The sequence below is a fragment of the Candidatus Latescibacter sp. genome (assembly GCA_030692375.1).
In the GTDB taxonomy this organism is placed as follows: Bacteria; Latescibacterota; Latescibacteria; order Latescibacterales; family Latescibacteraceae; genus JAUYCD01.
Window position 1 is genome coordinate 1 of sequence record JAUYCD010000264.1, and the last position, 42856, is coordinate 42856.

At 50.4% G+C, this 42856-nt stretch carries 40 protein-coding genes; 22 read left to right on the forward strand and 18 right to left on the reverse strand.

Annotated features, from left to right (window positions below; all coding sequences use genetic code 11):
• Positions 1 to 233: 233 nt before the first annotated feature.
• From Q8O92_15835 to Q8O92_15870, 8 genes are all read right to left on the reverse strand, one after another.
• Positions 234 to 1187, reverse strand: a complete 954-nt coding sequence (locus Q8O92_15835; protein MDP2984790.1) for an AEC family transporter — start codon at positions 1185 to 1187, stop codon at positions 234 to 236.
• 272 nt (positions 1188 to 1459) lie between these two features.
• Positions 1460 to 2572: an ABC transporter permease gene (locus Q8O92_15840; protein MDP2984791.1), complete on the reverse strand. Its 1113-nt coding sequence runs from the start codon at positions 2570 to 2572 to the stop codon at positions 1460 to 1462.
• Entirely contained in the window at positions 2569 to 3675 is a 1107-nt protein-coding gene (locus Q8O92_15845; protein MDP2984792.1) for an ABC transporter permease, read from the reverse strand. Before Q8O92_15845 ends, Q8O92_15840 begins: the two co-directional genes overlap by 4 nt.
• Positions 3672 to 4406 (reverse strand): ABC transporter ATP-binding protein, encoded by a 735-nt coding sequence (locus tag Q8O92_15850; protein MDP2984793.1) that lies wholly within the window; start codon positions 4404 to 4406, stop codon positions 3672 to 3674. The genes Q8O92_15845 and Q8O92_15850 overlap by 4 nt, the downstream gene beginning before the upstream one ends.
• A complete protein-coding gene (locus tag Q8O92_15855) occupies positions 4396 to 5316 on the reverse strand; it encodes an ABC transporter ATP-binding protein (protein MDP2984794.1) in 921 nt (306 codons plus the stop codon). The genes Q8O92_15850 and Q8O92_15855 overlap by 11 nt, the downstream gene beginning before the upstream one ends.
• A gap of 1 nt (position 5317) precedes the next feature.
• Positions 5318 to 6253, reverse strand: a complete 936-nt coding sequence (locus tag Q8O92_15860) for an efflux RND transporter periplasmic adaptor subunit (protein ID MDP2984795.1) — start codon at positions 6251 to 6253, stop codon at positions 5318 to 5320.
• Positions 6246 to 7562, reverse strand: coding sequence for a TolC family protein (locus Q8O92_15865; GenBank protein ID MDP2984796.1), 1317 nt, complete (start codon positions 7560 to 7562; stop codon positions 6246 to 6248). The genes Q8O92_15860 and Q8O92_15865 overlap by 8 nt, the downstream gene beginning before the upstream one ends.
• Before the next feature lie 111 nt (positions 7563 to 7673).
• Positions 7674 to 8345, reverse strand: a complete 672-nt coding sequence (locus tag Q8O92_15870; protein MDP2984797.1) for a TetR/AcrR family transcriptional regulator — start codon at positions 8343 to 8345, stop codon at positions 7674 to 7676.
• Between the two features lie 641 nt (positions 8346 to 8986).
• Here Q8O92_15870 and Q8O92_15875 point away from each other — a divergent pair.
• Positions 8987 to 10195, forward strand: coding sequence for a T9SS type A sorting domain-containing protein (locus Q8O92_15875; GenBank protein ID MDP2984798.1), 1209 nt, complete (start codon positions 8987 to 8989; stop codon positions 10193 to 10195).
• A 14-nt stretch (positions 10196 to 10209) separates the two neighbouring features.
• On the opposite strand, the gene Q8O92_15880 is transcribed toward Q8O92_15875, so the two are convergent.
• A complete protein-coding gene (locus Q8O92_15880; GenBank protein MDP2984799.1) occupies positions 10210 to 10440 on the reverse strand; it encodes a hypothetical protein in 231 nt (76 codons plus the stop codon).
• Positions 10441 to 10869: 429 nt separating this feature from the next.
• Here Q8O92_15880 and Q8O92_15885 point away from each other — a divergent pair, with 429 nt between their 5' ends.
• The 5 genes from Q8O92_15885 to Q8O92_15905 all read left to right on the forward strand — a co-directional run bounded on the left by Q8O92_15885 (position 10870) and on the right by Q8O92_15905 (position 17497).
• Positions 10870 to 11967 (forward strand): threonine synthase, encoded by a 1098-nt coding sequence (locus Q8O92_15885; GenBank protein MDP2984800.1) that lies wholly within the window; start codon positions 10870 to 10872, stop codon positions 11965 to 11967.
• Positions 11968 to 12007: 40 nt separating this feature from the next.
• On the forward strand, positions 12008 to 12730 hold the full coding sequence (locus Q8O92_15890; GenBank protein ID MDP2984801.1) for an RraA family protein: 723 nt from the start codon (positions 12008 to 12010) through the stop codon (positions 12728 to 12730).
• 489 nt (positions 12731 to 13219) lie between these two features.
• Positions 13220 to 14002, forward strand: coding sequence for a UvrB/UvrC motif-containing protein (locus tag Q8O92_15895; protein MDP2984802.1), 783 nt, complete (start codon positions 13220 to 13222; stop codon positions 14000 to 14002).
• Positions 14003 to 14253: 251 nt separating this feature from the next.
• On the forward strand, positions 14254 to 16515 hold the full coding sequence (locus Q8O92_15900) for a cbb3-type cytochrome c oxidase subunit I (protein MDP2984803.1): 2262 nt from the start codon (positions 14254 to 14256) through the stop codon (positions 16513 to 16515).
• Positions 16516 to 16786: 271 nt separating this feature from the next.
• Positions 16787 to 17497 carry a hypothetical protein gene (locus tag Q8O92_15905; protein MDP2984804.1) on the forward strand — a complete coding sequence of 237 codons (711 nt, stop codon included), beginning with the start codon at positions 16787 to 16789 and terminating at the stop codon, positions 17495 to 17497.
• 184 nt (positions 17498 to 17681) lie between these two features.
• Here Q8O92_15905 and Q8O92_15910 read toward each other — a convergent pair whose 3' ends face one another.
• From Q8O92_15910 to Q8O92_15950, 9 genes are all read right to left on the reverse strand, one after another.
• Entirely contained in the window at positions 17682 to 18050 is a 369-nt protein-coding gene (locus Q8O92_15910; protein MDP2984805.1) for a YbaK/EbsC family protein, read from the reverse strand.
• A gap of 72 nt (positions 18051 to 18122) precedes the next feature.
• A complete protein-coding gene (locus Q8O92_15915; GenBank protein ID MDP2984806.1) occupies positions 18123 to 19166 on the reverse strand; it encodes a RelA/SpoT domain-containing protein in 1044 nt (347 codons plus the stop codon).
• 74 nt (positions 19167 to 19240) lie between these two features.
• A complete protein-coding gene (locus Q8O92_15920; protein ID MDP2984807.1) occupies positions 19241 to 20371 on the reverse strand; it encodes a toll/interleukin-1 receptor domain-containing protein in 1131 nt (376 codons plus the stop codon).
• A 301-nt stretch (positions 20372 to 20672) separates the two neighbouring features.
• Positions 20673 to 21734: a DUF362 domain-containing protein gene (locus tag Q8O92_15925; GenBank protein ID MDP2984808.1), complete on the reverse strand. Its 1062-nt coding sequence runs from the start codon at positions 21732 to 21734 to the stop codon at positions 20673 to 20675.
• 368 nt (positions 21735 to 22102) lie between these two features.
• Positions 22103 to 22972 carry a decaprenyl-phosphate phosphoribosyltransferase gene (locus Q8O92_15930; GenBank protein ID MDP2984809.1) on the reverse strand — a complete coding sequence of 290 codons (870 nt, stop codon included), beginning with the start codon at positions 22970 to 22972 and terminating at the stop codon, positions 22103 to 22105.
• 34 nt (positions 22973 to 23006) lie between these two features.
• Entirely contained in the window at positions 23007 to 24287 is a 1281-nt protein-coding gene (locus Q8O92_15935) for a Glu/Leu/Phe/Val dehydrogenase (GenBank protein MDP2984810.1), read from the reverse strand.
• A 450-nt stretch (positions 24288 to 24737) separates the two neighbouring features.
• Positions 24738 to 25595, reverse strand: coding sequence for a CPBP family intramembrane metalloprotease (locus Q8O92_15940; protein MDP2984811.1), 858 nt, complete (start codon positions 25593 to 25595; stop codon positions 24738 to 24740).
• A gap of 103 nt (positions 25596 to 25698) precedes the next feature.
• A complete protein-coding gene (locus tag Q8O92_15945; protein ID MDP2984812.1) occupies positions 25699 to 25986 on the reverse strand; it encodes a hypothetical protein in 288 nt (95 codons plus the stop codon).
• Between the two features lie 312 nt (positions 25987 to 26298).
• On the reverse strand, positions 26299 to 26514 hold the full coding sequence (locus Q8O92_15950; GenBank protein MDP2984813.1) for a type II toxin-antitoxin system HicB family antitoxin: 216 nt from the start codon (positions 26512 to 26514) through the stop codon (positions 26299 to 26301).
• A gap of 545 nt (positions 26515 to 27059) precedes the next feature.
• Here Q8O92_15950 and gltS point away from each other — a divergent pair.
• The 16 genes from gltS to Q8O92_16030 all read left to right on the forward strand — a co-directional run bounded on the left by gltS (position 27060) and on the right by Q8O92_16030 (position 42543).
• On the forward strand, positions 27060 to 28289 hold the full coding sequence (gene gltS / locus Q8O92_15955) for a sodium/glutamate symporter (protein MDP2984814.1): 1230 nt from the start codon (positions 27060 to 27062) through the stop codon (positions 28287 to 28289).
• Positions 28290 to 28599: 310 nt separating this feature from the next.
• The gene (locus tag Q8O92_15960) at positions 28600 to 30339 is read left to right on the forward strand and encodes a hypothetical protein (GenBank protein MDP2984815.1); all 1740 of its coding nucleotides are present in this window, start codon (positions 28600 to 28602) and stop codon (positions 30337 to 30339) included.
• 346 nt (positions 30340 to 30685) lie between these two features.
• Positions 30686 to 31279: a hypothetical protein gene (locus tag Q8O92_15965; GenBank protein MDP2984816.1), complete on the forward strand. Its 594-nt coding sequence runs from the start codon at positions 30686 to 30688 to the stop codon at positions 31277 to 31279.
• Between the two features lie 104 nt (positions 31280 to 31383).
• Positions 31384 to 32313 carry an HNH endonuclease gene (locus tag Q8O92_15970; protein ID MDP2984817.1) on the forward strand — a complete coding sequence of 310 codons (930 nt, stop codon included), beginning with the start codon at positions 31384 to 31386 and terminating at the stop codon, positions 32311 to 32313.
• A gap of 278 nt (positions 32314 to 32591) precedes the next feature.
• The gene (locus Q8O92_15975) at positions 32592 to 32852 is read left to right on the forward strand and encodes a 4Fe-4S binding protein (GenBank protein ID MDP2984818.1); all 261 of its coding nucleotides are present in this window, start codon (positions 32592 to 32594) and stop codon (positions 32850 to 32852) included.
• A 411-nt stretch (positions 32853 to 33263) separates the two neighbouring features.
• Positions 33264 to 33665, forward strand: coding sequence for a GxxExxY protein (locus tag Q8O92_15980; GenBank protein ID MDP2984819.1), 402 nt, complete (start codon positions 33264 to 33266; stop codon positions 33663 to 33665).
• 265 nt (positions 33666 to 33930) lie between these two features.
• Complete coding sequence (locus tag Q8O92_15985) at positions 33931 to 35088, forward strand: 2-oxoacid:acceptor oxidoreductase subunit alpha (protein ID MDP2984820.1); 1158 nt, start codon at positions 33931 to 33933, stop codon at positions 35086 to 35088.
• The gene (locus tag Q8O92_15990) at positions 35085 to 35924 is read left to right on the forward strand and encodes a thiamine pyrophosphate-dependent enzyme (GenBank protein MDP2984821.1); all 840 of its coding nucleotides are present in this window, start codon (positions 35085 to 35087) and stop codon (positions 35922 to 35924) included. Before Q8O92_15985 ends, Q8O92_15990 begins: the two co-directional genes overlap by 4 nt.
• Positions 35911 to 36453 carry a 2-oxoacid:acceptor oxidoreductase family protein gene (locus Q8O92_15995; GenBank protein MDP2984822.1) on the forward strand — a complete coding sequence of 181 codons (543 nt, stop codon included), beginning with the start codon at positions 35911 to 35913 and terminating at the stop codon, positions 36451 to 36453. Before Q8O92_15990 ends, Q8O92_15995 begins: the two co-directional genes overlap by 14 nt.
• A 138-nt stretch (positions 36454 to 36591) precedes the next feature.
• Positions 36592 to 36948 carry a nucleotidyltransferase domain-containing protein gene (locus Q8O92_16000; protein ID MDP2984823.1) on the forward strand — a complete coding sequence of 119 codons (357 nt, stop codon included), beginning with the start codon at positions 36592 to 36594 and terminating at the stop codon, positions 36946 to 36948.
• Entirely contained in the window at positions 36906 to 37313 is a 408-nt protein-coding gene (locus Q8O92_16005) for a HEPN domain-containing protein (GenBank protein ID MDP2984824.1), read from the forward strand. The genes Q8O92_16000 and Q8O92_16005 overlap by 43 nt, the downstream gene beginning before the upstream one ends.
• A gap of 56 nt (positions 37314 to 37369) precedes the next feature.
• A complete protein-coding gene (locus tag Q8O92_16010) occupies positions 37370 to 38515 on the forward strand; it encodes a succinate--CoA ligase subunit beta (GenBank protein ID MDP2984825.1) in 1146 nt (381 codons plus the stop codon).
• A gap of 143 nt (positions 38516 to 38658) precedes the next feature.
• Complete coding sequence (locus tag Q8O92_16015) at positions 38659 to 39753, forward strand: AAA family ATPase (protein MDP2984826.1); 1095 nt, start codon at positions 38659 to 38661, stop codon at positions 39751 to 39753.
• Between the two features lie 3 nt (positions 39754 to 39756).
• Positions 39757 to 40410 (forward strand): DUF4276 family protein, encoded by a 654-nt coding sequence (locus Q8O92_16020; protein MDP2984827.1) that lies wholly within the window; start codon positions 39757 to 39759, stop codon positions 40408 to 40410.
• Positions 40411 to 40441: 31 nt separating this feature from the next.
• Positions 40442 to 41320 (forward strand): succinate--CoA ligase subunit alpha, encoded by an 879-nt coding sequence (gene sucD / locus Q8O92_16025; GenBank protein MDP2984828.1) that lies wholly within the window; start codon positions 40442 to 40444, stop codon positions 41318 to 41320.
• A complete protein-coding gene (locus Q8O92_16030) occupies positions 41317 to 42543 on the forward strand; it encodes a lactate racemase domain-containing protein (GenBank protein ID MDP2984829.1) in 1227 nt (408 codons plus the stop codon). Before sucD ends, Q8O92_16030 begins: the two co-directional genes overlap by 4 nt.
• The last annotated feature ends 313 nt before the right edge of the window (positions 42544 to 42856 follow it).

Here is a 42856-nt window from a genome sequence, read left to right on the forward strand (position 1 = left end):
TGCTTTGTTACTCAATCACTCTTGTTAAGTCAATGCAATAAAGTTGGATTCATATTCCCCCCTTAACAAGGGGGGAAGCCAAAGGCAGGGGGGATTTCTTCTTCCCGGCGAATAAAGATCCCCCCGCCGCTTGAGCGGCGACCCCCTTTTTAAGGGGGTAAAAAAAAACTTCAGCACCAGACATTATCTGATTGACTTATCACTCTGTCACTTTGTCGCTTTGTCGCTTACTTTCAATACAACGCCCCGTAAACACCCATGAACAGAGGAATGGTGACAATGCTCACAAGAGAGGTAAGCAGAATCCCTGCGGCCACCAGCCGCTGCTTATCTTCATCGGGCCTTGCGACAAGCGCTATAAGCATGGCCGAAGGCATCACCGATTCCATGATGATAAAGAGGGCAATCCATGCAGGGGGATGGGTGAAATAGACGAGAATGCAGTTGAGAATAGGGAAAATAAGGCATTTGAGCGCCGCCGCCTTGACCGGTTCCCTCCAGTCTCCGGCTCTGGCTTTCGGGAGATTGGTGACAATGATCCCGCCGACCAGGAGGGTGGAAAGAGGCGCGGAGAGAGACCCGAATGTGGCCATGGGACGGATGATCCATTCCGGCAGAGAAGCTCCCCAGCCGGTGAGAGCGAACACCAGCCCCAGGATAGTGGCGGCGTTGGGGGGATTGACGATGCCCTTTATGCGGTCAATAAAGCGGGTATGGGCGCTGACCAGCCATACCCCCAGAGTGAAAAAAGTTGGAACGGATAAGAAATTGTAAAGGAATATCAGATTCAGAAAAGTGGGCAGGCGATCCGGCCCGAAGAGAACGGGGGCCATCGCCAGGGGAAGAAAAATCGCGTTTTGTAATGCCACCAGGGCCATGAACTCCCCACGGTTTTTCACAGACCGGTCCACCGATACATATGCCCAGACAAAGAGCGCGCCGGCTATATTTCCGCCTACTGCAAGAAGTGGGAACGCCCACCAGTATTCGGTTTCGGCGGGATTGAATTTCCTGGCCAGGTTGGAAAATACCAGCGCCGGGAGAGTGAACCGGATGAGCAGCCTGGTGAGAAAATCCATGTAGTTGGTCCCGGGACGGAGTCCGGAAATGATTATATATCCGCCGATGCCGATGACAAGCACTTCCATGATTCCATGGAACGAAACAAACATGAGATTAAAAAACAAGGAGCCTCCAGGAAAGTGACAAAGTGGCAAAGTGACAAAGAAACAAAGTAATAAAAGAAAATCGTCCCTCACCCCATGTCCCCTCTCCCGTAAACGGGAGAGGGGAAAATCCTATGACCTTTCATAACCCATTATTTATCATGCAAATATGGGTCTTCCCCTCTATTGCTTGCAAGAGAGGGGATTATGGGGTGAGTTAAAAAGCGGTATGAATAAATAAACGTTTGTTTAAATTTTACATCAACTTGCTGTCCAAAAATTCTGTTTCTATCTCATCCCAGTCTCTTGTTGAACCGGATTACCGCAGCGGTCATGAGAATCACCGCCAGTCCTGCGAGCGCGGCTGTCGGCCCCAGGAGATCGGCAAAACCGGCCCCTTTGAGGAAAAGCTCGCGGACGATTGTCATAAAATACCGGACGGGATTGATGTAGGTCAATGGGTATATAAATTTCGGCATGTTTTCCAGGGGAAGAAAAAAACCGCTCATAATGATACAGAACACCATGATGTACCAGTCCAGGAAAAGCGCCTGCTGCTGGGTATGGGCGATTGTGGAAACCAGGATTCCCAAACCGAGCGTACAAAATATATAAATGAGCGCCAGCCCGAAAAAGAGGAAAATCGAACCGGCGATCGGTATCTGATAGATAACCTTTGCCACCGCGAGCGCCAATGCCATATCCAGCATGCCGATGATGGCGAACGGGATGGTTTTCCCGAGGATAAGCTCGGTGCGGGTGATGGGGGTGACCATAAGCTGCTCCAGGGTTCCGATCTCACGTTCCCTCACAATGGCCAGTCCGGTGAGCAGCATGGTTATGATGGTCACAAGCAGGACGAGTATCCCCGGAACCATGAACCAGGTCTGTTTCAGCTCCGGATTGTACCAGACCCGGCTCTCCGTGTTGATCATGTGGAGTGCGACAGGCATGACGCCTCCGGGGGTAAGCGATGTGATCCAGGACTGGAGAATGCGGCGGACATATCCGGAGCCGGTAAGCGCGATATTGGTGTTCTGGGCGTCTGCTTTCACCATGATTGCCGGACGTTTCCCCCGGGTGATGTCCTGTTCGAAATTGCGGGGGATGGTTATTGCGAGAATGGCCTTGTTTTCTTCGAGGTATCGGTCGCTGTCACGGAGGTTTCTGGAGTGGTATTTGATGTCGAGATAGCGGGTGTTCTCTAATTTGCCCGACAGGGTGCGGCTCAACCGGGAATTGTCAAGGTCGATCAGGGCGGTCGGCACATGAATGACATCGCCGGATACCGCAAAACCGAGGATGATAAGCTGAAATATCGGCATACCCAGGGTTATACCGATCATGGCGCGGGTACGGCTGAGCTGGATGAATTCCTTTTTGATGATATATTTCAGCGCTTTCATTGGACTCTCGTTTTGAAACGGAGGGAGGCGATGATAACGAAGGCTGTCCCCAGGACTGCCAGGAACAGCACCTGGCCCTGGAGCTGGCTGAATGTGCTCGATTTGAGCAGAATTCCACGGATGATTTCAAGGTAATATTTCGCCGGTACGAGATAGGTGATAATCCGGATGGGGGCAGGCATGCTGAAAATGGGAAACATGAATCCGGAAAGCAGGATGGATGGCATGATGGTGGCAACGAGAGCCGCCATCATAGCCACCTGCTGGCTTTTGGCTATGCTTGAAATGAACAGCCCGATTCCGAGCGCGCAGTATACGTAAATAACGCTCAATCCCAGGAGGAGAACGAGGTCTCCCCGCAGTGGAATATTAAACACCAGCTTTGCGAAAGTGAGGATGAACACAGCATTGATCAGCGATACTCCGACATAAGGGATGACTTTGCCGACCACAATCTCGATGGGGCGAACCGGCGAGACCATCAGTACATCCATGGTGCCTGTTTCTTTCTCACGGGCGATGGTGATGGACGTGAGAAGGGCGCAGGCCATCATCAGGATGACCGCCACCAGTCCGGGAGTGATGAAATTGGAGCCTTTGAGATCGGGATTGTACAGGAATATATCCCGGATATCCACCGGAATCAGACGGGCGGCTGCCGGACTGCTCACCGAATAGGTGATGGCTATGGCGCTTGAATAATTTACCACCGCCTGGCCATAGGTCGGGTCGGAGCCGTCCACCAAAAGCTGAATGTCCGCTTCCGGCCTTGCAGCGAAATCTTTGCCGAAACCATCGGGTATCACCAGCGCTGCTTTGATCTTGCGGTTTCTGAAGAGGTTTTCCACCTGATCGGCGGTATCGATCCGGTATTTGACCGAAAAGTATTTTGATCCGGTAAACGCCCTGATAAAGTCACGCGATTCAGGGGTATTGTCGCGGTCAATCACTGCGATGGGAATGTGTTCGATATCCATGTTGAGCGCGAACCCGAACAGCACCACCATTGTCGCCGGCATGGCAAAAAGAACGATCAAAGTCCGCGGATCCCGGAGGATATGATTGATTTCCTTATGGATAATGGCAAACAGCCGCCGTATCATGACCGGCCTCCCGCCAGATGGACAAAAACATCCTCGATGGTCGGCAGATTATACTCCCGCTTCAGTTCGGCCGGGCTGCCCAAAGCCAGAATCTTACCCGAATGCATAATGGATATCCGTCCGCAGTATTCGGCTTCGTCCATGTAATGGGTAGTCACAAAAATGGTAACCTGCTGCTCGGAGAGTTCATAAATGATGTCCCAGAAAGCTCTGCGGCTCACGGGGTCAACTCCCCCGGTCGGCTCGTCGAGGAAGATGATTTTGGGATTGTGCTGTATAGCGCAGGCCAGCGATGTCCGCTGTTTCCACCCCACCGGCAGCGAGGCGGTGAGCCGGTTACGAATATCTCCCAGACTGAGCCGGTCATAGAGACGCTCCCTAGCCTCACGGGCCGCTTTTGTGTTCATACCGTACACGCCGCCGTAAAACGAGAGATTTTCCTCCACTGTCATGTCTTCGTACAGGCTGAACTTTTGCGACATGTAGCCGATGTTCCGTCGCACATTCTCCTGTTCTGCGGCGATATCATATCCCGCAACTGTGGCAGAACCGGAAGTGGGAAGGAGTATTCCGTTCAGCATACGGATGGCGGTGGTTTTGCCGGCGCCGTTCGCTCCGAGGAATCCGAAAACCTCGCCCCGGTCAACAGTAAACGAAATGCGGTCGACCGCTGTAAAATCCCCGAACTTGCGGGACAGCTCCCGAACGACGATGGCATGTTCATTCGGCATGGGTCATGTCCTCCACGAAAATATCCTCCATCGAGGGCGCGACGCGCTCCACCGATATATTCTCTATCCCGTTCTCTGCGAGAAAACTGCGGATGACCGGCGCGGCGGCCTCCGCATCCTCGACGGTGAGATGAAGGCGGTCTCCGAAGGTTTTCCTGGAGAGCACGAGGCCGGGAAACGGCAGGCGCCGGGCGCGTTTCACAATCTCAGGGGCGCGGACCGCGAGAATCTGGCGCCGGAACTGTCCCGGAAAATCTGCGGGCGCCCCTTCACGGATAAGTCTTCCCAGGTTGATGAATCCCACCCGGTCGCACCGCTCCGCCTCGTCCATGTAAGGAGTAGACACCACGATGGTGGTGCCTGCTTTCTTGATATCCGCCAGTATGTGCCAGAACTCGCGCCGCGATACCGGGTCCACTCCCGTGGTCGGTTCGTCGAGGAACAGCACCTCCGGGGTATGAATCAGGGTGCAGGAGAGAGCGAGCTTCTGCTTCATGCCGCCCGAAAGATCCCCCGCCCGCCGTTTCACAAACGGTCCCAACCGTGAAAATCCGAGGAGCCGTTCCATTCGGGCCTCGCGCTCTTTTTTACGCACCCCGAAAAGTTCGGCAAAAAATACCAGGTTTTCCGCCACGCTCAGGTCGGGATACAGGCTGAATCGCTGGGGCATGTATCCGATTACTCCCTTCACCTCTTTCGCCTGCTTCAGAGTATCGAAACCGCCTATCTCCACCCTCCCTCCGCTCTGGAAAAGAAGGCAGGCCGCTATCCGCATGAATGTGGATTTCCCGGCGCCGTCCGGCCCGATGAGGCCGTACATGGTTCCCTTTTCCACTGTGAAGGTCAGATTCCTCAGCGCCTCGATCTCTCCGTAGGTTTTGCGGAGAGCCTGCACGTTCACTGCATCCATATCACAACCCCGCGATATAGGCTTCCGCCGGCATCCCTATCTTGAAAATTCCTTCCGGGTTCGGCAGGGTGATTTTAACCGCATACACCAGATCCACCCGCGATTCCCTGGTCTGGACATTTTTCGGCGTGAATTCTGCTTTCGGAGAAATCCAGGTCACTGCGCCGTCGAACAGAGTATTCGGATGGGAATCGACCCGCACCTGTGCCTTTCCCCCCACCTTGATCCTGCCTGTCATGTCCTCCCCTACATAGATCAAGAGCCAGACGCTGGACAAATCCGCTATGGAGCAGATGGGAGTTCCGAAATTTACCACCTCCCCCTTTTCCACGGACTTGGTGATCACCACGCCGTCCAGGGGACTCGGCACATTTTCTTTCCCGATCTGATTGTCCAGGACTTTGAGGGTATCCAGGATTTTTTCACGGGTGGCGCCGAGCATGCTCAACCGGGTTTTTATTCCGGCCAATTGTTTCCGGGCGGCTTCAAGCCGGGATTGACCAAGGGAATACTCGGTTTCCACCTTGTCCAGACGATCCTTCGTGGCTGCGTTTTCCTTGTATAGTCCGGCAACGCGGCCGCGGGTCACGGTGAGATTATCCAGGCTTATGGAGGCCTGTTTTACTGTCTCTACTGCGGCGGCGATATCCTGTTCGAGTGTTTTACGGTTCCACTCGAGCTCGTTCAGGCTGGCGGCAGCGGCCTGACGCTGGAGTTTAAGATCTTGCACATCGATCACCGCGAGTAGCTGATCTTTTTTGACCACATCACCCCGATGGAGATTTACGGCCAGAAGCTCCCCTCTGGCCTGGGCGCTCACAATTACTTCGGTTGCCTCGATAGTGCCCGAGCCGGTGAACGACCTTTCCGTTTTTTTAGCGCATGACGGAAAGATAACGATGCACAAGCCCGCCAGGTACAACACTGCTCTAGTCATGTTTCCCTCCCCTGTATCGTATTCCCAGGACATATTCGATCTGCGCCGCGCTTATCTTTACTGCTATGTCCGAGGCGGCGCTGTCATAGAGCGATCTGGTGTACAGTGCGTGCGCACCGACAAAGTCATTTTCGGTGGCCATACCCTGCTTGAAAGATTTGGCGACCAGGGCAAGGTGACGTTTGGCGTAGTCGGCGGATTCCTTTGCAAGACTGGCCCGCTCCCTGGCTTCCTTATAAGCGGAAAGCGCATCCGAAACCTGCTGGGCGACCGTCAGCTTGAGATCCTCACGGTTTTTCAGAGTTTTCTGGCGGGTAATTTCTGCTTTCTCCACCTCACGGTTCACCCTTCCCCAGTCCCAGAATGTCCAGTTCATGGCCACCCCGCCGGATACATAGGTCATCCACTGGTTGGAGGGGAGATTAAGCCCCGGCTTCCCGTAACTGAAGGATCCGGATAAGCCCACATTGGGATAGAGATCAGCGCGCACGCTCCTGGCGGTCTTTTCCGCTGCGGCCAGAGACGCCTCGTATGCCTTGAATTCCGGCCTCAGAGGGATACTCCGTTTGAATGCCTCCTCCGCGCTTGCCGTGCCGGACCCGGCTTCTTCCTTCTCATCCCGGCGGATGGCGACCTCCTCGCCAGGTTTCAGACCGACCACCTTGCGGAATGCGGCCCTGGCGCGCTCAAGATTCCCCTGCTGGGTGACCATGCCCATCTCCGCCTGGGAGATAAGCAGCTTTGCAGAAAGCACATCCTCTTCCAGAGCCATTCCCTGCCCGTGAAGGGCGGCGATGTCCTGGAGATGATTTTTCGCTGCCAGGATGGACTGCTCCGCGGCTTTGATATTCTCCTGGGCGGCTGCGATGCTGAAAAACGCTGTTTTGGCCTGGAATTCTGCCGCCAGTTCTACAGCCTCTGCCTGGTGCAGGCTCATTTCGGAGCGGTATGTTCCGGCCTCACGGAGCGCGTTCAGACGGCCCCCGTCGTACACGAGCTGGTTGAGCCGGACTTTGAAATCGTAACTGTCGTTGCCGCCGAATTGAATGGTTTTACCAGGCAGGTTTATTTCCATGACCTTGTTCACGTAACCGGCGCTTCCGGCGAGCGAGAGTGTGGGATACCAGTTCATCTTTGCAGAGAGCGCATCGATCAGTGCCCCTTCGGCGTCGAGACGGTTCACCGCAGCGCTGTTGGATGCGCTCACCGCAGAGCTCACTGTCCGGTCAAGCGTCCATACCTCGCCTCCTGCGGGCGCTCCTGACAAGATGAATAGTGCGGGAATAAAAAGCAGATATATTCTTTTCATAGTATAACTCCGGCAGTTTAAAATATTTTTTAATGCAGCCCCCTAAATCCCCCGAAGGGGGACTTTTCGCGATAGAGATGAAAAAGTAAAAGTGCAACTTTTTTATAATCATTATTCATTGTTTTGCAGTCTTTTAAATCCCCCTTCGGGGGATTTAGGGGGCTGTAGTTCCGGTCGTTTGCGTAATCCGTTCATGAGCAGGTCTATGATATGGTTCACCCGGTTTCGCCCGAATTCATTGAGATCAACATCGCTGTTGATCATTTTGACAATCGGCTTGCCGAGGAAAAAGAAAATATCCATGCTGATTATATTCACTGCCGTATGGATGGGATCGACATCGCGTATTTCTCCGCGAGCCTTGGCAATAAGGAACGATTCAAACAGCTTGTCACGGATAGTGAGGAATCCCCCCATGCCCTCCGAAAGCAGGGGATTCGGAGAGCTGTCATGGGAAAGCAATTCACGGATAACGAGTTTAACCATGGCCGGACGTTTCAGGAGATAACCGATGTGAGCACGCACAAAGGCCTCGATCATGGACAGGCCGGGTTCAGTCCCCGCAAGCTTTTCCAGAACAGTCCCGGTAAGGTCGGAAAACCACGCCCGAAGCGCCGCCTGGTACAGTTTTTCCTTGGAGCCGAAATAATAAAAGATCATGGCCTTGTTGATGGTGGCCTTACGCGCGATTTCGGCGGTGCTCACCGCTGTTTTGCCGCGCTCTCCGAAAAGTTCAGCCGCGGCATCAAGGATGCGTTGCCGGGCGTCTCTTTCGGTGTCCATGACTGCCACTCCTTTTGTTTAACCATACGGTTTAACTAATCGGTTGGTTAATATAATACTCTCTCTTTCCACACTTGTCAAGTGGTATTTTTTGTTCCGCGATTAAAGAGGGTAAATTTAAAAGTATAGGCGTAAAAACTGTCGCCGGGAAATGAAGATAACTGGTAGGCACGCTCTACATTGTTTTCTTTTCTTGGAGAAAAGTATTGCGTTTTATAAAAGAGCATGTTTTATTGTATCAGTATATCAAAGAAATATTCTTGAGCGTCAAAATCTGAAAAAAAACGGCCACGACGTTCACAGTCCGGTCGATGGGCATTGATTCAGTTGATACAGTCTGCATAAACCGGAGACTTGAGGATTAAAATAGTTGTGTATTATTGCATTTATCAGTAAAAACCGACAGTTGAGTCTTCAAGCATCCTATGATTGCCATACCACTGATTTCACTGTTTAATCACCGGAGCAATAATAACCAAAACAACAACGTTCCCTTTATGATAGAGAATAGTTGTGATCGCTCAACGCTTTTGCTCACGGAACAATTTTTCGTTTGATAGTTCGAAAAAGCGGTGCGTTGTTTTTATGAACGTTAACTGCAATTGCCCTTATCAATTATTTATTCGAAAGGAGTCAAACATATGCATAAAATACAATGTATTCTAATCCTGTTCTTGCTTCCACTGATGCATGGAGGCGTTGCTCACGCCCAATGGATTCAAACAAACGGAATCTTCAGCGGTAGGATAAATTGTTTTGCCTTGAGCGGTACAAATCTATTTGCAGGAACATATGGTGGTGCTTTTCTCTCTACCAACGAGGGCACGAGCTGGACTGCGACCGGCTTGACGAACACTGTAGTACTTGCCCTTGCGGTGAGCGCTACGAATCTCTTTGCGGGAACTAATGGTGGTGTCTTTCTCTCAACCAACAATGGCACGACTTGGACTGCCGTCAACACGGGGCTGACGAATACTGATGTTTTCTCTCTTGCTGTCAGCGAGACGAACCTCTTTGCGGGAACGTATGGTGGAGGCGTCTTTCTCTCCGCCAACAACGGCACGACTTGGACTGCCGTCAACACCGGGCTGGCAAATAAATATATTTCATCTTTCGCTGTCAGCGGCACGAATCTCTTTGCGGGAACACAGGGTGGTGTTTTTCTCTCCACCAACAACGGCACGAGCTGGACTGCCATCAACACAGGGTTGACAAATTCTCAAGTTTACTCTCTTGCTGTCAGCGGTACGAATCTCTTTGCGGGAGTTGGTGGTGGCGTTTTTTTCTCCACCATCAACGACAAGAGTTGGACTGCTGTCAATACGGGGCTGACTAATATTAATGTTCGGTCTCTTATTGTCAGCGCTACGAATCTCTTTGTAGGAACTAATGGTGGTGGTGTCTTTCTCTCAACCAACAACGGCACGAGCTGGACTGCCATCAACACAGGGCTTACAAACACTAATGTCTACTCTCTTGCTGTCAGCGGGATGAACCTCTTTGCAGGAACTGATGGTGGTGGTGTATGGCGACTGCCATTATCAGATTTAATCACCGGAGTGGAGGATGTGAAAGGCGGAATGCCCAATATATTCTCTATGGAACAGAATTACCCCAATCCTTTCAATCCGAAAACAGTAATTAAATACTCACTAAAAAATGCAGGGATGGTAAATCTAAAAGTTTATAATATTCTTGGGCAGGACGTTGCAACACTTGTAAACAAAACCCAAACGCCGGGACAATATGAAGTAGAATTCAATGCTCAAAATCTGACAAGCGGAATCTATTTCTACAGTTTGACCGCCGGCTCATTTACTGAAACAAGGAAACTTATTTTGCTCAGATGATGAGAAAATGAAGTTCACCTGAACGTACTCAGTTTCCCCTCGTTTTTGATCATACGGTCAAGGCTCAGGATATTCAACATCATGTATCTGGCCGGATGGAAGTTATCCTTCCGGATTGTCGGGATGCCCTCGCGCTGGACATCGTTTTCTAAATTTTCGCCATTTCCCGTTGCCCGATAGAATTCCTGAAGTCCCGCCTCAATAAAAATCCAGCCATAAATATTCTTGGAAACGCCTTCTTTCATATCCTCGCTTTCTTTAAAAGATGATTCGGCAAAAAGTCACAGTGAATGTTATTTTCAGAACGATAAGACAATATTATGTGATTTATTGTTTATTCTATGCTATTGAAAGAACTCACCCCCTGACCCCCTCTCTTGAAAATAGAGGGGAAGAACCATCTGCTTCTTAAACTATGATCATCATACCAACGCTGTAGTCGTACCCCTCTCTTATTAAGAGAGGGGATCAAGGGGTGAGTTACTTCCAATAAAAAATATTATATAGTGTTCTTTTGTCCTGATGAATATTTTCGGAATTCTTTTTTTGCCGGATCGTTAATCCTGACCATCCGCAGTTCGGACAGTCTCTCATTTTTTTCATTTTTCCCTTTGAAAATTCTCCAAACCGCTTCATTATTATTGTTACCATACCGAAATAAAGCAAAGAGAACCATGAACCGACTTTTCTGTACTTCCTGCAATGCTTCGTTTTCATTGGATGAGCCGATCTGGCGGTGTCCCTGCGGGGGGCTTTTGGATCTGGAGTTCGCCGCGGAGTTTCCACGTGAGAAAATTGCCGGGAGGGCGCACTGTCTTTGGCGTTACAGGGAGGCGATCCCCCTCCGCAACGACCGTAACATTGTCTCCCTGGGCGAAGGGTTCACCCCGCTGACCGAGGCGGCGGTTTACGGGCGCAGAGTGCTGTTCAAGCAGGATCACCTGTGTCCCAGCGGCTCGTTCAAAGATCGCGGTGCGACGGCGCTTGCAAGCAAGGCGAAGGAGCTGGGTATCGCCCGCATGGTGGAGGATTCCTCGGGAAACGCCGGCTGCGCGCTGGCGGCATACGCGGCGAGGGCGGGAATCGATTGCGAGATTTATGTTCCTGCAGGCGCTTCCGGGGCGAAACTGGCGCAGATACGGGCGTACGGGGCTGTTCTCCACACCGTTCCCGGACCGCGGGAGAATGCAGGCGTGGCGGCGCTCAAGGCTGCCCAGACCGCATACTATGCGAGCCATTCCTGTAACCCCTTCTTTTTCCAGGGGACGAAGACAGTCGCCTATGAAATCTGCGAACAGCTAGGCTGGAGAGCGCCCGATACCCTGGTGACGCCTGTGGGGAACGGCACTCTTCTCCTCGGAGCGTACATCGGGTTTGCCGATCTTATGAACGCCGGAATCATAGGACGGCTCCCAAGGCTCGTTGCGGTGCAGGCAGCGCAGTGCGCTCCCCTGTACCGGGCCTTCCGGGAGGTCAGGGAAGAAATCCCCTTTACCGCAAAAGTGCCCACAGCCGCCGAAGGAATTGCAGTGGCCAACCCGGTGCGCGCCAGGCAGATTGTGGAGGCGGTGAAAACTACCGGAGGAGAAATTCTCGCCGCCGGGGAGGAGGAGATTGCCGCCGCATGGCGGGATGCCGGCCGGTTGGGGTTCTACATCGAGCCGACCGCCGCCGCAGTGATAGCGGGGCTGAAACAGTATATACCCACCACCGGGCGTGATGAAGTAATCGTGGCGGTTCTGACCGGTCATGGGCTGAAAAGCTGGTACTGAAATCTGTCTTCTGTATTCTTATTTTCAAAAGGAGCTTCTCATGACTGAATATCGTCGTCTGAATATCGACCCGGTGGAACGGGTGCAGCGGTTCAAACGGTTCTACGGCGGCCTGGTGTTCGACAAACTCTATTCTCTCGGCATCCGCGAATCAATGTTATCTCAATCCATATATCCTCTCAAGAATGACATGGTCATTGCGGGGTTCGCCCTCACGGTGAAAATGCATTCACATGCCGACCCGGAAGAAGTCATCCTTGAGCGCGGCGACCGTCCCTGGGGCGGAGGCCCCAAACAGCGGCTGGTCATGGAAGCGATCACCCCCGGAGCGGTCATCTGCATCGATACCGGCCCCAGTTCCTTCTGCGCCCAGTGGGGGGAGATGAGCTGCAATCTGGCGAAACGGCTTGGCGCAACCGGTGTTGTTGTCGCCGGCAATGTCCGTGATACGCGGATAATCCTGCAGATGGAGGATTTCCCGGTGTTCACCATGGGCACAACGTGCAACGCCCGCACCGGGTGGATTGTGAACGAGATCAATACTCCCATTTTCATGCCGGGGCATCTCAAACACTCGCTGAAGGTTTTCCCGGGGGATTTCATTTTCGGCGATCTGGACGGCGTCCAGGTGATACCGGCCGAGGTGGTGGACGAGGTGATGCTCCGCTGCGAGGAGCTTCTCGACGCCGAAACAGAGGAGCGCAAACAGATTCGCGACGGGATGCCGCTTGGCGATGTGTATAAGAATTACGGGAACCTGTGAGGAAGAGATTGTCTGAACCACTGATTCGCGTGATGTTTCTGATAAAAGATGATGAAAAGAAAGGTTGTTCAGACTTCAGACTTGATGCACCGGCAAAAAGTCACAGTGAATGTTATTTTCAGAGCAACAAGACAACATTATGTGAATCTATGTGTATTTTATGCTCTTAAAAAACTCACCCCCCTGACCTCCTCTCTTGAAAATAGAGGGGGAGAACAATCTGCTTCTTAAACTATGTATTATCAACATAATAACCAACGCTTTAGGTGTACCCCTCTCTTAATAAGAGAGGGGATCAAGGGGTGAGTTACTTCCAATAAAAAGATCATATAGTGTTCTTATGTCTTGATGAATATTATCGGAATTCTTTTTTGCCGGTGCTTCAGACTTCATATTTCATATTTCATATTTATTCTTTTCAAATTTTTCTTATATTATTTCCGGTTAACAGATTTTCGTACCTCAGTTCACAAAGGAATTGAAGAAACAATGAATGAAGATATCGGACACCTGCTCGATTCCTGGTGGTACGATCCGGAGGAAGACATCATGGTTCGTGTCATCCGCGGAGACGACCACCGCCCCAAGATCCAGATGCGCATCGATCTGGGAGTCATGCAGATGGAGCTTGACGGCAATCCTACAGGGGATAATCCGGAGGGGCTGGAATCCTGGCTGGAATATTATGAAATCCAGCAGAGTCAGTACGAAAAAAGCCGGGTGGACGATTACTTTTCTCTTTCCGGCGAAGACTGCAAAAAACTCCGCCGAGAGGCTGTGCACTACTACTACCGCTATCTTTGCCTAATGAAACTGGAAGATTATTCAAGGGTGGTGCGCGATACAGAACGGAACCTGCGAGCTTTTGCCTTTGTGAAAAAGTATGCTTCGAGCGAGATGGACCGCTGGGCGCTCGATCAGTACCGTCCCTATGTCATCATGATGAATACCCGGGCTCGTGCATCGCTCGCCCTGCGCCAGGATGTAGAGTCCGGCATCGTTAAAGCCGTCGAGTTTTTCGACCAGGGCATTGTGAAAATTGTCGGGTTCTACAAGGAATACAGCATCAATTCGGAATTGGAAAACTCCATGGAGCTTTCCATTCTGAAAGCATTGAAAAACGAATTCCTCCGCATCAGCCCCCCATCGCCGTCCTACGAAGAAGAACTGGAGAAAGCCGTCCGGGAAGAACGGTTCGAGGATGCCGCCATTCTCCGTGACAAAATCCGCCAGCAAGAGGAAAAAAAAGAGAGCGGAAAAAAAGCGAAGTAAAATTCCTTCGGTGAAGCCCCCTTTCTGTCCTTCGGACATCCTTCCCCCCAAGGGGGGCAGGAAAAGACTGCTGAGCAATGACTTCCCTTGCCCCCGGAACGGGGGAAAGGGAAAGAGGGTTAGGGGGCTTAAGTTATAAACTTACCATTTTTTCATTTTAAACGACTTTTGCAATTGGCTCAGTTAATAAAATATATTATTATACTGACGACAGTACTCTTACTTTTCTCGCAAACATAGGAGGAGGCGGCATGAAAGGTCTGAAAATCGGGGCGGTGCTCAGTTTCACGATTTCTTTGGCGATTCTCCTGATCGGGGGATTCTTCGCCAAGGACAAGGTTGCGCCGTATCCCGAAAAAGTCATGAGCGGGGAACGTGTCGTAACGACAGTGGGCGCCATTAAAAACGGGCAGAATATTTACCAGAGATACGGCCTGATGGATCATGGCAGCGTATGGGGACACGGCACACTGCGGGGCCCCGATTTTTCCGCAACGACGCTTCATAAGATCGGCGTGCACATGCGTGACTTTTACGCGGAAGAAAAACGGGCATCCTATGCTGCGCTCACTCCGGAAGAGCAGTCCTCGATCGATGCCAAAGTGATCGCGGAGATCAAGAAGAACCGGTACGATCCTTCCACAAAGACGCTGACGGTTACTCCCGCGCAGGCATATGCATTCGATAAGGTTAAAGAGTACTGGAAAACCGTGTTTTCCGTCGGCGACCAGAGAGATGGATTTCTCCCCGGGACTGTCAAACTCGACCAGGAGAGAGATCAGATAGCCGACTTCTTTTTTTGGACCGCCTGGGTTGCAGGCACAAACAGGCCGGGAGAGAATTCCACCTATACCAATAACTGGCCCAATGACAGGAGTGTCGGGAATGCTCTTTCCTCGGATGCTTTTCTGTGGAGCGTGTTGTCGATCATCGCCCTGCTCGTCGTTTTGGGATTGATTATTTATGTCGTGCACAGGTTCCGCTTCTTCTATGGTGAACCGAAGGGGGTGAATGTCGGGAAAATATTGATCGGCATGCCGCTCACCAACAGCCAGTTCAAATCCGCAAAATATTTCCTGGTTGTGCTGCTGCTCTTTCTGCTCCAGATCAATATGGGAGGGCTGTTGGCCCATTACACCGTCCACCCGGGTATGTTCTTTTTCCCGTTCATCGCCAAACTGATACCCTATAGTTGGGCCAAAACCTGGCATCTCCAACTGGCGGTATTCTGGATCGCCACATCCTGGGTTGGCGCGGCGATTTACCTCGCGCCCCTCATAGGCGGCAGGGAGCCGAAAAAGCAGGGGCTGCTGGTCGATATCCTGTTCATCGCCATCCTCTTAGTGGCGCTTGGCAGCCTTTTTGGCGAAGTGCTCGGTATCAAGGGTTACCTGGGCAATGCCTGGTTCTGGTTAGGGCATCAGGGATGGGAATTTCTGGAACTGGGACGGCTCTGGCAGATACTGTTGTGGGTCGGCCTGATCGCCTGGCTGTTCATCGTGTACAGGGCGCTGAAAGACAAGCTGTTCGGACCGAACAGGGATACGAGCGGCCTTGTCTTGTTCTACACCTTGAGCGCAATCATGGTGGTACTGTTTTACGGGTTCGGTCTCGTGTACGGCAGGGGTACCCATCTGACCATCGCCGATTACTGGAGATGGTTCGTCGTCCACCTCTGGGTGGAAAGCATGTTCGAGTTTTTCGGTGTTGCGGTGATCGCCCTGTTCCTTGTGGTCATGGGTCTGGTTGACAAAGCATCGGCCATGAAAGTGGCCTACCTCACGGCGATACTGGTATTCGCGAGCGGCATTATCGGTACCGCACATCATTATTTCTGGTACGGCGGGCCAACCTACTGGCTGGCATTGGGGGGGGTTTTCTCATCGCTGGAGCCGGTTCCCCTCATCTTGCTTGTCACCCGGACATGGATGGAGTACAAATCAACCAGGGACGCCGGCGAGGACTTTCCCTACAAGTGGCCGCTGTATTTTCTGGTGGCGTCAAGCTTCTGGAATTTCCTCGGAGCGGGTGTTTTCGGATTCTCGATGAACCTCCCGATCGTCAACTACTATTCACATGCAACCTACCTGACCTCGAATCATGCCCATACTGCACTGTTCGGCGTCTACGGGATGCTGTCCATTTCCATGGTTCTTTTCACCTGGCGATCGCTCGTGAAGAACGAATTCTGGAGCGATGCAACGCTGAAGCTGTCGTTCTGGGGAATGAACGGCGGATTGTTTCTCATGTTCATGCTCACGCTCCTGCCGATAGGTATTGCACAAACGATATCATCATACACCGATGGTTTCTGGTTGGCCAGGAGCAGCGAGTTCTATGCCCGACCGATGGTTCAGGTGCTCGGGCAACTGCGGGCACTGCCTGATGCAATCATTATATTTTTGGGGGCGCTGCCTCTCTTTGTGTTCCTGATCAAGACCTATCCGCACCTCAAACCTGTCAGCTTCAAGGAAAATGAGGATATGTTCAAAGGGAAGGACAGTATCCTCTAGACCACCCCCGCTCTTCACGTTTCAAAGAAACACGATCTACCATGCAATAAGCCCTTTCACCACCATGAAAGGGCTTTTTGTATATGAGCGCACCGCCGACAAGTCAAGCGAATATTTCCTCTGTTCGTAGTATAAGGTATTTTCGCCTGTCAAACAGAGAAACAGAGGGGCATGTATCTCCTGACTCTGGTTTGTAGTATATTATGGCTTCAGTTTCCTGATTTTTCTTTCTTTGCGACCTTTGCGAGAGAATATTTTTTTAGGAGTCAACATGATCGAATGCGACATGCACATTCACTCGATACGGAGCACCTGCGGATTTCACACCCTCCTGGAGATCGTTTCCATCATGCGCGGAAAGGGTCAGAAGGGGTTTGCGCTCACCGACCACGGGCCTGCGCTGGGGACGCCCCAGAGCCACTTTTCGGTCATGCTCCGGAGGATGCCGCTGGTTATCGAAGGCGTCCGGGTTTTCAAGGGGATAGAGTCATCGGTGATGAACGCCGAGGGCGAACTGGATATCCCTCTCTTTGAGGGAACGAGGTATGAGGTCATCCTGGCGGGGCTGCACCCGCACGGCACGTTTACTGTCAGCCGGGGAATCGAGGAAAACACCCGTGCGCTGGTGAACGCCATGCAGAAGAACCCGGAGATCAAATGCATCACCCATCCGACTTTCACCAATCTCCCGGTGGACCTGGATATTCTGACCGATACGGCGGCGGCGAACAATGTTGCCCTGGAGATCAACAACTCACACCTGCGCACCAGCAAGGCAAACCGTGAGACCATCCCGCGCCTCCTGGAATTGGTCATCGAGAAGAACGCGCCGCTTATGATCAACTCGGACGGGCACATGTTCACAGAGATGGGGGAGTATGCGGAGGCTCTGGCATTCCTCGAGCCGTACGGCATCGACCGGTTCCGTGTGGTGAATCGCACCCTGGAGAGCACGCTGGAATTTCTGGGGCTGGAAAAGTAAAAAAGCAGCCCAAAGCCCAAAGTCCAAAGCCCAAAGGAAAAGAAGAGGCACAGAGGGGCAAAGGCACAGAGGCACAAAGGGGAAAAAAAGATTGTCTGAACCTTGATTCAATTTACTTGAAGACCCTGAAACAAGTTCAGGGTGACAGTTGTCATGCCGAACTCGTTTCGGCATCTAATCAAGGTCATCCTTTAATCCCAAAAAATAATGGTTCAGACAATTTTGAAATCTTCTGAATCTGCACATCCACCACCTTCCCCAGATCGGCGGGATTGAGGAGCATCTGGCAGCCGCGCGCCCCGGCGCTCAGAGATATGAACGGCCAGTCCAGAGCGCTTTTGTCCAGAAAAACCGGGAAACGCTTTTTCGTTCCGACCGGCGAAACCCCTCCGCGAACATAGCCGGCCACAAGCGTTTTGAACACCTGCCCCGAAGGCAGCCCGATATCGCTTGCGACATGGGTGGCGCTCAGATCGTTCTCATCAACAGCATATTCCCTGATTTCATAGGGGATGCCGAGCTTTTCAATGATTCTTAGGGCGTTTGTTTTCATGAGTTAAAATAACGACAGAAATCAGAGACGGCTGAAAGCCGTCCGGTGCATTCGTTTGTTGACCTTATCAATTTATTTTACAGCGAGATCTTCAATATGCTTCAAGATTCTAAAGAACTCGTGTGTATCAAGGAAGAAGTTTGGATAGGCACGCCTCAATGATTCTATTGACTCGGTTGCAACTAGGACGGCTTGGTTTTGACTTCCTTTAACAATTTGTTCTTCTGCTTTAAGGTAATCAGCAGTCGCTATATCAAAGCGATCTCTGCTATATGCCTGAAGCCTAATTGTTTTTGCTCCTGGGTCAAGGATTAGGAGATAATAAGTGCCTCGGCGTTCATCAGAGTGGATCAAGTTTATGGCAGCACCAAATCCCGTCAGTTTACTTCTAACATTCAATTCTTGTGATTTTTTTGCAACATGTCGATATGTCTCAATATTTGACAACCCTTCATATCCAGGAACTGGATTTTGATTCTCAAGATGGGCAAAAGCAGAGCCGGTGAGAGAAAAGAATGTTAACCATTCATCAGGACCTTCGCTAGATTTGAGAGCATAGTTCAAAAAGATGCCCATTGTTTCGACAGCTGTTGCCCAAGCATGCTGCTGTCGTGTCCTTATTTGCAACTCAATGAGTAGACCATTGTAATCAGTTACGGTCTTGTTGTTATAACGATATACAAGATGAATGCTTCTATAACCCGAAATCTTGGGTGAATCAATGTAGTTACGTTCGCTGATTAATTTGTGTTGGAAAGGAGTACTCTTATAATTTTCATATAGTTTCTGTACTTGGATTAGATTATCAACTACTGCTCTCAATCCACCAATGTCTTGCATCCTGGCAAGTTGCATATCAGTAAATCGACGAAGCTTCTCAACAATTGAAGGAATGCGTTTAAGCCTCTGAGCCACAAGAGATTTATTATCGATTGTTTTTAGCTTATGGCGCAGTGTTGCTTGGAATGTATTGATCGGATAATTATGGATTGCGCGCCAATTACCAAGTACATCTGCAGCCCATAACAGACTTTCATCCGAACTGGTTGTGTCCCTGAAAATATCTCCAGCCTTATTAACTTCGCCACGGGTATATTTTAATTTAACATTCTTCATAAAATTTCCTCTGGCCAACGGGCCGCATCACTTGCGGGCGTCGTGCAACGACGACCGTCAAGTGCATGCAAATGTTAGGCAGTCCAATTGGTATTGACTTCAAGGAGCCCCTCCTTCTGGTACAAACCGTGAAGCTCGGGCAATTTTGCCGCTAGGGGGTGGATCAATACTGTGCCCACAGTACTCGCGAAGATCTCTCCTTGTTCAATGTGTGGCCCCCTCGCTGTGAGGCGAAATGTGCGACATAGTGCACGTCCCGTCAATGTGTAGGCATTAGCACAGACATCTTCTACGAACACACCCTCGCGCGCGAGTTCAAGGAGTACATCAAAAATCGAGGTGAAAAGAAGCCTCGTGATACGCGGAAAACGGAATCGTGGTCTCAGACAAACCTGTACGAAGTAAATGCGATAGCGCCCTGGAAACTCAAGGTACTGGGCTCGGTCGGCAGTAATGCGGCTGTCGAGAAGCCTGCCTGCGAGTGCAAGATTGTAGTCCTCGGGAAAGAGAGGAATGAAGTGCCAGTAACCTATCACATTCTTCGGATGAGCGAAGAGCATCCGCCAAGTCTGCGGATGCTCCATGAAGATAGGAGCCCATTGTTCTGGTGTTCCCTCATTAGAGCCTGTCAGGTCGGTCAGGGTCTCGTAATCGAGCGTGATGAATTCCTCCAGTAGCTTCACGCCATCCCAGCCCCACTCCAGAACTGTCTCGATTCCGCCGACAGATACGAGGCGCTCAGAGATAGCATCAGCCTGGGAAGAGTCGGGCCATGGGGGCAGAGATACGCTGGCCCACGATTCTACGCCTAAATGCCGTAGGGCCTTGCGCAGATGATCATCGCGAGTGACGGGATCGGTTAAGTCCACGCAATTGATCGTCCTAAGGGCGGGACGTAGTTCGTCGGCACGAAGATCGTCAATAATGAGCGGCACAAGGCGCCCGCTCCTAGCGTCCGGATCATCATGTACGGCGTATTGAGTTTCCATGGCAACCCACCGGCTTTCCAGGGATGCTCGCGATACCACCAAGAGAATGTGTCGACTGCCAGTTACTGCCCTCTCGATGGCAGCAACGATGTTTTCTCCAGGGGCGATTGAATCCTCATCAAAGAAGACGTTCAGCCCTTCGTCCTTCAGCAGCTTGGCTAGCTGTCGCACCCATGGCTTCTCTCTCCGATTATGGCTAAGAAAGATATCGTACATCCACGGCTCCCAAAGTCATATTTCCTGCCTGCCTAACATGTAATTCTGCAGTTCCTTCATAACCCCACCTCAACGGTCGGGTCTATCCACTGTTAATAATATCCATACTATTATTTTGTTACAATAGCAATATTAATTTAAGAATTTAAGATTTGTCAAATGAATAATTGCGGGAGATTTTCTTTACTTCTGTCTTCTGTCTTCCGCCTTCATGCCTTTCATTGCGAACTTTGCGAACTTTGCGAGAGAATATCTTTTCTTCTGTCTTCTGACTCCTGACTCCTGACTCCTGTCTCCTTCTTTATCTTCTATACGTCTCAAACACTTTTCCCCAGCCGCCTTTCATGGCTTTCTTAATCCGCTCTTCGCTGAAAGCCAGATACCAGTACCAGTCGTAGTACAGGGTGGAAACAAGCTCGCTGAGAGGGGAAAGGAATCCGCCGGAAAGCATATTTTCGAACCGCCGCACACGCGCTGCTCCGGGAGTCTCGTTTATGGTGAACCGGAACCGGAGATCTTTTATATCTGCCCCGGCAATCTCCATTTCACTGATGTCGCCGGTTCCGAGGCCGGATTCATGCGCCATCCTGATATATCGGATGTCGAGAGGCTCAAAGCCCATGAGATAGAGGGCAACCGCATCGAGAGCAACCGGGTCGGTGGATGCAAGAATAAGATTCTTCTCATGAGGAATAAGATTCCGTGGAGAAGGCCCCTCGCCAGCGAAGACGCCATCCATGACCGCGAACATGCCGGGATGCATCTCCTTACGGAGCGCGACGGCGTCGCACAGGGCTTCATCGAGGAACGGAAGGAGATCTCGCAGCTTCCCTCCGGCCATGCATACGAGAGCGCCCCATATAGCCCCTGTGATTGTGCTTTCGAGCGAGGTTTTCATAGTCGTAAGCTGGAGTATATTGCTCCCCGGAAGACGTTCAGGGACAGGAATGCCGTCCGGGAAAAAGCGGGTAAAAACCCTGAGCGGGGTTTTCGGTTCATAGGTTACCCGCGGGGTATTTTCATCGAAGAGGAAAAAGGGGGTGGCGTACTTGCGCAAAACGGCCAGATGACGGTTCAGCACCTGGCCTTTCTGGAACGATACCCCATGAACGGCAGGATAAAAGGCAAAAATTTTGTCCCCCGGAAAACCTTCATCATGCAGCTTTTTCAGAACGCCGTCGAGCTGCCAGGGCGGTGTGGAGACGGAAGGGAAGAAGTGATGCCAATCAAGAGTGACCTGAATTGCGGTATCATGGTCAGGGCTGAGAGAGTCACTGAATCCGGCCATATCCAATAGACTGCTGTAATCTTCAAGTACAGTTTCCGGCGCGGTATTGAGGACTGCCACTTTCGCACGGTTCACTGAATAGTTCCTTAAAAAGGATTTCTTTTCTCGCAAAGTTCGCAAAGAAAGAAAAAAGAAAGAGAAATTAGACAGGATTGACAAGATTGACAAGATTAGAAGAAAACGATAAATTATTCATGATGACATATTTTATTGCGTTTATTTTCAAAATAGATACCGATGCCCCACTCTTGCCCTGCATGAGCAAGGAACCCAATTCGGCATGACACGTGTCATCCTGAACTCGTTTCAGGATCTAAACACTTAAAACATGTTCGATTATTTTTATCGTCATGTATAAATCTTGTAAAATCTTGTAAATCATGTCAAAATAAGTATTTAAAACGCGCTCGGAACAACCCTGTCATGAAAGATTACTGTTTTGTTTAAAAATATATAACCAGTATCGCCACGATTCCATAAGCCAGAATGTCGAGCTGCAGGGGGATATCGCTCAGGAGTATTTCTTCCGGTTGTCCGCCCTCGTTTTTGCTGTGCACCAGGTAAAGGTAACGAAAGATACCGTAGAGGACGAACGGAACAGTCAGCACCATGTGGCTGCCGAATTTATGCACTGTCTCTTCAGACAGGGTGAAGATCATGTATGCCACCAGGGTCGCCGAGGTTACCACCCCGATCATCTGATCGAGCAAATACGGAGTGTATTCCTTGAGAATAACCCGGTGAACATCTGCCTGCTTATCGAGGAGAACGATTTCATGCCTTCGTTTGGAGAGGGCTAGAAAAAGAGCCAGCAGCATGGTGCAGATAAGTATCCAGTTGGATACCGCAACCTGGATAGCCAGAGCCCCGGCGATAACCCTCAGCAGAAACCCGAAGCTGATTACGAATACATCCAGGATAACCTTATGTTTCAGGAAAAAAGTATAGGCAACCTGGAGCAGAACATATCCGAGAACAGCGGCCCCGAAACCGGTGTTGAACAGGAAGGAAACAACGATCGCGACTACGCCGAGAAAGGAACAAAGGAGCCAGCCGGTATGAAGGCTGATCAGTCCTGCGGCGAACGGACGGAATTTTTTGACCGGATGGGCGCGGTCTTTCTCCACATCGACGATATCATTGAAAATGTAAACCGCACCGGTTACCAGGCAGAAAAGAACAAACGCCTCGACCGCTTTGGCAATAGAGGACGAATCCCGCGCGTGACCGGAAAAAATAAGCGCCGCAAAGATAAGCGTATTTTTGGTCCACTGCCGGATTCTCAGGGTTTGCAGTATATCGCCGACGGTCATGATTTCATTCCCGGCAAAAGCACCCTCTCATTTCTCAAGGACAGAGCCCACGGTAGCGCATGGCCTCCGCCACCCGTCCGATGGCCAGTTTCAACGCCGCGGTGCGCATGCTGATCTTCTCATTACGCATGGTTTCTTCCAACTGACGGTAGGTGGAGATCATAATGCTCTGGAACCGCTCCTCAACCTCCAGGTCGCCCCAGAAAAATTGCTGTTTGTCCTGAACCCATTCGAAGTAGGATACGACTATTCCCCCGGAGTTGACCAGAATGTCGGGCAGCACAATTATTCCCCGGTCGTCCAGGATTTTGTTCGCCTCAGGAGAGATTCCGGCGTTCGCGGCTTCCGCGACGATTGCGGCTTTGACCGTGCCCGCGTTCTTTTTTGTGATTGTGTATTCAAGGGCGGCGGGGATCAGGAAATCCACATTCAGGCCGATAAGCTCCTCGTTGGATATTTTGTCGCATCCCTGCAACCCTTCCAGCGTGCCGTTCGCTTTCTTGCATTCAATGGCGGCTTCGATATTGAGACCGTCCTCTTTATAAATTCCGCCGGTGGAGTCTGAGATCGCAACGATATCACAGCCGGTTTCCGCCAGATACCGTGCGGTGCTCATCCCGACAACACCGAATCCCTGTATCGCCGCTCTGGAGTTGTAAAGATACACCTTGTGGTCGCGGGCGGCCTCTTTCAGCACATACACCAGGCCCCTGCCCACTGCGCCTGACCTTCCCACCGATCCTCCGATGGACAGCGGTTTCCCGGAAACCACGTTCGGGACCGAATACCCGGCGAATGTGCTGTAACCGTCCATGATCTGCGCCATCGTGGTTTCGTTTGTTCCGACCTCCGGCGCCGGGATATCCTTCTCCGGGCCGATGATGGGGGATATTTCCCAGGCGTAGCGGCGAGTCAGGCGCTCCAGCTCTCCCGGCGACATTTTTTTCGGCTCGCAGCAGACTCCCCCCTTGGCGCCGCCGAAAGGGATGTTCACCACCGCGCATTTCCAGGTCATTATCGCGGCATGGGCGATGGTTTTCTCCAGGGTGACATCCGGATGATACCGTATCCCGCCCTTTGACGGCCCCCGGAAAAGGTTATGCTGCACCCTCCATGCGTCGAACAGCGCAATCTCTCCATCGTCCATGATGACCGGAAGGTGCAGGGTCAGGGTCTTCTGCGGTTTTTCCAGACGTTTCACATAGAGCTCGGAGAGCCCCATCAGGGCGGCTATCTCCCTCATCTCTCCCATGACCTCACGGTAAAATTCCTGCCCGGCCCGTACCGCTTTGGGGCTGGCTGTCGTGTTCGGCATGCTGTATCTCCGTTAAAAAACAGTGACAAAGTAAAAAAAAGTGACAGAGTGACAAAGTTACAAAGCTGCAAAGTAAAAGACAATAACTCTGAAAGCAAAAATACTATGCAGGGATAGGGAAAGCAAGATTAATGCAAAATGAAGGATGGGGAATGAAGGATGAAAAGAAAACTGTCCCACTACAGATGATGAGTAAGCTCCTATAAGCAAGTCAAGCGGAACAGCAGCCAGTATTTCATACAAATTCTTCGAGGGGGTTTGAAAAGAGGTATAAGGAAGGTGGAAAGACGCCAAACGTTTTGGCTCACTTGCTGAACCACTTACATTAAAACTGATACAAGGCACATAGCATTATATTTTCCAAGAAACTTCAATTAAAGCACGGCGGTTCAGTCAAGTGCAGCCAATTGTTAGGCAGCCCCTAAGACAGACGCTGCCAAGGTCGACTTTTTAGGCAACTGACATTTTTCTTTTTCGCAATTGGCGCAACCCAACTCCAAGTGCTATGAATAAGAAGATGCTGATGAGCCCATTCACCGGCGAAACCAGCCAGTCCGTTCCCGGTACAATCCGGATATGGTTTTCAGTAAAAAGTTGGTTGAGAAAGGCGTCTTCCACCATGTGCATCAGAACCGCCGGCCAGATTGAATTAGTCAAAAGGCGAATCTCACCATACACCATTCCCCAGGAGATCATCACTACGATCGACAAGGGAATGAAGGCATCCAAGTCCAACGTAGTGAATTTTTGCAGAACAGCTCGATCCAGAAAAAACAGATAGTATGGAATATGCCATGCTCCCCAAACGAGTCCAACAATCAAGTGCCCCACGAAATCATTCAGGCGAAGGGAATGCACTTTTGGTGCGAGATACCCGCGCCAGGCAGCCTCTTCAAAAATATTTTTTATGAACTGCGGCAGAACACCCAGCGCGAAAACCTGGAATACCAGCCTAAGCGTGTTCAATGAGAGATTGGGGAATGTGATTAAACCTAAACCGCTGCCGATTATCAAGACAAGTGCCGTCAACACGGGATAGACAAGAAGTGCGATAACGTACCACGCCGCATTCCCTTTAAAGTTTGGCTTGATTCCAAAATCCTTCCAGCCATCCCCTGCAAATGCTCGCAGTAGCAAGGAAGCTCCAATCGGCGTAATAAGCCACAAGAGTATACCAAGGCCTTCTGAAGCCGGGTTATCCATCAGCACATCCAATCCTCGCCCAATCCAGCCAATCGCAAGTACAACAATAATGAAAATCGCCAGATTGCGAATTGTAGTTCTATCGCTTTGATTTTGGATATTCATTGTGTTGGACTCCTTCAAACATTGAATAGCGACCATATGAAGCAGGCTGTCTAACGCTGAACTCAGCCGACGCGGTCTTTATGCGGTCGGCTGCAGTGAAAGGTTAGGCGTTTCCAAACTGATCTGCATAGATCAATCCGACCATACCGTGAACAACGAGAAAGTAAGGCAAAACAGCGAGAACCCATATTTGTGGGTCTTTCACAAGAGCGATCACAAGGTTTCCGAACAACTGGAGGAAAACGTAGAGTATAACCAGAGTGATTGCAGTGAACACGAATGAGATTTTTCCGATGAGATAGTAGAATTGCCAGTACGGTGCTGGGTCCTGAACCGTTCGTCGACTCAGGATTAACGGTCGAAAGCCCAGGAGCGCTAATATTGCAATCATTCTCCCGTCACCCAGCAGAATGCCAAGAAGGCATAAAAGCCCTACGATTAATTGGAAAATGAATGCATTTTGGAGGTTTGAATAAACTCTCAATTGGATCATTTGAGAATACGCTCCACTAACCGCCTTACAATATTTAGGCTGATCCGCATAAGATGCGGAACTTCGCTTTCCCGTCCGTATAACACGCCGCTGGATTATCTTCCAGATAACACTCAAACTGAATTTCTGTGCAATCGGCCATTTGTCCATAAAAAAAACCGCTTCAAAGCTGGCTCGATGGCGCGTTTGTGTGTCGGCTGCCTTTCCTGATTATGCGGTGGTTACTTCTACAAGCTCGCTTACAGAAGTAGGCGGGGGAATGATATGTCCTTTGTCCTTGAGACCCTGGATATGAAATTCGATTGCTTCCTTGATAAGCTCCAAGACCTCCTCGCGCGTGCTTCCCGCTGCGATGCATCCGGGAATGTCCGGCACGTATGCTCCATAGCCGGATGTACTTGTTTCGATGATTACTGTATACTTCATGGCGCCTCCGTTATTTCATCCCTGCTTTTTTCATGATACTGTTCAACGTGCCTGGCGGTATATCAAGCTGCTTTATCAGTTCTCCGATTTTCATGAAGTATCATTTCAGAATAACGTCTGTTTATAAGCGACTTCCACGGTTGGAACATGAGTAAAAAGCTCTTTTCCAGAGTATTATATTGCAATGTATATATTCCCTTTATCACAAGCAAGTAAAAAAATATCAATACATCTGCGTTTCAGACAGAAAAATCAATCTCCGCTTGTGTTTGACGGTAAGGTCATGTATTTTCAGAAAAATATCTGCCTTATTTTAATGCTCCGGTAAAAAAGTTAGTTGTATATTATTTTCTGGTGTTTATTTACCTCACCCCCTGTCCCCCTCTCCTAGTCAGGAGAGGGGGTAACTCGTTACGCGCCTTGTTTCTACCCTCTCCTAATTAGGAGAGGGTGGCCGAAGGCCGGGTGAGGTTCTTAGAGCGATTGCATCAACAAGATAATTTTTTGCCGAATTTTCATCCCTCATCCTTGTTTTTTGGAGTTTCATGCTCACCCTCGACCTCATACACACCCTGGCGTTCGCAGGAGTAGTTCTTTTCCTGGGATACGGAATACGCCGCGCCCTGCCGCTGCTTTCCCGTTATAATATTCCCGCGCCGGTCATCGGGGGCATGCTCGTTGCAGTGCTTATCGTGGTAGCCCGGAATCAGGGGGTAACGCTTTTCAATTTCGACACAACGCTCCAGACTCCGCTGATGATCACTTTTTTCACCACGATCGGCTTCGGCGCGAGCCTTTCCCTCCTTCGAACCGGCGGGCCGCAGGTACTCCTGTTCTTCGCCGCCTCCACCGTGTTCGCCATCGCCCAGAATGTTCTCGGAGTGCTTGTTGCGCTTCCGCTCGGAATGCATCCGCTCTTCGGGGTGCTTGCCGGATCGGTTACTCTGACCGGGGGACCGGCCACCGGGCTGGCATTCGCCCCCCTGTTCGAACAGGCCGGAGTGCATGGCGCCGCTTCGATTGCAGTTACCGCCGCCATGTGCGGGATTGTCTCGGGAGGGTTAATCGGCGCCCCCATCAGCACCTGGCTTATCGAGCGTTACAGACTTAAAAAAGCGCTGACAGAGAAGATGAATGTCGAGCCGCCTGACGCGGCAACGATAATCGAAGAACGGGTGACCGAGCCGGAAGAAGCCCCTTACGGCGAGGGGAAGGAAGCGTACAATCTCCTGAAAAGCATCGTGCTCATCCTCCTGGCCATGTGGATCGGCGCCTGGGTCAGCGGCGGAATAAGCTCCCTCGGTTTTACCCTCCCTGCTTACATCGGGGCGATGCTCAGCGCTGCGGTCATCCGGAACATCGACGACATCACCGGCATCTTCGGCATCTCCCAGCGTTTCGTCGACGACCTTGGCGGAGCCGCGCTCTCCCTGTTCATTGTCATGGCGCTCATGACACTGAAGCTGTGGGAGCTGGCCAATGTGGCGCTCCCGCTCCTGATTATCGTTGCAGCCCAGGTTCTTTTGATCGCAGCGATCTGTCTCTGGCCGATTTTCTGGCTGATGGGGAAAGATTACGATTCGGCGGTAATGAGCGGAGGATTCTGCGGATTCATGCTGGGAACCACCGCCAATGCCATGGCCAACATGACCGCGCTTGTGGAAAAATTCGGCCCCGCTCCCCGGGCTTTCCTGGTGGTGCCCATGGTAGGGGCGTTCTTCATTGATTTCACCAATGCGGTGATCATCACCGTGTGTCTGAATATCTGGAGGTAAAAGAGTGATTAGAAATTTATCGCAAAGACGCAAAGTCAATAAAGAAAGAAGGCAGAAAGCGGAAGAAAAGTTTACTTACCCGAATTGTGCGTAAATTTACTTAATAATTCTCATAACATATTTTAAACATATACTTATATATACTTAGGGGGCTGAATTTTAAACGTCCTCCCTTTTCCCTTCTATTCCGCGCACATCCTGAACTCGCCTTACGCGCGGGAAAAATCTTGACTATTCCCCGTAAACATGATATGCTTTACTTTTTGCGCGAATTCGTAACGGAATCTCATTTCGCATAAGGGAATCCCTCATGTCCTTTCTCGACACGCTCATCATCATCCTCTACTTCGCCGCGGTGATCGGCATGGGTTTCTACTATCAGAAGCGGGCCTCGCGGAACCTTGAATCCTATTTTCTGGGCGGGAAGAGCATGCACTGGATATTCCTCTCCATGTTCGGCTCGGTGTCCACCTTCGACATCACCGGGACCATGTGGATCGTATCGCTCCTCTTCCTCATGGGAATGAAATCGCTCTGGGTGCACTGGATGTGGGGGGTCATGATGGGAGCGTTTTTCCTGGCGTATATGGGGAAGTGGGTGCGCCGCTCGAATGTGCTCACCGGCGCTGAGTGGATGATTACCCGTTTCGGTAATGACCGAGCCGGTGTGGTCGCCCGTACCACTTACGCGCTCATGGCAGTGATTACCCTGGCCAGCTTCATCGGATATGCTTTCGAGGGGATCGGCAAGTTCGCTGCGGTATATATATCGCTGCCTCCCAACCTGCTCGCGGTGATCATCGTGGCGGTCACTACCCTGTATGTGCTCCTCGGCGGCCTGTACAGCGTGGTGTTCACCCATGTCATCCAGGCGGTGATTCTCATCATCGCCGGAACGGTGATTGCGGTAGTGGCCTACCAGGCGCTGACACCTGAGCTACTGGCGAGCCATCTATCAGCCGATTGGACATCCCTGGTCCCGGTCTGGCGCATCCCTGAGTTCACGGGCACTGCAAACGCCCAGTATGAGCTTTTCGGCGCCCTGGTAATAGTGTGGGTGCTTAAAGGGTTTCTCCTGAACGCCGGCGGCCCCGCGCAGATGTACGATTTCCAGAGCTTTCTCGCCGCACGGAGCCCCCGTGACGCCTCCAAGCTGGGGGCGGCATGGAGCTTCTTCCTGATCATCCGCTGGGGGATGGTCATGGGGATCACCCTCCTGGCGCTCACCGGGTTTACTGGCATCACCGACCCGGAGCAGGTGATGCCCATAGTGCTCAAGGACTATCTTCCGATGGGACTCAGGGGAATTGTCATCGCGGGACTTCTTGCCGCGTTCATGTCCACATTCAGCGCCACAGTCAACAGCGGCGCATCCTACATCGTCCATGACCTCTGGCAGCCTTATTTCCGGCCCCTTGCAACGGAACGTCAGCTCGTCCGGTCAAGCTATGCGGCCACTGTGGCCATTGTGATTGTCGGCATCGTCATCGGTTTCCAGGCCAAGTCCATCGCCCAGATATGGAACTGGATGATGATGTCTCTCGGCGCGGGGGTGATCATGCCCAATTTCCTCCGCTGGTACTGGTGGCGGATGAACGGCTGGGGCTACGCCGCCGGAACACTCGGGGGAATACTCCTCTCTCTTATCGCCCTCTTTCTCCCGGCAGCCCCTATGTATGTGATTTTCCCGCCCATTGTGATCGCCTCTCTCGCCGCCTGCATCATCGGCTCGCTTGTCACCCCGCCCGTAGATAGTGAAATCATTGTTGCATTCTACCGGACAGTTCGTCCTTTCGGCGCCTGGAAGCCGATTCGAAATATCGCCGGGCTTTTACCGGAGGAGGCTAACAAGCGTTCGGAGAGCGCCGCGCTCACCGTTTTCAATGTGCTGGTCGGCATGGCCGCAATCACCGGATACTACCTCTTTCCCATGTATCTTGTGGGGCACTGGCACCGGTATGCGTTCATCTGCCTGGCGGTTGCTGTGACAGCTACGATCATACTGTCGGTGACCTGGTACCGAAACTTACCGAGGGAGGAAGAGAAATAAAGTGCAAAGGCAAGAAATTTGACAGGATTTACAAGATTTACAGGATTAATTATATTCTGAAACCTTTGAAATACTTTCTCTCGCAAAGTCCGCAAAGTTCGCAAAGAAAGAAAAGTAAATCAGGTGATTCGCTGGTTATAGACAAAGATACTTTACGATAAAGAGGGCTTTTTTTTATTTATATAAATGTGGACACATTAATATAATAAGGTAATAAGGCGACTCTTTGCAACAGAATCAAAGGCGTATTATACAGGAAGAAAAATGAAACTCAGTATCTTATGGGGATCGAGATAATAATTATTCAACGTAACAGTGCACGCGAGTAACGTAGCCAGGGGGCGTCATGGCATATCAAGCACAAAAGCAGTCGAAACCCGACCATACCGCCTTGGATGTACTGCAGGAGTTCAAGCGGATGTTCGTAAACAGCCGTTCGTTGAGTGTCTATTTGCCCGAGAAATGCAATGGGGAATCGACGTTCGCGCCCGGCGAGTTCTACCGAGCCACCACTCCGTACTCCTACGTTCAACTCAAGGCCCCTCTCACTGAGAAGGTGCGGCAGGAGCATAACAGCATCGGGGCATGGATTAACGAAAACTTCTTGATTCGCCTCTGGGCAATTCTTGAGAGCCGGGGATTCACTAAGCCGATTCGAACCAACGTTCGAGGCACAGCCGAGGTCCAACTTCTCAAGGACCTTCGCCAGCACTTCGCGCATGGAACGGGCCTTTACAACGACAGAAAGTTGGAGCATCGCAATCTGCGGCGCGACCTGCTAAAATCATTCCCTGTACCAGGAGATATCGACGGACTCCCTACTAACATCGACTACGTAATGGTTCCGATGTACGAGCGATGTCTCGAATACGTGCAGGACGTTCTGGCAGCTGAGGCATCGGAGGGTGACGGATCGCCTGCAATCATGAAGGCAGGATAGTAGCACCGAACAAGTGCTTTCAACCTATGCGTTCACGGTTGTCGCATACAGCAAGCGCACGACACGAGGAGTTTAGCTCAGTACATTAAATTAAGGAAAACATCATGGAAAAAGCCCTATTTATAAACGGAGTTTATGAGGATGTCCTTGATGAAATTGTAAAATCCCAAGAAGCTAACCCTGGCAGGGTTTTTTACCTACAACCTTATTCAGAATCTTCGATAAAACAACTTAGAAACGGATCAACCGAGCCGTATTTCCCATTACCTCTTTACATTTCAACAACCCGTCAACTCAATCAAATATGCTACTCAGCAGATATCATTGGATGGGAAGACAAAAATGAACTATCGGCGAAAAGACTGGCATTCTTAAATGAACATATAAAAATATTTCAACCAAAAGAAGTCGAGATATATTTTGAAGTGAAGGAAAAAAAGTGCGTCAATTTAATCTCAATTAGAAACCTAACAAAATTTAGTAACCAACTGTCAACATCAAATCTAATAAAGGAGAGCGATGGAGAACCACTTAAACCGCGGACTCGCGCAGGCAGTTGGAGTTACGTTTATGCTTTACCATTATTATCAATTGATAAAACTGTTGTTAAAAAAAGACTAGACGAAGAACTGGAAAAATCTCTATCCATATCCTTAAAGGATGATGATGAAATAATAAAAAAACGTTTAGAAACTGCTCCTAAAATTCCAGAGAAAGTCCAAACCATATCATATGATTTTCGAAGAAACCCAGATGTAATTGCGGCGGTATTAAAAAGAGCTCACGGCAAATGTGAATTATGTAAATCTGATGCACCTTTTTTTAAGGCTTCAGATGGCACACCATATTTGGAAGTTCACCATTGGATCACATTATCTGAAGGAGGAGAGGACATTATTGAAAATGCTGGTGCACTATGCCCAAATTGTCATAAAAATGCGCATTTTGGGGCAAAACGAGACTTTATAAAATCTAACAAGGTGCTTGTATCCAATGTAAAAAGTCCCTCAACAGATGAACCCTGTTCGTACTAAAGAAGAACAAGATACATGAATAGATACTAGATTCCTTTTCTCACCCCTCTTTCCAGCCTTTTCCTTTCTTTATTAACTTTGCGAACTTTGCGAGAGAATAAATCAAAGATTTCATCTTGTGAATCTTGTGAATCCTGTCAAAATTTTTTTCATTCCTTTTCTTTCTCTCAGTTATTGACCCTCGAATCCGCCGTTTTCCCCATTTTCCCTTGATTACCATTCTGTAATTGCTTAATTTACAAACTTTATTCCAGCATATTTCAAAGAAGGATAATTCTATGGCAGAAACGACCAAAAAAATACTGATATTCACCGATGAAACCCTCTGCAAGGGTGTGGACGGCTGCGGTATTTGCATTCATGTGTGTCCGAAAAAAGTGTTCGAGCGTTCGAGCCGTCTGACACCCAAGGGAATCCGGCCCCCGGAGCCGGTACGGGCCGAGGATTGCAACGGGTGCAAGCTGTGTATGATCTATTGTCCCGATCTGGCGATTGTAATAGAGAAAGAAGATAAATCTGAAGTGTTGACCGAGACATGATTTACATGATTTGCATGAAATAATGATATATATTCTAATCTTGTCAATCTTGTTAATCCTGTCTAATTTCGGTATTTGAAAAAAAGCGTTGTTTAAAAAAAATTATCAGACATGATTTACATGATTTACATGATTTGCATGAAATAATGATATATATTCTAAATCTTGTCAATCTTGTTAATCCTGTCTAATTTTGGTTTTTAAAAAGCGTCGTTAAAATATTCATTAGACATGATTTACATGATTTGCATGAAATAATGATATATATTCTAAATCTTGTCAATCTTGTTAATCCTGTCTAATTTTGGTATTGATAAAAAGCGTTGTTAAAAAAAATAATTGGACATGATTTACAAGATTTACATATAAATGTTATATTCTGTCAATCTTGTCTGATATCGAGGTTTATTGTTGGAAATCAATGAATTGACAAAGTGCGTCATCGGGTGCGCGTACAAGGTTCATAAAGAACTTGGCGCAGGTTTTCTTGAGAAGGTATATGAAAACGCCTTGAAAATAGAACTCGAGGAGTCCGGGGTCGATGTTGTTCAACAGTATCCAGTTGCCGTGAACTACCGAGGACGTATGATTGGCGACTTCTATGCCGATCTCTTGGTGGAAGGGAAAGTGATAATTGAATTGAAAGCTGTTCAGAAACTTGCGAAAGAACATGAAGTTCAACTGGTAAACTATCTCGCTGCCACAGGTATAGATAACGGTCTTCTCATTAACTTTGGTTCTTCTGTTGAAATAAAACGGAAGTTTAGAAAATATACTGAACAAGATTTACATGACAATAATAAATCCTGTTAATCTTGTTAATCCTGTCTAATATCAATTTTTAAACAGGCTTTTTTAAAACCAATCATCAGACATGATTTACAGATTTACATAAATAAAATATAAATTCTCAATTCTGTTAATCTTGTTAATCCTGTTAATCCTGTCTAATATCAATTTTTTAAACAGGCTTTTTTAAAACCAATCATCAGACATGATTTACAAGATTTACAAGATTAAAATAAATTAGAAATCATGTAAATATTTTTATCCCGTCATATCAACAAAGGATTATCCATTGAAAAATGAGCGTGTTCTGACCGGAAGGCATTTCATGCAGGGCAACATCGCCTGCGCGGAGGGTGCGCTGGCAGCGGGCTGCAGTTTCATGGCAGGCTATCCCATCACTCCCGCCACCGAAATCGCCGAAAGGCTTGCAGTCCGTCTTCCCTCCCTTCGCGGGGATGACGGTGTATTTATCCAGATGGAGGACGAGATCAGCTCCCTTGCCGCGGTTATCGGCGCCTCCTGGATGGGGAAAAAGGCCATGACTGCAACAAGCGGGCCGGGGCTTTCGCTTATGATGGAGCACATCGGATTCGCGATCGGCACCGAAACCCCGTGTGTCATTGTGGATGTCCAGCGGGGCGGGCCGACCACCGGCATCCCATCGGTCGAGCTTCAGGGCGACATGGTGCAGGCGCGGCGCGGCTCTCACGGCGAGTATCAGATCATCGCGGTGGCGCCTTCCTCCCCGCAGGAAATGTTCGACCATACCATCCTCGCTTTCAACCTGGCAGAGCTGTACCGTACCCCGGTGCTGGTCATGGCCGATGCGTTTGTTGGCCATATGCACGAGCGGGTCGACATTCCGGAACCGGAAACAATAGATATATCCAACAGAATCATTCCCGAACCGGGGTTCGATGCCGAGAAGGATCAGGGATTTCTCTCCGTGGATGTAGCGCCCATGCCGGTTTTCGGCCGCGGGTTCAAAAGCCATGTAACCTCATCATGCCATACCGAGACCGGTCAGAGGAATGTCACCGACGCCTACGCCCTCGATAATTTCATCCGCAAGCTTTCCGGGAAAATCGAGAAACACCGGGATAAAATCGTGCGTGTGGAAGACCGAACCGAGGGCGCAGATATCGTAATTTTCGCTTACGGCAGCATTCATCGTGTGGCGCTCGAAGCCGCAGAAAAAGCGCGCTCCGAGGGTTTGAACGTGGGTACATTCCGCCCGGTGACCGTGTGGCCCTTCCCGGACAGGGAGATAGCCGAATTCTCACAGCGGGTGAAAGCCATCCTCGTCCTCGAAAACAATCTCGGACAGCTTCTCCCCTATGTGCAGGCGGCGGCGTCCTGCCCGGTTCATTTCCTCGAACCGGAAATTCTCGGCACCCTTCATGATGTGGACAGGGTGACAAAGAAGCTGAAGGAGGCGGCGAAATGAGTTCAACGCACCCTCTTTTCGAATATATACGCCCCTCGGCTTTGAAAACGGCCAACTGCCCCGGCTGTGGCAACGGTATTCTCGCCCAGGCCATCCTCCGCGCTATAGATGAAGAGGGGATCAGCATGGACGATTTCGTATTCGTATCCGGCATCGGGTGCGCCGCCTGGATTCCCAGCCCGTTCTTCCACGGAGATACGCTGCACACCACACACGGCCGTCCCATAGCTTTTGCAACAGGTTTGAAACTCGCTGCCCCGGACCGCCGGGTCATGGTAATATCCGGCGACGGCGACCTTTTGGCGATTGGCGGGAATCATTTCATCCATGCCGCCCGCCGTAACATAGACATGGTGGTCATCTGTGTGAACAACGGCATCTACGGGATGACCGGCGGACAGGTGGCGCCCACCACTCCGCTTGGCCTTAAAACGGTTACCTCCCCCTACGGGAATGTGGAGAACGAGTTCGATATTGCCGGGCTGGCAATAGCGGCGGGAGCGACGTATGCGGCCCGCTGGACGGTGTACCAGACCCTGCAAATTACGAAAGCCGTCCGAAAGGCGCTCAACCACAAGGGATTTTCCCTTCTCGAGATCCTCAGCCACTGCCCGGTGCATTACGGCAAGAAAGCGGGAATGAATTCGGTGAAGATGTTCGATGGCTTCAAGGAGCGTTCGGTTACGGTGGCTAAAGCCGCCGGAATGACCCCGGAGGAAAAGGCCGGAAAAATCATTGTGGGCGAGCTGCTCGACATCGAGAAACCTGTCCTCGATGTGGAGCTTGCCCGCCAGCGTGAAGAGCTGCGGAAAGGAGCCGCCGATGGCCAGAACTGAGATTCGTTTCGCCGGATTCGGCGGCCAGGGAGTGGTGCTGGCCGGGGTGCTTCTCGGCGAGGCTGCGGTGATCCACGACGGCAAGTATGCCATCCAGACCCAGACCTACGGCGCCGCGGCGCGCGGCGGTGCAGCCCGCTCCGATGTGATTATCAGCGAGGACCGTATCATCTATCCCCAGGTGACCGCGCCGGACATCATGGTGGCGTTCACCCTCGAGGCGATGAATAAGTACAAGAGCGAGATGAAAGAGGGCGCTCTTCTCATTGTTGACAGTTCCCTGTTCACTCCGCCGGACGGGCTCCCGTTCCGTGTCTACCGTTGTCCGGCCACCGGAATTGCGATGAATGAACTGGGAAAAGGAATTGTCGCCAACATGGTTATGCTCGGATTTCTCACCGCCCTGACAGGGATAGTGAGCGAGGATGCGATGACAGAAGCCATCCGCGCCAATGTACCGAAAGGTACGGAGGAACTGAATCTGAAAGCTTTCCGGCGTGGAATGGAACTGGGTAAAGAAGCGAAGTAAAACCGTCTGAACCACAGATGGTCAGGATTGTACGGATCAACAGGAAAGAATTATTGTCCGGCATATCTTTTAATTCCTGATATCAACAGTTCAGACAATTTTAATAAAAATCTTTGTAATCTTGACAGGATTTCAATTATGTATACCAATCGTGATTTTATAGAAATTTCCAAAATCATTCGATCTTTCATTCCCAGAACGAAAGAAATCATTCTCTTCGGAAGCTATGCCCGCGAGCAGGCAAAGGAGGAAAGTGATGCCGATATCGCGGTCATTGTGGAAAAGAAATTCGACCGTAAGGAAAAACTCCTGGCTCTGGGGAAGGCATGGAACGCACTGGCAAGACGAGGATACCATGTGGATATTGTAATAAAAACAGTGGATGAATTCGATATGGACAAGGATATACCGGTTACTCTCTCCCATACAATATATCATGAAGGAAAATGCTTATGGAAAGCCAACGCCTCCTTGAAATCATCCGTCAATGGCTGATCAAGGCGGATCATGATCTTGAAATTGTTGAACGGGAAATGAGGTTTTCCGATGAACCTCTTACAGATATTCTGTGTTTTCATTGCCAACAGGCTGTTGAGAAGTATCTGAAAACATACCTTATATTCAAACTCGTTAAACCTTCGAAAACACATGATATCGCCGAGCTCATCGAGGAATGCAGAAAGCTTGATCCAGACTTTGAGAAGCTCTCCGATTTATCGTATATGACCGAGTATGCTGTCCAGCTTCGATATCCTGACGACTTTTACCAGCCTGAACTTGCAGAGATGAATAAAGCGTTTTCTGATGCCCTTAAGGCAAAACGGTTTGTTCTAGAGAAAATCAATGTAAAGATGAGGTAGCATCTCATCGGAAACAAGTACATAACCTATTCGGGGAGTTATAAACAACCACCGCCATGAAACTCTACGAGCATGAAGCCGCCGATATCTTCGCTCATCTCGGCATTCCCGTTCCGGACCGGATGACCGCCGTCTCGCCGGAGGAGGCCCGATCCGCCGCAGAAAAGATCGGCTGCCAGGTGGTGGTCAAAGCGCAGGTGCTTGCCGGGGGCCGCGGCCTGGCTGGAGGGGTGAAAACCGCCTCCACACCGGAAGAAGCGCAGGCCGCTGCGGAATCCATCCTCGGCTCCCGCATCCGTGGACTGACAGTCGAAAAGGTCCTGATCAGCCAAAAGATCGAGATCGCAAAGGAGCTTTACCTGGGCATCACGGTGGACGGAGACAAAGGACAGCCGATCGTGGTGACGAGCAGCGAGGGCGGCGTGAGCATCGAAGAAATCGCAAAGACATCCCCCTCGAAAATCGCCTCCCGGAATGTGGACATCAACCGGGGGCTGCTCGCGTTCGAGGCGCGTAAACTCCTTGGCGGCGCAGGTTTCCCCGCCCGTCAGATACCTGCCGCCGCCGATGTGCTGGTGAAGCTCTACCAGGTGTTCCGGCGGTACAATGCCCTGATTGCGGAGATCAATCCTCTGGCGGTCCGCCCGGATGGTTCGGTCACAGCGGTGGACACCAAGCTGGAAATAGACGATTCCGCACTGTACCGCATGGACAACCGCCTTCCCGGCAACATCGAGCGCACCGGAAACCCGCTCGAGAAAAAAGGCCGCGAGATCGGAGTCACCTATGTGGAGCTGGACGGCGATATCGGCCTCATTTCATCCGGCGCCGGGCTGGGCATGGCCACCATGGACATCATCGGGCGGAAACTGCGCCCCGCCAACTTCCTGGAAACCGGCGGCGGCATCACCGAAGACCTGCTCTACCGCATCATGGAGCTGATGATGATGAAACCGGGCCTCCGCGCTATCTTTATCAATCTCTACGGCGGCATCAACCCCATCCATGAGGGGGCCAAAGGCATCGTCCGCTACATCCGTGAGCACAATCTCTCCATCCCCATCATGGCCAAAGCCCTGGGGAACCGTCAGGAGGAAACCTGGGAAATCCTGCGCTCCGGCGGCGTCCACGTTGTAACTGAGACGGCGACTGAGAAGGCGGTGGAGAAGCTGTTCGAACTTGTAGGGAGCGTAAAAGAATAGTCCAAAGCCCAAAGGAAAAGATCAGTCGCAAAGGGGCAAAGGCACAGAGGAAAAGAAAGAAGTAAAGAAGCTGAAGAAACACTTTGCCGCGCCTTCACTTTGATACTATGTTACATTATTGATAGAAATGATAGGGTCTTAGTATGAGCGTATTAAACCATATAACGTTAGAAAATTTCAAATCAATCAAAAAACTTGACCTTGATTTGAAACCGTTAAATGTCTTTATCGGAGCTAATGGAGCGGGCAAATCAAATTTCGTCGGGGTGTTCAATTTCCTTAACGAACTAGTCGAAGGCAATCTTCAAACATATACGGGTACGTCCGGAGGAGCTAACAGCATCCTTTATTTCGGCATCAAAAGGTCGGACTCCCTCTCTTTTGATCTCTCCCTGGATGATAACACGAAAGGGTATCGCTGTGTTTTGAAACCCACAGTACATGATTCTTTTATCATAGACGAAGAGTTATTCTGGATTATTGATGAAGGCGGGCATAAAGAACATTCAATGTTTTTAGGTAATAACAATACTGAGTCTGCCATTCAGAAAACGCTCACAGATACCCAGTACGTGCCTTTCAAAGAAATCTGCCCTCTCCTTAAAAGCTGGAAAATCTATCACTTCCACGACACCACCAACAGTGCCGCAATTAAACAAACCAGTGATATTGAAAACAACCGCATTCTTCTGCCAGACGGCGGCAATCTTGCGGCATTTCTGTACATGCTCTCGAAAAAATATCCGGTACATTTCGATAACATACAGGATGCCATTCGCATGGTTGCGCCTTTTTTTGACCGCTTTGTCCTTGAACCCTCTCAATTGAATGAAGACAAAATTCGGCTTGAGTGGAAACATAAAGGAACAAGCGATTATTTCAATGCTTCCTCACTCTCCGACGGCACTCTACGGTTCATGTGTCTTGCCACACTTCTTTTACAGCCAGCGCTGCCATCAATAATCCTGCTCGATGAACCCGAACTCGGCCTTCATCCTTATGCTGTCGCCGTTCTTGCAGGGCTCTTGCGGTCGGCTTCGAAGAATTCGCAGGTTATCATCGCCACGCAGTCGGTTACTCTGGTTAATCAATTCGAACCTGAAGATATTGTGGTGGTCGAGCGCGACAAAGAACAAAGCATATTCCGCCGTCTCGATAAATCGAATATTACCGAATGGCTTGAGGATTATGGCCTCGGCGACCTTTGGGAGAAAAATATTCTGGGAGGACGCCCCTGAATCATGAAAAAGGTGCTGATTCTCGTGGAAGGACAAACAGAAGAAGCTTTTGTTAAACGGGTTCTCGCTATTCATCTTGCGCCTTATGATATCGTGGTTAATCCTATAATATTGACAACAAAAATAGTCGTGAATGGTCCGGATTTTAAAGGTGGATCTTTATCATACAGAAAAGTAAAAAAAGAAGCTCAAAGATTGCTTGGAGACACAAGCACTCATCTGGTGACAACAATGCTTGATTTCTATGGTCTCAAAAACGATTTCCCTATGCGGGACAATTCTACCGGTAATCCTCTTGAAAAAGTTTCCAGAGTCGAGGCTGCGTTTAATCAAGATATAGATAATCCCCGCTTCTACAGTTATTTCTCACTTCATGAGTATGAGGGATTGCTGTTTTCTTCTCCATCTGATATTGCACGGATATTTAACGAACCCGTTAAAGAAAGTATCCTCCGCCGAATAAGAAATTCTTTCCCGACCCCGGAAGACATTAATGATAATCCGGAAACCGTTCCTTCAAAGAGGATCTGCATGGAGTTTCCCCAATATGAAAAGGTTTTCCATGGCTCTGTAATCGCAGGCCGTATCGGGCTTGAAACCATGCGAAGAGAATGCCACCATTTTCATACATGGTTGAATCGAATTGAACAATTATAGATAAAAACATAGATCGGAACAACATACCACCATGTCTATATTGCTAAATCGAAAGACAAAGGTTCTCGTTCAGGGAATCACCGGGAAAATCGGAAGCGTCCAGACCCGCTGGATGAAAGAATACGGCACTAATATCGTCTGCGGAGTAACTCCGGGCAAGGGCGGAGGCGAAATCGAAGGCGTTCCGGTTTTCAACTCGGTGGAGGAAGCAGTGCGTGGTACAGGCGCCGAGGCTTCGGTGTTCTTTGTACCGGCGGCGGGCGTGCTCGATGCATTCTTCGAAAATGCCGATGCGGGTATCGGCCTGATTGTAGTTGTTCCGGAACATGTCCCCGTGCACGATGTGATGAAAATGCGCGCCTACGCCCAGGAGAACGGTGTGTTTGCCCTCGGACCCACCACCCCGGGCATTCTCACCCCCGGTGAGGCCAAGATGGGCATCATGCCCGGTTCCCTGTTCACTCCGGGCAGGTTCGGCATCATCTCACGGAGCGGAACCCTGGCCTATGAAATGGCCGGGATTCTCAGCGCCGCCGGGTACGGGCAAAGCACCGTGGTCGGCATGGGCGCGGACCCGGTCGTTCTCACCGCCATGACCGACATCCTGCAGCTTTTCGAGCGCGATCCCGAAACCGATGCTGTGGTAATCGTCGGCGAGGTGGGCGGAGTCCAGGAAGAAATGGCGGCGGAATTCATTACAGAATGGATGACCAAACCTGTCGCCGCTTACATTGCCGGACGGTTCGCCCCGGAAGGCAAGCGCATGGGTCATGCCGGCGCCATCGTGCGCGGCTCTGCGGGTACATACGCCGGGAAATGCGCTGCGCTCGCAGAGGTGGGGGTGCGGGTGCTGGAAACGCCGATTGATGTGGTGGAGTGGGCAAAAACCCTGACACCTGGAGAGAAATGATGGATTTTCCTCAATTGGTAAAAATCCGGCAGCTTTTTAGCCGTGACTATATAGAAAATATAGAAGAAGAACTGGAACTCCGCCTGAACGCTTCCGGGATGCTCTCCCGGGTGAAACCCGGCATGCGGGTTGCAGTGACCGCCGGAAGCCGCGGCATCGACCGAATCCCCCGGATACTGAAAACGGTTATCGATCTTCTCATCGCCGCGGGCGCGAAACCGTTCATTGTCCCGGCCATGGGCTCCCACGGCGGCGGTACCGCCCGGGGCCAGACGGAGATGCTCGAAAGCCTGGATATAACGGAAAAGAGCATAGGCGTTCCCGTTGTTTCCTCCATGGATACGGTGACACTGGGGAAAACATCTTCAGGCGCTCCTGTGTTCATGGATCGGAATGCCTATGACGCGGACGGTATTGTCGTAGTCAACAGGGTAAAGCTGCACACCGCCTACCATGGGTGGGTGGAAAGCGGCATCTGCAAGATGGTCGCAGTGGGTATGGGGAAGAAAAATGGCGCTGAGACCATGCACATGTACGGCCTGGGGGAGGTGATTACCGAGGCTTTCCGGATTGCGCGGGATACTACGGGAAAGATTCTCTTCGGGGTGGCAATTCTTGAAAATGCCTTCGACCGGACCCTCGATTTTAAGATTTCCGCGCCGGAGGATTTTGAACAAACCGACAATGCTCTTCTGGAACGGTGCAGTTCGCTTATCCCCCGGATTCCTCTCCAATCTTTTGACATTCTCATTGTCGATGAAATGGGGAAAAATCTTTCCGGCACCGGCATGGACACCAATATCATCGGGTTCTGGCGCAGGTTCGGGGGCGAGAAAAATCCGGACTACAAAACGCTCATAGTCCGGGACCTCACTCCTGAAAGCCACGGAAACGCTATGGGAATCGGATTCGCCGATCTTATACCGCAGAAACTCTATGACAAGATCGATCTGAAAGCCACCTACACCAACGGTATCGCCTCCAATACCTGGTCCATCGTCCGTATTCCGATCACCCTCGAAAGCGACCGTGAATGCATCCTGACCGCACTGGAAAAGCTTCCGGCAGGTTCTGCCAGGGTCATCCGTATCCGAAACACCCTTTTTCTGGATGAACTCCAGGTATCCGAAAATCTTCTTCCCGCCCTCCGGGGAAAAAAAGGAATCGAAATCATCGGCAAGTCGGAGCCGATGCGATTCGACAGCGAAGGAAATCTAGTGTAGATGTTTGTACTCCGGCTTCACATATTTTGCTTATTTTGCATACCGGAACCACTTTAATTTAAGAATTCCTCGCAGCTTGCTGCGGGGTTGGATCCCCCCTGTCCTTCGGACATCCCCCCTTTTTAAGGGGGGCAACAGATGTAATCGGCGGAAGAATGGTTTTTCAATTTTAACCCCCTGCTGCTATGATACAAGTCAAGAGGAAAGTGTAAAGAAGCTACCAATAGAAACATCATACTTTTATTGAAGTCGCGATGTGGTAATGTGGTAAACGGCAGTATCGTTTTCCACATTTCCATATCGATAATCGGTT

Coding starts and splice junctions, on each gene's coding strand:
- Q8O92_15880 (MDP2984799.1), bottom strand. CDS start 10,440: ATGAAAGAAGGCGTTTCCAAGAATATTTATGGCTGGATTTTTATTGAG.
- sucD (MDP2984828.1), top strand. CDS start 40,442: ATGTCTATATTGCTAAATCGAAAGACAAAGGTTCTCGTTCAGGGAATC.
- Q8O92_15930 (MDP2984809.1), bottom strand. CDS start 22,972: ATGACCGTCGGCGATATACTGCAAACCCTGAGAATCCGGCAGTGGACC.
- Q8O92_15895 (MDP2984802.1), top strand. CDS start 13,220: ATGAATGAAGATATCGGACACCTGCTCGATTCCTGGTGGTACGATCCG.
- Q8O92_15995 (MDP2984822.1), top strand. CDS start 35,911: ATGGCCAGAACTGAGATTCGTTTCGCCGGATTCGGCGGCCAGGGAGTG.
- Q8O92_15935 (MDP2984810.1), bottom strand. CDS start 24,287: ATGCCGAACACGACAGCCAGCCCCAAAGCGGTACGGGCCGGGCAGGAA.
- Q8O92_15970 (MDP2984817.1), top strand. CDS start 31,384: ATGGAAAAAGCCCTATTTATAAACGGAGTTTATGAGGATGTCCTTGAT.
- Q8O92_16030 (MDP2984829.1), top strand. CDS start 41,317: ATGATGGATTTTCCTCAATTGGTAAAAATCCGGCAGCTTTTTAGCCGT.
- Q8O92_15905 (MDP2984804.1), top strand. CDS start 16,787: ATGATCGAATGCGACATGCACATTCACTCGATACGGAGCACCTGCGGA.
- Q8O92_15850 (MDP2984793.1), bottom strand. CDS start 4,406: ATGCCGAATGAACATGCCATCGTCGTTCGGGAGCTGTCCCGCAAGTTC.
- Q8O92_15900 (MDP2984803.1), top strand. CDS start 14,254: ATGAAAGGTCTGAAAATCGGGGCGGTGCTCAGTTTCACGATTTCTTTG.
- Q8O92_15915 (MDP2984806.1), bottom strand. CDS start 19,166: ATGAAGAATGTTAAATTAAAATATACCCGTGGCGAAGTTAATAAGGCT.
- Q8O92_15875 (MDP2984798.1), top strand. CDS start 8,987: ATGCATAAAATACAATGTATTCTAATCCTGTTCTTGCTTCCACTGATG.
- Q8O92_15910 (MDP2984805.1), bottom strand. CDS start 18,050: ATGAAAACAAACGCCCTAAGAATCATTGAAAAGCTCGGCATCCCCTAT.
- Q8O92_15860 (MDP2984795.1), bottom strand. CDS start 6,253: ATGACTAGAGCAGTGTTGTACCTGGCGGGCTTGTGCATCGTTATCTTT.
- Q8O92_15840 (MDP2984791.1), bottom strand. CDS start 2,572: ATGAAAGCGCTGAAATATATCATCAAAAAGGAATTCATCCAGCTCAGC.
- Q8O92_15965 (MDP2984816.1), top strand. CDS start 30,686: ATGGCATATCAAGCACAAAAGCAGTCGAAACCCGACCATACCGCCTTG.
- Q8O92_16000 (MDP2984823.1), top strand. CDS start 36,592: ATGTATACCAATCGTGATTTTATAGAAATTTCCAAAATCATTCGATCT.
- Q8O92_16020 (MDP2984827.1), top strand. CDS start 39,757: ATGAAAAAGGTGCTGATTCTCGTGGAAGGACAAACAGAAGAAGCTTTT.
- Q8O92_15950 (MDP2984813.1), bottom strand. CDS start 26,514: ATGAAGTATACAGTAATCATCGAAACAAGTACATCCGGCTATGGAGCA.
- Q8O92_15870 (MDP2984797.1), bottom strand. CDS start 8,345: ATGGACACCGAAAGAGACGCCCGGCAACGCATCCTTGATGCCGCGGCT.
- Q8O92_15990 (MDP2984821.1), top strand. CDS start 35,085: ATGAGTTCAACGCACCCTCTTTTCGAATATATACGCCCCTCGGCTTTG.
- Q8O92_15975 (MDP2984818.1), top strand. CDS start 32,592: ATGGCAGAAACGACCAAAAAAATACTGATATTCACCGATGAAACCCTC.
- Q8O92_15865 (MDP2984796.1), bottom strand. CDS start 7,562: ATGAAAAGAATATATCTGCTTTTTATTCCCGCACTATTCATCTTGTCA.
- gltS (MDP2984814.1), top strand. CDS start 27,060: ATGCTCACCCTCGACCTCATACACACCCTGGCGTTCGCAGGAGTAGTT.
- Q8O92_16005 (MDP2984824.1), top strand. CDS start 36,906: ATGGAAAGCCAACGCCTCCTTGAAATCATCCGTCAATGGCTGATCAAG.
- Q8O92_15855 (MDP2984794.1), bottom strand. CDS start 5,316: ATGGATGCAGTGAACGTGCAGGCTCTCCGCAAAACCTACGGAGAGATC.
- Q8O92_15885 (MDP2984800.1), top strand. CDS start 10,870: ATGAACCGACTTTTCTGTACTTCCTGCAATGCTTCGTTTTCATTGGAT.
- Q8O92_16015 (MDP2984826.1), top strand. CDS start 38,659: ATGAGCGTATTAAACCATATAACGTTAGAAAATTTCAAATCAATCAAA.
- Q8O92_15960 (MDP2984815.1), top strand. CDS start 28,600: ATGTCCTTTCTCGACACGCTCATCATCATCCTCTACTTCGCCGCGGTG.
- Q8O92_15890 (MDP2984801.1), top strand. CDS start 12,008: ATGACTGAATATCGTCGTCTGAATATCGACCCGGTGGAACGGGTGCAG.
- Q8O92_16010 (MDP2984825.1), top strand. CDS start 37,370: ATGAAACTCTACGAGCATGAAGCCGCCGATATCTTCGCTCATCTCGGC.
- Q8O92_15945 (MDP2984812.1), bottom strand. CDS start 25,986: ATGATTGCAATATTAGCGCTCCTGGGCTTTCGACCGTTAATCCTGAGT.
- Q8O92_15940 (MDP2984811.1), bottom strand. CDS start 25,595: ATGAATATCCAAAATCAAAGCGATAGAACTACAATTCGCAATCTGGCG.
- Q8O92_15920 (MDP2984807.1), bottom strand. CDS start 20,371: ATGTACGATATCTTTCTTAGCCATAATCGGAGAGAGAAGCCATGGGTG.
- Q8O92_15845 (MDP2984792.1), bottom strand. CDS start 3,675: ATGATACGGCGGCTGTTTGCCATTATCCATAAGGAAATCAATCATATC.